Origin of the sequence: Stenotrophomonas sp. CASM110 (assembly GCF_049384345.1) — a bacterium.
Lineage (GTDB): Bacteria > Pseudomonadota > Gammaproteobacteria > Xanthomonadales > Xanthomonadaceae > Stenotrophomonas > Stenotrophomonas muris.
The window spans coordinates 1-57,671 of record NZ_JBMRGI010000002.1; the positions used below are offsets into that span (position 1 = coordinate 1).

Consider the following 57,671-nt stretch of genomic DNA (forward strand, 5'->3'; position numbering starts at 1 on the left):
CCCGCCCGCCGCCCGGCCACTACCACAGGGCCTTACGACCAGTCGTACGAGAACAGCACGGTGCGGCTCTCCGGCTCGTACAGCATCACGATCGCATCGGCGCCTGTGGCGCACCAGTTGTAGCCGGCTACGCCGGCCACGGCGAAGAACTTGTTGCCGTTGCGGGTGATGATCACCGTTTCGGCATCGTCCGCAGCGTTTGGGTCATCGGCAGCGTCGGTGAAGCCCAGTTCGAAGGCCGCGGGAATCTCCGCGGTCTCGGTCCAGTTGCCGAAGCCTATCGGTCCGCCCAGCGTATCCAGGTAGTCGCGTTCGCTGGCCTCACCCTTGCCGTAGCGCGAGTAGCAGGCGAGACGGCCGTGCGCGGCATGGTAATCGCGGGCCTTGGCGTAGCTGTCGCGCATCTGCGCGATGTGCTCCTGCGCATCCTTGTCCTGCACCGCCTCGCCGATGAAATAGCCCTCATTGCCGAGGAAGCGCATCTCGTTGCCGGCGGTCAGTTCGAAGGCGATCCAGTTGGTGCCGGTGAAATCGTTGTGGTGTTCTTCGGTGGTCTCGCCGATGCAACCGTCGTACGGCTCGATCGGGCACAGCATCGTCGCCACCTGGCCGGCCAGTTCCGGCCGCAGCACGCCCAGGTCAATCTTCAGCAGCGGCAGCAGGTGCTGGCCGAGCCAGGCCTGGTCAGCGGGAAAGACGTCGGTGGGGAAGGGGACCATGCCGGGCAGCAGGTCGCGCAGTTCAGTCTGGTGGATCATGTCAGTCCATTGAATGGGATCGGTAGTGCCGGCCGCTGGCCGGCAACCTCATTGCAGCCAAAGCGTGCCGACCAAGGTCGGCACCTGCCAGGGCGCGTCAAGTGGAGGCGCTGCGGATCGCCTCCGGCAGCGGCGCGCTCTTGCCGGTCTGCGTATCCATCCACACCACCACCACGTTGCCGTCGGAATACAGCTTCGACGCGTCCTGCTGGTCGACGATGCGGTGGCCGATGGTCACGCTGCTGTTGCCCAGGCGCTCGACGAACAGCTCGACCAGGATGTCGTTGGGCCACACGATCGGCAGCCGGTAATTGACGTTGGTCGCGGCCACCACCGGTGCGATGCGGTCGGTCATCGATACGCCGTCCACGCCCAGCATCCAGCGCACGCGCGCTTCTTCCAGGTAGGAAATGTACTTGGCGTTGTTGACGTGGCCCATGCTGTCCATGTCACGCCAGCGCACGCTGATCGGGATGCGGGCCAGGATCTTGTGTTCGCTGCTCATCAGGCGTCCTTCTTCTTCGATGTGCTCTTGCTGGCCTTGCCGGTGCTCTTGGCGGCCGCGGCCTTCTTGGCAACCTTGGCCGGCTTCTCAGGCTTCACCTTGCGTGGCGGGCGGGCGTCGGGCTTGTTGGCCACGGCGGCCGGCTGTTCCGGGCGCGCGCTGGTGGACGGCAGCATGCGCGCCAGGAACTGGCCGGTATACGACTGCGGACAGGCCGCCACGTCTTCCGGCGTGCCGGTGACCAGGATGGTGCCACCGCGGTGGCCGCCTTCCGGACCCAGGTCGACGATCCAGTCGGCGGTCTTGATCACGTCCAGGTTGTGCTCGATCACCACCACCGTGTTGCCTTCGTCGCGCAGCTTGTGCAGCACGCCCAGCAGCGCTTCGATGTCGTGGAAGTGCAGGCCGGTGGTCGGTTCGTCGAGGATGTACAGGGTGCGGCCGGTATCGCGGCGCGACAGTTCCTTGGACAGCTTCACGCGCTGTGCTTCACCACCGGACAGCGTGGTCGCGCTCTGGCCCAGCTTGATGTAGCTCAGGCCGACGTCGACCAGGGTTTCCAGCTTGCGTGCGATCGACGGCACCGGTTCGAACAGCTTCAGTGCATCCTCGACGGTCATTTCCAGCACGTCGTTGATGTTGAAGCCCTTGTACAGGATCTCCAGCGTCTCGCGGTTGTAGCGCTTGCCATGGCAGACGTCGCAGGGCACGTATACGTCCGGCAGGAAGTGCATCTCCACCTTGATCAGGCCGTCGCCCTGGCAGGCTTCGCAGCGGCCACCGCGCACGTTGAAGCTGAAACGGCCCGGCGAATAGCCACGCGCACGCGCTTCGGGCACCTGTGCGAACAGTTCGCGCAGGGGGGTGAACAGGCCGGTGTAGGTGGCCGGGTTCGAACGCGGGGTGCGGCCGATCGGTGACTGGTCGATGTCCACCACCTTGTCGAACAGGTCCAGGCCATCGATCTCCTTGTACGGGGCGATCGGGTGCGAGGAACCGTTGATCTCGTTGGCGGCCAGCGAGAACAGGGTGTCGTTGATCAGGGTGGACTTGCCGGAGCCGGACACACCGGTCACGCAGGTCAGCAGGCCCGACGGAATCGCCAGGTCCACACCCTTGAGGTTGTTGCCGCTGGCCCCGCGCAGGTGCAGGGTCATCTTCGGGTTCGGCTTGTGCCGGCGCGCGGGGATCTCGATCGCGCGCTTGCCCGACAGGTACTGGCCGGTCAGCGAGCGCGGTGCCTCCAGGATGTCCTGCAGGGTGCCCTGGCCGACGATCTCGCCGCCATGCACGCCCGCGCCCGGGCCGATGTCCAGCACGTAGTCGGCCAGGCGGATCGCATCCTCGTCATGCTCGACCACGATCACCGTGTTGCCGAGGTCGCGCAGGCGGGTGAGGGTGCCGAGCAGGCGCTCGTTGTCGCGCTGGTGCAGGCCGATCGACGGCTCGTCGAGCACGTACATCACGCCGACCAGGCCGGCGCCGATCTGGCTGGCCAGGCGGATGCGCTGTGCCTCGCCACCGGACAGGGTGTCGGCCTTGCGTTCCAGGGTCAGGTAATCCAGGCCCACATCGACCAGGAAGCCGAGGCGCTCACCGATTTCCTTGACGATCTTCGCGGCGATCTCGCCACGCCAGCCCGGCAGGCTCAGTTCGCTGAAGAATTTCAGCGCCTCGTCGATCGGCAGCACCACCAACTCCGGCAGCGGGCGGTCGGCCACGAACACGTTGCGTGCCGCTTTGTTCAGGCGCGCGCCATGGCATTCCGGGCACGGCTGTTCGCTGATGTACTTGGACAGCTCTTCGCGCACCGCCGGCGATTCGGTTTCCTTGTAGCGGCGCTCGAGGTTGGGAATGATGCCCTCGAAGCGGTGCTTGCGCTGGGTGCGGCCACCGGCTTCGGTGAAGTAGGTGAAGGTGATCGCCTCATCGCCGCTGCCGTACAGCACGGCCTGCTGCACGTTCTGCGGCAGCGAGTTCCATGCCGCGTCGACGTCGAACCGGTAGTGCTTGGTCAGCGAGGCGATCAGCTGGAAGTAATAGGCGTTGCGACGGTCCCAGCCGCGCACCGCGCCGGCGGCCAGCGACAGCTCGGGATGCACCACCACGCGCGAAGGATCGAAGAATTCGGCCATGCCCAGGCCGTCGCAGCCGGGGCACGCGCCCATCGGTGCGTTGAACGAGAACAGGCGCGGTTCCAGCTCCGGCAGCGAGTAATCGCAGACCGGACAGGAGTACTTGGAGGAGAACAGCGTCGGCGAAGCGTCGGCACTGTCCAGGCTCTGCACCGAGGCCATGCCGTCGCCCAGCTTCAGCGCGGTTTCGAAGCTCTCGGCCAGGCGCTGCTTGATGTCCTCGCGCGGGCGGAAGCGGTCGATCACCGCCTCGATGGTGTGCTTCTGGCGCAGCGCCAGCGGCGGCACCGCATCGATTTCATGCAGCTCGCCGTCCACGCGCACGCGCACGAAACCCTGCGCGCGCAGCTGGTCGAACACCTGGGCATGCTCGCCCTTGCGGTCGCGGATGACCGGGGCCAGCAGCATGTAGCGCTGTTCCGGGTCCAGGGTCAGCACCTGGTCGACCATCTGGCTGACCGTCTGCGCCTTCAGCGGATAGCCGTGGTCCGGGCAGCGCGGGGTGCCGACGCGGGCGTACAGCAGGCGCAGGTAGTCGTAGATCTCGGTGATCGTGCCGACCGTCGAACGCGGGTTGTGCGAGGTCGACTTCTGCTCGATCGAGATCGCCGGGGACAGGCCCTCGATGTGGTCCAGGTCCGGCTTTTCCATCACGCTCAGGAACTGGCGCGCATAGGCCGACAGCGACTCGACATAGCGGCGCTGGCCTTCTGCATAGATGGTGTCGAACGCCAGCGAGGACTTGCCCGAGCCGGACAGGCCGGTGATCACGATCAGCTTGTCGCGGGGCAGGTCGAGGTCGAGGTTCTTCAGGTTGTGCGTCCGCGCGCCGCGGATGCGGATGAAATCCATCGCCATGGGGGATCCGGTTGTGGGGGCGTTGGCTGGGTGCCGGGCCAGCAGGGAACGGCAATCGGTCAGCCTACCGAGGTGACCAGATGGGGGCAATGGGCGACAATGCCAGCCCGATGTCTCATCTGGTGAGACAGGCCGTCAGGCAGGGGTCAGATCCCTTTTCACGGGGTGAAAAGGGATCTGACCCCGTTCCGGAGCCGTCCTCCCGCGGCATTCGGGGGTTGACTTGACCCGCGCCCGCTGATCTGCGTACAATTCCGCTCCTGTCCGCCCTCGATGGCGGCAGCTCAGACCACAATAACTACAGAGGAAGGCCTGGTCATGTACGCAGTACTGGTCACCGGCGGTAAGCAATACCGCGTGGCGCAGGGCGAAAAGCTCCGCATTGAAAAGCTCGAAGTCGAAGTCGGCAGCGAGATCAAGTTTGACAACATCCTGATGCTGGGTGACAGCGACGGCGTGAAGCTGGGCGATGCGCTGAAGGGCGCTGCCGTCACCGCCAAGGTCCTGTCCCAGGGTCGTGCTGACAAGGTCCGGATCATCAAGTTCCGTCGCCGCAAGCACCACATGAAGCGTCAGGGTCACCGTCAGTACTACACCGAAATCGAGATCACCGGCATCGCCGGCTAAGCATCAGGAGAAGCAGTCATGGCACATAAAAAGGGCGTAGGCTCCTCGCGCAACGGTCGCGACTCCAACCCGAAGTACCTGGGCGTCAAGATCTTCGGCGGCCAGGCCATCGAAGCCGGCAACATCATCGTGCGTCAGCGCGGCACCCAGTTCCACCCGGGCACCGGCGTTGGCCTGGGCCGTGACCACACCCTGTTCGCCCTCGTGGACGGCAAGGTGGAGTTCTCGGTCAAGGGCGCCAAGAAGCGTCGCACCGTCAGCATCGTCTCGGCCGACGCCTGATCCAGGCATCGCCGGCACCCGTGCCGCGGCATGGCCGTGCTGGATGAAGAGCACGCTGCATGGAGAGCCCCGCTTCGGCGGGGCTTTTCGTTAGAGTTGAAGCAAGACCGGCTGGGCCGGGTTGCCGGCCCGCGGCCGGCATGACATTCAAGGTGGCGGCCAACAGGTCGCGCCCATCGCAGGCATCGAAACAATGAAACTGGTAGACGAAGCAGAAATCGAAGTGTTCGCCGGCAACGGCGGCAACGGCTGCATTGGCTTCCGTCGCGAGAAGTTCATTCCGCTCGGCGGCCCGGACGGCGGCGACGGCGGTGCGGGCGGCAGCGTGTACATCCGCGCCGACGAAAACCTGAACACCCTGGTCGACTTCCGCCATGAGCGTATCTTCAAGGCGCAGCGCGGCGAGAACGGCATGGGCCGCCAGGCCTATGGCAAGGGCGGCGAAGACCTGACCATCACCGTGCCGGTCGGCACCGTGGTCATCAACGTTGCCACCGATGAAGTCATCGGCGACCTGACCCAGCACGGCGACCGCCTGCTGGTGGCCAAGGGCGGTCGCGGTGGCCTGGGCAACATGCACTTCAAGAGCTCGACCAACCGCTCGCCGCGCCAGGCGCTGCCAGGCGAGCCGGGCGAAGAGCGCACGCTGAAGCTGGAGCTGAAGCTGCTGGCCGATGTCGGCCTGCTGGGCTTCCCCAACGCCGGCAAGAGCACCCTGATCCGTGCCGTTTCGGCGGCAACGCCGAAGGTGGCCGATTACCCGTTCACCACGCTGTACCCGAACCTGGGCGTGGTGAAGGTGGAGAACCACCGCAGCTTCGTGATCGCCGACATTCCGGGCCTGATCGAAGGTGCTGCGGACGGCGCCGGCCTGGGTGCGCAGTTCCTGCGCCACCTGCAGCGCACCCGCCTGCTGCTGCACCTGGTGGACATCTCGCCGATGGAAGGCGGCGTGGAGGGCATTTCGCCGGTGGAGCAGGTGCGTGCGATCGAACGCGAGCTGGAGAAGCACGATCCGGAGCTGCTGAACAAGCCGCGCTGGCTGGTGCTGAACAAGGCTGACCTGATGTTCGAAGACGAGGCGCAGGCCGCGGCCGAGCAGATCGTCGCCGAGCTGGGCTGGAAGGAGCCGTGGTTCCTGGTTTCCGCGCTGGGCCGCGAAGGTACCTTCCCGATCATGAGCCGGATCATGGCCTTCTTCGATCGCCAGAAGGAAGACGAGCTGGAAGCCCGCAACGCGCAGTGATGCCGTTGTGGTTCCATGCGGAAAACCCGGCTTCGGCCGGGTTTTTCATTTGGTAGTGCCGGCCGCTGGCCGGCAATCCCGGTAAACCGCAGGCAACAAAAAACCCGGCCGGGGCCGGGCTTTTGTCTGCTGCCCAACCCCGAAGGGCAGGGCGGCAACGCCGGATCAGGCGGCCTTGAGGGCCTTGATGCGGTCGTTCAGGCGGCTCTTGTGGCGAGCAGCCTTGTTCTTGTGGATCAGGCCACGCGCGCTGAAGCGATCCAGGATCGGCTGGGCAACGGCGAAGGCGGCTTCGGCGCCGGCGGCATCGTTGGCGTCCAGCGCCTTGATCACTTTCTTGACAGCGGTGCGCAGCATCGAGCGCTGAGCCACGTTGCGCGCGTTGCGCACGACGGTCTGCTTGGCGCGCTTCTTGGCGGACTTGATATTGGCCACGGTGGTGGTTTCCTGAAAAAATCGGTGTTATGGGAACAGCAAGCTAGCTAGTATGATGGCCCGAGAAATGCACGTCAAGTCGATTGTCAAGAGGGACGCTGAGTGAGTTCACCGAAGATGTTGCGGGGCCTGCTGTCGTTCAGCAGCATGACCATGGTCTCGCGGGTTCTCGGACTTGTCCGGGATCAGGTGATCACTACCACGTTCGGCACCAATGCGGTTACCGATGCGTTCTGGGTTGCCTTCAGGATACCCAATTTCCTGCGCCGGTTGTTCGCGGAGGGGTCCTTCTCCACCGCCTTCGTGCCGGTGTTCACCGAGGTGAAGGAGACCCGCAGCCACGCCGAACTGCGTGAGCTGATGTCCCGGACCGCCGGCACCCTGGGCGGGGTGCTGATGCTGGTCACCGCCCTGGCGCTGATCTTCGCGCCGCAGCTGGCGGTGGCATTCTCAAGTGGTGCTGACACCGACCCGGTCAAGCAGACCCTGCTGGTCGACCTGTTCCGCCTGACCTTCCCGTTCCTGCTGTTCGTGTCGCTGACCGCGCTGGCCGGCGGTGCGCTGAACAGCTTCCAGCGCTTCGCGATGCCGGCGCTGACCCCGGTCATCCTCAACCTGTGCATGATCGCCGGTGCGCTGTGGTTGGCGCCGCGACTGGGCGGCACCCCGGAGAAGCAGATCCTGGCGCTGGGCTGGGCGGTGCTGGCGGCCGGCCTCCTGCAGCTGCTGTTCCAGCTGCCCTCGCTGAAGGGCATCAACCTGCTGACCCTGCCGCGCTGGGGCTGGAACCATCCGGGCGTGCGCAAGGTGCTGACGCTGATGGTGCCGACCCTGTTCGGTTCGTCGGTGGCGCAGATCAACCTGCTGCTGGATACCCTCATCGCGGCCAAGCTGACCGACGGCTCGCAGTCCTGGCTGTCGCTGGCCGATCGCTTCCTGGAGCTGCCGCTGGGTGTGTTCGGCGTGGCGCTGGGCACGGTGATCCTGCCGGCGCTGGCCCGCCACCATGTCAGCACCGACCGCGAGGGCTTCTCGCGCTCGCTGGACTGGGGCCTGCGCATGACCCTGCTGATCTCGGTGCCGGCGATGCTGGGCCTGGTGCTGCTGGCCGAGCCGCTGATCGCCACCCTGTTCCAGTACCGCCAGTTCACCGCGTTCGATACCCGCATGACCGCGCTGTCGGTGTATGGCCTGAGCTTCGGCCTGCCGGCGTTCGCCCTGCTCAAGGTGGTGTTGCCGGCCTTCTACGCCCGCCAGGACACCAAGACCCCGGTGCGCGCCGGTGTTGCCGCGCTGGTGGCCAACATGGTGTTCAACTTCGCCCTGCTGGCCGTGCTGTACCAGGTGATGGTGCCGGACGAGCTGAAGGCACAGGGCGTGATGGCGGCCATCGGCAAGCAGCCGGGCCTGCACCTGGCGCTGGGCATTGCCAGTGCGCTGTCCAGTTACCTGAACCTGGGCCTGCTCTGGTACTGGCTGGGCAAGACCGACGTCTACCAGCGGCGGCCGGGCTGGGGCGGCTATCTGGTGCGGCTGGGGGTGGCCTGCGTGGCCATGGTCGGCGTGCTGCTGGCCCTGCTGCACTGGGTCCCCGACTTCACCGGCATGGACAAATGGCACCGTATCGGTGGCCTGATGCTGCTGGTCGGCGGCGGCGGCGCGACCTACGCGGTGGCCATGCTGGCGATGGGCTTCCGCCCGCGCGACCTGCGCGGGCATTGATCGCGGTCCGTGGCGGCTATACTTCAGGGTTACACCATTGAAGCGGCGGCCCCGGTCGGGCCGGAACGAGAGTTGATGAGCAGGCTGTTCAGAAGCGTCGAGGGCGGGGAGCTGTTCCCCAACGGAAGCGTGGTCTGTATCGGTGCATTCGACGGCCTCCACCTGGGCCATCGTGCGCTGGTCCGCCACGCGGTTGCCCGCGCGCGCGCCTTGGGCGTGGCCGCAGTGGCCGTGGCATTCGAGCCGCTGCCGCGTGAATTCTTCGCCCAGGGCGCGCCGCCGCCGCGGCTGACCCTGGCGCGCAGCAAGGTCGAGATCCTGCGCGAGCTCGGCGTCGATGCGATCGGCCTGCTGCGTTTCGACGCGGTGATGGCGGCGATGCCGGCCGAGACCTTCGTGCGCCGGTTGCTGGTGCACCGGCTGGGCGCCCGCGAAGTGTGGATCGGGCCCGAGTTCTGCTTCGGCAACCGCCGCCGCGGTGATCTGGCACTGCTGCAGGAGATGGGCGCCGAACTCGGCTTCACCGCGGGCGAGATCGAAGCGGTGGACCTGCATGGCGAGCGCATCTCCAGCACCCGCATCCGCCAACTGCTGCAGGAGGGCGATTTCGCCCGCGCCAACGACCTGCTCGGCCGCCCCTACGCGATCAGCGGGCGGGTGGTGCGCGGGCGCCAGCTCGGCCGTACGCTGGGCTTCCCCACCGCCAACCTGCGCTTCCCGAAGACCCCGGCACTGTCGGGCATCTACGCGACTTGGGTGCACGGCGTGTTCGACCAGCCCTGGCCTTCGGTGTCCAGCTTCGGTACGCGGCCGACGGTGGAGGGCGTGGAGCCGCTGCTGGAAGCCCACCTGTTCGATTTCCAGGGCGACCTGTACGGCCGCCACATCGACGTGGAGTTCGTCGCCAAGCTGCGCGACGAAGAGAAATTCAATGATCTGGCGGCGCTGACCGACCAGATGCACCGCGACGCCGAACAGGCGCGCGCCATCCTTTCCGAACATAGATTGCGAGCCACTGCGTGAGCCAGGACTACAAGACCACCCTGAACCTGCCAGCCACCGAATTCCCGATGCGCGGCGACCTGCCCAAGCGCGAGCCGGGCATTCTGGCGCGGTGGGAAGAGCAGGGGCTCTACCAGCAGCTGCGCGACAACGCCGCCGGCCGCCCGCTGTTCGTGCTGCATGACGGCCCGCCATACGCCAACGGCCGCATCCACCTGGGCCACGCGGTCAACAAGATCCTGAAGGACATCATCGTCAAGTCGCGCTACCTGGCCGGCTTCGATGCGCCCTACGTGCCGGGCTGGGACTGCCATGGCCTGCCGATCGAGATCGCGGTCGAGAAGAAGTGGGGCAAGGTCGGCACCAAGCTTGACGCCGTCGAATTCCGCCAGAAGTGCCGCGAGTTCGCCGAAGAGCAGATCAACATCCAGCGCGTGGACTTCAAGCGCCTGGGCGTGACCGGTGACTGGGACAACCCGTACAAGACCCTGAGCTTCGATTTCGAAGCCAACGAGATCCGCGCGCTGGCCAAGGTCGTGGCCAACGGCCACCTGGTCCGCGGCGCCAAGCCGGTGTACTGGTGCTTCGACTGTGGCTCGGCGCTGGCCGAGGCCGAGATCGAGTACCAGGAAAAGGAATCGCCGGCGATCGACGTCGCCTACGCTGCACGCGATGCGCAGGCCATCGGCCAGGTGTTCGGCGTGAGCGTGCCGGTCGACGTCGAAGTGGCCGTACCGATCTGGACCACCACGCCGTGGACGCTGCCGGCCTCGCTGGCGGTGTCGCTGGGCGCGGAGATCAACTATGTGCTGGCCGAAGGCCCGGCCCACAACGGCAAGCGCCGCTGGCTGGTGCTGGCCGCGGCCCTGGCCGAGCGCGCGCTGCAGCGCTATGGCGTGGACGAAGTGGTGCTGCATGGTGAAACCACCGGCGCTGCGCTGGAAAACCAGCTGCTGGCGCATCCGTTCTACCCGGAGCGCGAGATCCTGGTGCTCAATGGCGACCACGTCTCCGACGAGGACGGTACCGGTGCGGTGCACACCGCCCCCGGCCACGGCCAGGAAGACTTCGTGGTCAGCCAGAAGTACGGCCTGCTGGACAAGTACAACGCTGGCCAGGTCACTCCGATCGACGGCCGCGGCGTGTACCTGGAATCGACCCCGCCGGCCGGTGACGTGGTGCTGGCGGGCCAGCACCTGTGGAAGGCGCAGGAGGCCATCGTCGGCGTGCTGCGCGACAACGGTTCGCTGCTGGCGTTCCATCCGATCCGCCACAGCTACCCGCACTGCTGGCGCCACAAGACGCCGGTGGTGTTCCGCGCCACCCCGCAGTGGTTCATCTCGATGGACAAGGCCAACCTGCGCAACGATGCGCTGGCCGCCATCGACACCGTCGGCTGGTTCCCGACCTGGGGCAAGGCGCGCATCCAGAGCATGGTCGACGGTCGCCCGGACTGGACCATCTCGCGCCAGCGCACCTGGGGCGTGCCGATCGCACTGTTCACCCACCGCCAGACCGGCGAGATCCATCCGCGTTCGGTGGAGCTGATGCAGCAGGTCGCCGACCGCGTCGAAGCCGAGGGCATCGACGTGTGGTATTCGCTGGACGCCGCCGAACTGCTCGGTGCCGACGCGGCCGACTACGAGAAAGTCACCGACATCCTCGACGTCTGGTTCGATTCGGGCGTGACCCATGAAGGCGTTCTCGCCGCGCGTGGCTTCGGCAAGCCGGCCGACCTGTACCTGGAAGGGTCCGACCAGCACCGCGGCTGGTTCCAGTCCTCGCTGCTGACCGGCGTGGCGATCGACAAGCGCGCCCCGTACAAGCAGTGCCTGACCCACGGCTTCACCGTGGACGAGCACGGCCGCAAGATGTCCAAGTCGCTGGGCAACGGTATCGAGCCGCAGGACATCATGAACAAGCTGGGCGCGGACATCCTGCGCCTGTGGATCGCCTCGGCCGACTACAGCAACGAGATGTCGCTGTCGCAGGAGATCCTCAAGCGCAACGCCGACGCCTACCGCCGCCTGCGCAACACCGCGCGCTTCCTGCTCGGCAACCTGGACGGTTTCGACCCGGCGCTGCACCTGCAGCCGCTCGAGCAGATGGTCGCGCTGGACCGCTGGATCGTGCATCGCGCGTGGGAGCTGCAGGAGAAGATCAAGGCGGCCTACGACGGCTACAACATGGCCGAGATCGTGCAGCTGCTGCTGAACTTCTGCAGCGTGGACCTGGGCTCGCTGTACCTGGACGTGACCAAGGACCGGCTGTACACCATGCCGACCGATTCGCACGGTCGCCGTTCGGCCCAGAGCGCGATGTACCACATCGCCGAAGCGTTCACCCGCTGGGTGGCGCCGATCCTGACCTTCACCGCCGACGAGCTGTGGGGCTACCTGCCGGGTGAACGCGCCGGCCACGTGCTGTTCACCACCTGGTATGACGGCCTGGCGCCGTTGCCGGCCGATGCCCAGCTCAATGCCGCCGACTTCGACCAGCTGCTGGCCGTGCGCGAGCAGGTGGCCAAGGTGCTCGAGCCGATGCGCGCCAACGGTGCGATCGGTGCGGCGCTGGAAGCGGAGATCACCATCGCCGCCAGCGAAGAACAGGCCGCGCGCTGGCAGCCGCTGGCCGATGAACTGCGTTTCCTGTTCATCAGTGGCGACGTGCAGGTGCGCCCGGCGACCACCGACGAGGTGTTCGTCAGCGCCCAGCCGACCACCAAGGCCAAGTGCGTGCGCTGCTGGCACCACCGCGCCGACGTCGGCAGCAACGCCGACCATCCCGAGCTGTGCGGCCGTTGCGTGAGCAACGTGACCGGCGCCGGCGAAGTGCGGAGCTGGTTCTGATGGCCGCGCCCCGTCCGCATCCGAACGCCCTGGTCTGGCTGCTGCTGTCGGTGGCCATCATCGGCCTGGACCAGTGGTCCAAGGCCTGGGTGCTGTCCAGCCTGCCGGAGTTCCAGCCGGTGGTGGTCATCGACGGCTTCTGGAACTGGTACCGCACCTACAACACCGGCGCGGCATTCAGTTTCCTGAGCGACGCCGGTGGCTGGCAGAAGTACTTCTTCACCGCGCTGGCGATCGCCATCAGCGGGCTGATGGCGTGGTGGCTGCGCGGCACCGCCCGCGGCAACTGGAAGGCCGCGGTGCCGTATGCGCTGATCATCGGTGGCGCCATCGGCAACGTGATCGACCGCCAGGTGCACGGCCACGTGGTCGACTTCATCCAGTGGTACGTGGGCAGCTACACCTGGCCCTCGTTCAACATCGCCGACTCGGCCATCGTGGTGGGTGCCGTCGGCATCGCGCTGTTTGGCCTGTTCGACGGCAAGTCCGCCAAAAAGGCGGATAATGCCAACCCGAAACCGTAAGCCGGCTGCCGCCGGGAGACTGAACTGATGGATGTGCTGCTCGCCAACCCGCGTGGTTTCTGTGCCGGTGTCGATCGTGCGATCGAGATCGTCAAGCGCGCGATCGAAACGCTGGGCGCGCCCATCTATGTCCGCCATGAAGTGGTGCACAACCGCTTCGTGGTCGACGACCTGAAGCAGCGCGGCGCGATCTTCGTCGAAGAGCTCGACGAGGTTCCGGACAACAACACCGTGATCTTCAGCGCGCATGGCGTGTCCCAGGCCGTGCGCCAGGAAGCCGAGCGCCGTGGCCTGAAGGTGTTCGACGCCACCTGCCCGCTGGTGACCAAGGTCCACTTCGAGGTCGCCCGCCACTGCCGTGCCGGCCGTGACGTGGTGCTGATCGGCCACGCCGGTCACCCGGAAGTGGAGGGCACCATGGGCCAGTGGAACCGCGAAGCCGGGACCGGGCAGATCTACCTGGTCGAGGATGTCGAGCAGGTCGCGACGCTGCAGATCAACCAGCCGGAAAACTTCGCCTACACCACCCAGACCACGCTGTCGGTGGATGACACGCGCGGCATCATCGATGCGCTGCGCGAGCGGTTCCCTGCGATGCAGGGCCCGAAGAACGACGACATCTGCTACGCCACGCAGAACCGCCAGGATGCTGTGCGCGACCTGGCCAAGCGCTGCGACCTGGTGCTGGTGGTCGGTTCGCCGAACAGCTCCAACTCCAACCGTCTGAGCGAGCTGGCCCGCCGTGAAGGCGTGGAGTCGTATCTGATCGATGGTGCGCACGAGATCGACCCGGCATGGGTGGCAGGCAAGCAGCACATCGGCGTGACCGCCGGCGCCTCGGCGCCGCAGGTGCTGGTCGATGGCGTGCTGGCGCGCCTGGCCGAGCTGGGCGCCACCGGCGTGGGCGAGCTGGACGGCGAACCGGAATCGATGGTGTTCGCGCTGCCGAAGGAACTGCGCCTGCGCCTGGTCGACTGAGCGCGGAAGGACGTCTGCAGGGTACGGCCCGCCACTACCCGGTGTGGGTGCGAACCGAAACTGATCTGGTGGGTGCGAACCTTGGTTCGCACGCCTTTGGCATGGCCGGGTGGGCGCACCGCCCATGACCTTTGGCCATGGGGCCGGCCATCGCACAGGCCTAGCATCGGAGGATTCCCCGTTGTTGGAAACTGCCTGATGAAGACCCGAGCCCTGGCAATGTCGTTGCTGTTCGCGCTGGCGGCCACGCCTGCACTTGCGCAGACCTCGCCACCGGCCAACGCGGCAGCCCCAGGACTGCTGCGCATCGATGTGGACGCGCGCGATCTGGCCCGGCGCATCTTCAAGGTGACCGCCACCGTGCCGGCCAAGCCCGGCCCGATGACCCTGCTGTACCCGCAGTGGATTCCCGGCAACCATTCGCCCACCGGCCCGATCGACAAGCTGGCCGGCCTGCGCGTGACCGCCAACGGCAAGCCGCTGGCCTGGCAGCGCGATCAGTACAACGTCTATGCGTTCAAGGTGAACGTGCCCGAGGGCGCCAGCGAGATCGTCGCCCACTTCGATTTCCTGTCCTCGCAGGGCGGCAGCCAGGGCCGGGTGGTGATGACCCCGGAAATGCTCAACCTGCAGTGGAACGCCAACTCGCTGTATCCGGCCGGCATCGACGCGCGCCAGCTGCAGGCGCAGGCCAGCGTTACCCTGCCCAAGGGCTGGTCGTTCGCCACTGCATTGGAGACCGCGCGCCGCGACGGTGACACCGTGGTGTTCAAGCCGATCTCCTATGACCATCTGGTCGATTCGCCCTTGTTTGCCGGCGAGCACTACCAGCGCATCGATCTCGATCCGGGCGCGAAGGTGCCGGTGCACCTCAACGTGTTTGCCGACGACGCCAAATCGCTGAAGCCGAGCGAGGCGCAGATCACGATGCACCGCGCGCTGGTGCAGCAGGCCGACAAGCTCTACGGCGCGCGGCACTACAACCACTATGAGTTCCTGCTGGCATTGACGGACCGCCTCGGCGGCATCGGCCTGGAGCATCACCGTTCCAGTGAGAACAGCGCCGACCCGGGCTACTTCACCGAGTGGGACAACAACGCGTGGATGCGCGATCTGCTGCCGCACGAGTACACCCATTCCTGGAACGGCAAGTACCGTCGCGGCGCGGATCTCGCCACCGCCAACTTCAACACGCCGATGGGCGACAGCCTGCTGTGGGTCTACGAAGGCCAGACCCAGTTCTGGGGCCAGGTGCTGGCGGCGCGTTCAGGGCTGTGGTCGACCGCGCAGGCGCGCGACATGCTGGCCAACGTGGCCGCGACCTATGACCGTGGTCGCCCGGGCCTGGCCTGGCGGCCGCTGCAGGACACCACCAATGACCCGACCATCGCGCAGCGCCGCACGCTGCCTTACCGCAACTATCAGATGAGCGAGGACTACTACTCCGGCGGCCAGATGCTGTGGCTGGAAGTGGAGGGCAAGCTGCGCGAACTGAGCGGCAACCGGCGCAGCCTGGATGACTTCGCACGTGCGTTCTTCGGCGTCGGCAACGGCGACTGGGACGTCAACCCGTACACCTTCAACGACGTGGTCGCGACCTTGAACGGCATAGCGCCGTATGACTGGGCGACGTTCCTGCGCGGGCGCCTGGACGGCCACGGTTCGTTGACCGGCGGCCTGGAACTGGCGGGCTGGAAGCTGGTCTACCGCGATACGCCGAACGATGCCTACAAGGCGCAGGAAAAACGCGCCAAGGCGGCATTGCTGGCGTACTCGCTGGGTGCGACCGTGCTCGACAGCGGCGTGGTCGGCGACGTGATCTGGGACAGCCCGGCGTTCAATGCTGGCCTGGCGCCGGGCATGAAGCTGATTGCCGTTGGCGGACGCGAGTACAGCAGCCAGCGCTTGAAGGATGCGGTAGCTGCGGCGGCGAAGGACAAGGCGCCGATCGTACTGCTGGTGAAGCAGTTCGACCGCATCGAAACGATGAACATCGCCTACCACGGTGGCCTGCAGTACCCGGTGCTGGAGCGTATCGCCGGCAAGCCTGACCGCCTTGCGGACCTGTGGAAGGCGCGATGACGCCGCGCGCCCGCGATGGCGTGATCCTGCTGATGGCGATCCTCGCCATCCTCGGCGCGTTCCTGGACGGTGACGGGCGCTGGCTGCACTGGCTGGCCAAGCCCGCGACCACGCTGCTGATCGCGGCCATCGCCTGGCGGGTGTGTGATCCCGCGCAGCCGTTCTACCGGCGCGCGGTGCTGGCTGGCATGCTGCTGTCGTGCGTGGGGGATATCGCGCTGATGTTGCCGGTGGATGCGTTCGTGCCGGGGCTGGTCGCGTTCCTGCTGGCGCACCTCTGCTACATCGTCGCCTTCCGCGATGGCCTGCGTGCCGGACGTGGCCTGCTTGCCGCCAGCGTCCTGCTCGGCGCGTTCGCTGTACTGAATGTACTTGGTCTGTGGCCGCACCTGCCCGCACCGATGCGCATTCCGGTGCTGGCATACGTGGTGGTGCTAGCCTCGATGGCGGTCCTGGCGCTCGCACGCCAGTGGCGGCGACCGCACACCGATGCAATGGATGCCAGCAGCTCCCGCTGGGCGGCCGCCGGTGCGCTGCTGTTCGTCGCCAGCGACTCGCTGCTGGCCTGGGACCGCTTCGCCGGCGGCCTGCCACTGGCCAGCCTGCTGGTGCTGTCCACCTACTACGGCGCGCAGTACGCCATCGCCCGCTCCGTGAAACAGCAAAAAGGGGACGGAGGGGATTAAGTCGCAGACGGCACCAAGGCACAAACGACTTAATCCCCTCCGTCCCCTTTTCGCGTTGACTATCGGAGGGTCGCGTTGCCGGAACGGCCTTGTGCGTCGAAAGAGAGGCGTGCGGACTGGCGATCACCGGCGACTTCGTCCGGCAGCCAGACCAGAGTGCCACCCTTGCGCACGATCACATAGACGTGGCCGACTTCACCGGGAGTGCCCATCAATGCGTTGCGCTGTGCCTGCAGTGCCTGGGCCACGCGCGGCACCGCCTCGAAATCGATGTTGGCCAGCGCCGTGCTGCTGCGGCGCAGGGTGATGGTGGGCGCGAAGCGCTGCGGATTGACCGGGTCGCCCTTGCGCCACTGGCCGCGTTCGAAGTGGTAGCTGTCCACGCGTGACGGCTGCTGCGGATCCACCAGGTCCAGATTGATCCGGCCATCGTCGTAGAAGTGGATGCTGTGGAATACCGTCAGCCGGTGCCCGGCCAGCGCAGGCATCTGTTCCAGTGCCTGGCGGGCGGCCAGCAGGTAGTCCGCATCGAGCAACCGGTTGTTGCGTTCGGGCACCGGCGGCAACCGCGGCTCGGTCATCGGCGCGAGCGAAGCGGGCCTCTCGCGCGCTGGCGGCATGGCGATCGGCGCGCTTGCGCTGTCGGCCTGCACCGAATGGCCCAGTGTTTCGCCCAGCGTCTGCAGGGCTCCGCCTGCCACGGCGACGCCGGCCAGCACCAGCAACACCACGGAGAACACCAGCCGGGTCGAGGGCGGCTGCTTCATACACCCTCCAGGCGAACGTTGCGGCGATCTTCCGGGTCGTACAACAGCGTGACCCGCTCGCGCGGAAGATTGGCCAGCTCGATCAACGGGATGAAGCGGCGCACGCTCACCTGCTGCACGCCACCTTCGCGGTCGATGTATTCCAGCTGGAACTCCACCTGCGGCTGCTCGTTGAGATAGGTGCCGGTCTGGCGCAGCTTCAGCACCTTCGCATCCACGCCGATGCCGCGATACTTCAGCGCGTCACCGCGGGCGTCGGCCTGCAGCAGCCGGCCGAGCAGGCGCAGGCCCAGCGCGTAGCCGCACAACACCAGCGGGCACACCAGCAGCGGATGACCGAGCGACAGGAAGGTCCAGCCCAGCCCCTCACTCTGCAGCCGATAGGCGGCCACATAGCCACTGGCCACCGCCACGATGCCGATCGCTGCGCCGACACCACGACGCCAGAGGCTGGCGACATCCAGTTCGGGTTGCGCCCCCTCCAGCACCACGTTGGGGAACGCGCCCGGCATCCGGCTCAGGCGTACCTCGATACGCTTGCCGGCAACGAAACGCTGCAGTTGCGGCTTGCTGTCCACCACCAGCATCTGTTCGTTGATGGGCGTGCCGGACAGGTTCTGGAAGCCCAGTTGCAGCTTCCACTGAGCGAAGCCGCGCACGTGCACGCCGGTCGGCTCGGCCTGTTCGATCAACGCGTCGCGCGGCTCACCGCCGGCCAGGATGGTGCGCACCCGATGCAGCGCGCGCGGCGGGCCCAGCAGCAGGTAGTGCAGGAAGGCGAGCAGCAGGGCCAGCCACAGGATCACCGACAGCGCGAGCAGCAGCAGGGCCAGCCATGGCGCGCTGCGGTCGGCCAGTTGCACCGGCCACGACGTGCCGACATAGAGGATGCAGGGGAAGGGCAACGCGAAGAACAGCAGGAACGCGCCCCAGAACCAGAGATAGGCCTTCATGGGGTGGTGGGGAACCGATGGAACAGGGCGCGTAGGGTACTACGCTCAGCGGATCTGCAGGGTCAGCAGGAAGTAGCGGCCGAGCGGATCGTCGAGCCCCGGCATCTGGCCACCGTTGCCAACCAGATAGTTCACCGGTTGCGTGTCGAGCACGTTGTGCACGTCCAGCGCGGCGACCACGCGCGGCCCCAGGCGTCGTGCGAGATGCAGGTTCCAGCGCAGCTGCCGGGGGTTCATGCAGTGGTTCTGCTCGCGCTGTTCCTCCGGGCATTCCGCACCGGGCAGCCAGGCGCGCGTGCGCCCCACCTGGTTGCCGCGCAGGGCGATGTCCCAGTTGCTGTTCTGCCACTGCACGTTCAGCACGGCGGCCATCGTCGGCGTGACATGGCCGCGCAGGTCCACCGTTGCATCATGGCCACGTTCGCGGCGCAGTTCCTGCTGCTTCAGCGCATCGAGCGAGAACAGCCACTGGCCGGTGCTGCCGGTATCGATGTGGTACTCCCCGCGCAGTACAAAGTTGCGCGAGGTGGTGCGGCCGATGTTGTCGAAGGACAGGCGCAGGTTGCTCAGGTGGCCGTCCTCGTCCAGCTCCCAGGTGCCGGGGTTCCACACCGCGTCGGCCGGTTGCAGGGCCAGGATCTCGTTGCGCAGTTCGACGATGTTGTGGGTGAGTGACAGCGAGAACGTATCGGTCGGCGTCCAGGTCGCGGCCAGGGAATGGCTGCGCGACCGCTCGGCCTTCAACGCATCGTTCTCCACCACGTCCACGGTGACGCTGCAGCGCCCGTTGCCGCTGCTCTGCGCGCAGTCGGGCAGGGCGCTGGAGGCCGGCAGCTCGATCGCACCGAAATAGCCCGGGGGGCGCCGCTGCTCGAACAGGCTGGGCGCACGGTAGCCGCGCCCGCTGGCAAGCAGGAAGGACCACCGGGGCGTGGGGCTCCAGCGCAGGCCAACACGGGGTGAAAAGGCCTGGTAGTCGCCATCGCGGTCCCAGCGTGCGGCCAGGTCCATGCGCAGCGTGTGCGCCAGGGGCAGGCCGAGTTCGGCGTAGGCGCCGCCACTGCGGCGCGCCAGGTGGCGCTGCTCCTGCGGCAGGCCCAGCGCCAGGTCACCCTGGCTCAGCAGGGCGTCGGGATGCGAGGTCCAGCGCTCCTGGCGCAGGTCGATGCCGGTGGCCAGCTGTGCAGCACCGCCGGCCAATGGCATCAGCTCCCGCTGCATGCCCCACCAGCCCTGCCACTGCTCGGTGCGCCCGCGATTGCGGATCGACGGGAACAACTGCTCGGCCGCGCCCGCCGGCAACGAGGTGAAGCCGGGCAGGAAATCCAGTGTCTCGGCGACCCGCAGCAGGGGCTCGGCGCGCACGGTGCCCGACGTGGACAGGCTGACATCGCTGCGCTGTGCGCTGATGCCGGCATCCCAGCTGCGCCGGCCCTGGTCGCGGCCAATGCCGAAGGTGACGTCGGCGTCGGTGGCACGTACATGCGGACGCACGTTGCCAGCTTCGCGCAGCACGCTGTTGAAGGTGAAGCCGTACAGGCCGATGGCAACGGCGGTTGGACCAAGGTCGAAGCGTTGCCGGTTGTGGCTGGCCCGCGCCTCGGCGTAGGCATAGCGACCTTCGCCGCGCTCATGCCGGTAGCGCAGGTAGGCCGAGGCGGTATCCGAGGCCGGTTGCAGCGAGCGTGGTCGGGCGCTGTCGAACCAGCAGGCACCATCGCGCCGCGTCAATGGGCCTTCGCAGCGTTCTGCCGGCCAGTAGCGTCCATCGCGGAACGCGCCGATCAGGTACTGCGAGGTTTCCGCATGCCATTGGCGGCGATCACCGGCCACGTGGTCGATGCGGTGCAGGTCGATGCCGGCGAACCAGCGGTCCCCTCCGTCGCGCACGCCGCCGGTGGCCGCCTGCACGCGATACTGGCCAGCGTCGCCGCGCCCGCTCAGGCCGGTCTGCAGCATGGCTTCCGGGCCGTCAGCCTGGTCGCGCAGGATGATGTTGACCACGCCGGACATCGCGTCGGCGCCATAGATGGCCGAGGCGCCGCCACGTACCAGCTCGATGCGTTCGACGAAGCTGAGCGGAATTCCCCCAAGATCGGTGAGCCCACCCTGTTCCAGCGACACCATGGGATAGCGTGGCAGGCGACGGCCATTGACCAGGAACAGGGTCGCACGCGGGCCCATGCCGTCCAGGCTGGTGGTGGTGGCCGCACCCACCGGCAGGTACTGCGAATCGCCACTGCGCGAGGTGCTCATCGCCGGGTGGCCGTTCATGCCCGGCAAGTGCCGCAGCAGGTCGAACAGGCTGCCGTAGCCGCTGCGCAGGATGTCATCGCGGTCGATGATGGTGACCGGCAGCGTGGTCTGCACGGAGGTGCGCGGCAGCCGGCTGCCGGTGACATGGATCGGCGCCAGTTCCACCTGCGGCGGCGCGTCGGCGGATTTGTGTGGCGAAGGTGCTGCGGGCGTGGCGCGTGCCGCGACCGAAGGTCGCGATGGGAGCGCGGGGTGGGTACGGCGTACGACGAATCCGCCAGCGGGCGTACGCAGGATGTTCACCGGCATGCCCGCGACCAGTTCCTTCAGGGCCGCGGCCGCATCGCGGTGGCCATGAGTGCCGGCCGTGCGCAGGCCATCCAGCTCACGCGCATCGAACAGCAGGGCAATGCCGCTCTGTCGCGCCCATTGCTGCAGGGCCGGCGCCAGCGGGCCTGAGCCAACATCGACCTCCAGGGTGCCCGCTTGCTCGGCCGCAGCGGCAGACGGCAGCGCGGGGATGCCCAACGCGAGGCAGAACAGGGTGCGGAGCAGCAGCCCCCCCTGCAGCGCGCCCGGTACTGCCATCACCGCAGGCCTCCTCAGTACGTGCGGCGCAGTTCCAGCGCGCCATCCGGTCGCGTCTGGCCAGCCACCGACCAGCCCAGTTCCAGTGCCGACAGCAGTTCCTGCGCGTCGCCGGCACGGAAGGTGCCGCTTACCGCCAGGCTGGCGATTTCCGGATCGGCGATCACCAGCGGCGTGTGGCCGTAGCGGTTCATGCGTTCGACCACGATCGACAGCGGTGTGGCATCGAACACCAGCTGTCCCTGCAGCCAGCCTTCAGCGGCGGCATTGGACGACAGTGCCGGACCGGGCTGGATGCGGCCACTCGGCAGTACCTGCAGTTGCTGGCCGGGCGCCAGGGTGTGCTGGGTGCCCCCGCTGCTGACTTCCACCGCACCTTCCAGCAGTGCGACTTCGACCAGGCCATCATGCAGGCGTTCCACCTGGAAGGTGGTGCCGATGTCGCGGATGGTGCTGTCGCCGGCGCGCAGCTGCAGGGCCTTGCCCGACGGTGCGACCTGCAGCTGCAGGCGGCCACGTTCCAGCACCAGGTTGCGATGGCGCCAACCGAAACGGGCGTGCAGGGTGGTGCCCGCATCCAGCGTGGCCACGCTGCCATCGGCAAGCGTCTGCAGCCGGGGCTGGTGGGAATCGTTGGCGTAGCGCAGCGGCGTGGGGTTGCCGTCGACGGCAATCATCCAGCCGATCCCGATGGCCAGGCAGACGCCTGCGGCAGCGGCCACTGCCGGCAGCCAGCGACGCGGCGCCGGCCGTGCCGCACGTGCCGCGGCGGTGCGCAGCCACGGGTCGGCGGCCAGTTCCTCGCCCTGCTGGAACAGGGTCTCGGCCTGGACCCAGGCAGTAACATGGGCCGGGTCCTCGGCCAACCAGTCCTCGAACGTCTCGCGCTCGCCCGGCGTACAGTCCGGAGCCTCCAGCCGCGCCACCCAGGCGCTGGCGCGTTCGAACAGCTGCGTATCTTCCCTGGGCCTGGCGTGACTCATCCGTTGTCCCTGTCGTTGTGCAGCGGATCCGTTCCGAGTTCCTGGCGCAGGCCCTGCAGGGCGCGGGCGATGTGTTTTTCCACGGTCTTGGCAGTAATTCCACAGTGCCGCGCGATCTGCGTGTAGCTCATGCCGGTGATCCGGTTGAGCAGGTACACCTCGCGCGCGCGCTCGGGCAGCTTGAACAGGGCCTGCCGCAGCAGGGACAGCATCTGCCCGGACTCGGCCTGGCGCAATGGATCGGGCGACGTGCTGGAAGGCTCGTTGCCGCCATCATGTTCGGCGAGGGACAGATGCGGCCGCGACTGCGACGAACGGCCGCGGTCTGCCAGGCGGTTGCGGGCGATACGATACAGCAGCAGCCGCAGCTCGTCGGCACTGTGCGCGCGATAGCGGATCAGCCGCTCCATGCAGTCCTGCGCGATGTCCTCGGCATCCTCCGGCCCGACACCGCGCGTGCGCAGGAACGCACACAACGGCGCGCGTTCCTCCCGCACGAACGCAATGAACGCGTCCGCCGGCGCGGACAGGTCCGGCGCGCGATGGATCAGAGGAGAGGGGGCGGACAGGGCTGGCCTCGGACGTCGGTGGCGGGTACGTCTTCGAGTTTTACGCGACGATGACCGGATGGGGAAGAGTGTGCGTGGCCCACGAATCCATTGTGAATGCGTTCATGTTTCGAGGGGCGCTGCACTGGGGGAGGGCGCACCGTCCGGACGTTGAACTTTCGACCCGTGCGTTGCGGGTGGAGAGAGAACACATGAAGCATTCGAAGTTGAGCCTGGCCCTGGCAGCGTTGCTGGGCATCACCGCCATGGCGGCGGTTGATGACGTCATGGCAATGAATTATCACGTGCAGGACGATCGCGTCTTCCTCAGCGGCGGCGTAACCGTTGCCGATGTGGTGGCGCTGCCCGCGCTGCTGGCCAAGGCGCAGGCCGAAGGACGCCCGATCCGCGAAGTCGTGCTGCGCACGTCCAACGGTGGCGCGCTGATCGCCGGCGAGTGGCTGCAGGCGGTGATCCGCACCCAGGGCCTGGACACGATTGTGTCCGGCCACTGCATTTCGTCCTGCTCGATCATGCAGTCCGGCGGCGTCAACCGTTATCTCGGCGGCGACCTGCCGCTGGTCGATTCGGTGCAGATCCATGCCGCCAGCAGTGGTGGCAGGATCACCTACGCACCGTCGCCGCGCATGACCCAGATCTACACCGGCAACTATGGCGGCGGCATGGATGCCGGCCTGCTGCACAAGGCCATGTATGAGGTGGTGCGGCCCAATGGCCTGCTGGTGTTCCGCGACCCGGCGCGCACCACGGGTACATCGGTCACCTTCGATCCGGATGGCAGCGGCAGCAAGCTGGAGTCGTTCCCGGGCCAGGACATCCGCGGCAACAACATCATCAACACGGCAGGCTATCGCGATCCGGGCGACACCCTGCATGTGACCAGCAACGTCAGCGGCGACATCAATCCGGGCTACCTGCGCACCGCGCGCCAGTTGCAGGCCTTCGTCGACGACGATTTCGCGCGCTGGAACACCGATTGGGCCAGCACCTACATAAACTACGCGGTGAGCCTGTACAACGTCTCCACGCGGGGGCCGAACGGCATCGGCACGCAGTCGCTGCAACAGCTGCTCGCCGATCCCGACCTCCAGGATGAGCTGCGCGGCCAGTTGCGGCTGGCCGATCTGGATGCGTCCACCCTGGCAGGTTCGGCGGGCGTGATCCGTGTCAGCAACGGCGCCACCTGGCGCACCGCCGAAACCACCGGCGCCGATTTCATGCTGGTCGACAACGGCACCATCGCGCTGGAGGGCGGCGCGCTGCGTACCCCCGAGCTGCGGGTGATGCCCGGCAGCGTGGTGGTTGGCCATGGCGATATCGCATCGGTCGGCACCGACAGTGATGCGTTGCTGGATGGCACCGGCCCGTCCTGGCGCGAAGACGGCTTCAACCGACTGCGCGTGTTCGGCACGCTGATGCCGCGTGGCGGTGATCTGGTGACCCACGGCTACGTCAACATCATGCCCGGCGGGCAGGTGCTGTTCGATGTTACCGAGGCCGGGGGCACCGGCAGTGGCCGCCTGCGCGTCGGCAGCTTCTACGATGGCGGGGCCGAAGAGGGGGCGCTGGTGATCGCGCAGGGCGCACACCTGGCGTTGAACGTCGCCCAGGGCTTCTATGCCGGCGGCTACCGCCGCGATCTGGTTGAAGGGCCGATCTACCAGGGCGGTTTCCAGGATGCCGTGCGACTGGGCGACACCGGCTACAGCGCCAGCATCACCGCGGGCGAAGTATTCCGCCCGCGCCACAATTCGCTGCTCAGCTTCAACGTCAACCAGACGGCCGACGGGCTGTGGCTGACCGCCAACCCGGGCTTCGATCAGCTGGGCCTGTTTGCCAACGGCACCTCCGGCGATGGACTGGGGCGCGCGCTGGCAGCCGCATCGGATCGCCAGGACAGCGGCCTGAAGTCGCTGCTCGGCGCACTGCAGTTCGCCGACCGCGATGTGATCGCACAGCAGGCCGGCGCCCTGCGCGGTGATGCACACGCCAGCCTGCGCCTGGCCGACAATGCACTGCTGGGCAGCATCGGCAACGTGGTGCAGCAGCACCAGGCAGCGATGCGCAGTGGCGGCGATGCCGATGGCCTGGCCTCGCAGGCGGCGCAGTCGGTGTCGGCGCAGCCGGGCATGCGCCATGGCAGCCTGTTCAACCAGCTGGCCATGCATCTGGTCGAGCCGGCCGGCGAGGCTGCTGGCGACAGCCGCGCGGCGGGTGGCAGCCGTGGCCTGTGGGCGCGCGGTTTCGCCAGCCATGGCCGCATCGACGCCGACGGTGGCGTGGCCGGCCTGAGCCATAACATCGGCGGCATCGTGGTCGGTGCCGACACGCACGTGGCCGATGACCGCGTCACCCTCGGCGTCAGCGTGGCCGCCGCGGACATGTCGACCAAGGCCAGCGATGGCTCCGGTTTCAGTGGCGACGTGCGCGCGCTGGATGTGGGCGGCTACCTGGATGCGACCTATTCGCGTGGCTACCTGTCGGCGGCCGTGCGCTACACCGACCTGCGCCACGATACCCGCCGCAGCCTTTCGGCCATCGATGGCCTGCAACAGCCGCTGCGTGCCCGATACAGCAACGACGCGATCTCGGCGCGGGTGGAGCATGCGTTCTCCTTCACCACCGGCAAGGGACTGGTGATCCAGCCGCTGCTGCCGGTGGTGGATTACGCGCGGACCTCGGCCACCCGCTTCAACGAAGGGCAGGGCGCTGGTGCGCTGGCAGGACGCAGCGGCAGCCTGGAGAGCATCCGCGTGGGTGCCGGCCTGCAGCTGTTCAAGACCTTCGAGGGCAACAACGGCGAGCGCATCACCCCGCGTGCCCGCGTGGTCTGGCAGAAGGAGCTGGGCGACTCGCAGGCGCGCTATAGCACCGGTTTTGCTGCGGCCCCGGACCTGGTGTTTGGTGCCAGCAGCCAGGCCGTGGGCGAGCAGGTACTGGCCTGGAACGTGGGCGTGACCAGTCGCGCCAGCGAGCGCCTGTCGATCATGGCCGACTACGTGGGTGAGCGCCGCGACGGGCAGATCCAGAACGGCGTGATGCTGGGTCTGGGCTACCGGTTCTAAGCGGTACCCGGCCCCGGCGATATGCGTATCGCCGGGGCCATCCCATCAGGGCAGGTGCTGCGGTATGGTCGGCAGGGAACTCCCGCCAGGCCCCGTCATGCAGATCGCCGTTTTCAGTGCCCGCCCCTACGATCGTCGCTTCCTGGACGAGGCCAACCAGCGCGATGCGACCGGGCAGGGCTTTGCGTTCGTGTACTTCGATGCCGCGCTGGACGTGCATACCGCTGCGTTGGCACAGGACTGCGCCGCCGTCTGCGTGTTCGTCAATGACCGCCTCGACGCGCCGGTACTGCACGCGCTGCATGCACTGGGCGTACGCGCCGTACTGCTGCGCTGCGCCGGCTTCAACAATGTGGACCTGGCCGCCGCGAAAGCGCTGGACCTGTTCGTCGCACGGGTGCCGGCCTATTCCCCCGAAGCCGTGGCCGAGCACGCGCTGGCGCTGGTGATGACGCTCAACCGGCAGACCCATCGCGCCTACAACCGCGTGCGCGAGGGCAACTTCATGCTCGATGGCCTGCTCGGGCGCACCCTGCATGGGCGCACGGTCGGCATCGTCGGCACCGGCAAGATCGGCCTGGCCACCGCGCGCATCTTCAAGGGCATGGGCTGCACCGTGCTGGGGCACGACCCGTATCCATCGCCGGCCTTCGCCGGCGTGGGAGGCAGGGTTGGTCTGGATGAACTGCTGGCGCGGGCCGACATCGTCTCGCTGCATTGCCCGTTGACGCCCGATACCCAGCACCTGATCAATGACGCCTCGTTGGCGCGGATGAAGACCGGCGCGATGCTGGTCAACACGTCACGCGGCGCGCTTGTGGACACCCATGCGGTGATCCGCGCGCTGAAATCGCGGCGGCTGGGTCATCTGGCCATCGACGTCTACGAGCAGGAAAGCGCGCTGTTCTTCCAGGACCTTTCCGGCGAGATCATCGACGACGAGGCCTTCCAACGCCTGATGACCTTCCCCAACGTGCTGGTGACCGGCCACCAGGGCTTCTTTACCGTTGAGGCGCTGCAGGAGATCTCGGCGATCACGTTGGGGAACCTGCGGGATTTCGCCGCTGGGCGCGCCTGCGTCAATGCGGTGGGTACTGGCTGATAATGCGGCCAGGTAAGCCACCGACGATGCCTGCAGAGGGAGTAATACATCCATGACCCAGACGACGTTCAGGGCCATCATGAAGTGGATCAATCTGGCGGTCGCGCTGCTGATCATCCTGCTGGCGACGCGTTACCTGTGGAGCCGGGCCACCAGCGGACAGCTGGGCGGCATGCACGACGTCGCCCTGGTCGGGCTTTCGTTGTTCTGCGTGTTTTTCGGGGTGTTGACGGTGCAGTCGATCCGCCGCGCCAGGGGCAGGCAGGGGGAGCGCCAGCAGGCTGACCTCGATTGACCTGCTGATCGCCACCCCCTACAATTCCCTGCTAGGCCGGAATAGCTCAGTTGGTAGAGCGGCGCATTCGTAATGCGTAGGTCGCAGGTTCGACTCCTGTTTCCGGCACCATGCTTCCCTATCGCTTACAAATCAGCGATTTACGATCCCCTGCGGTACACGTGTGGGGTACAGTGGGAAGCACAACGGTACGATCCTGAGAAGCCGATTTCTGGTCACTTCGCTGCTTGTTGCGCGGATTCTCCTCGGGCTGTTCGATCCCTCGATTCTGACTTCCCTGCTGGATACGCTGTGCGGTCGAGTGGATCAAGTTCTGCCCAAGCGTTGGCCTAGCGAGGCGTACCTGCGACGCTCGCGATGGGAGCTAGGCGAGGACGACCTCGTTGGCGATTGACTCCACCACACGACCTGCGAGAGATCGATAGGTCACCTGATGGCGGGCGAGTTGCGAGGAGTGGGCGCGTTGCCAGCAACGGCATCAGTGTCGGTCTCAACTGCATCCGTCAATCGAACCGCATCGATGATTGGCGATAGTTTGGATTTTCGATATCTGCGGGGCTGTGCTTTAGTTCTGATCTGCCCACAATCGGACTGACGCAATGCTAAAAGTTGCACTAGAAAGGTTGCTTCCTGGCGAAATTGCCAGGATCGAAGCAGGGAAGACGGCATACGGCCTATACCTCATGATCGGTCTTCCCTTTCGGGCCAGGCTTATAGTGGACCTCCGGACGCGCTCTGGAACGACTGGCAGGGGCGAGCGCAGATGAGGTCACCGCGCCCCTCTAAAGCGCAGCGCGACGCTGTCGTAGCCAATGACGCGTCCTATGGGCCGGTCTCACGTCAATCGCATTTGCTGGAAGTTCCGATACGGCGTCTCTCTGATCTGATGGGCCCTGACACCACGCTACGCCAGATTTACTTCCTTATGGCGCTGTGGCGCGTAGATGCGGCGGGATTGTCTGCGCGTAGTATCGAGAAGCAGATGAGCAGGGCTGTCCCTGTTGCCCAAAGCACCATTAGTAGATCCCTACGCATACTTCGGGAGTTGGGGTTGGTTGAAGTCTTCTTGGCACCGCACGACGGTAGGATCAGGTTGACTCGACTAAGCCCACTAGGTCGGTCATTCATGACTAGTCTGCGGGACTTGGTGCCGTGTGATGACGAGAAAAAGACAGATAGGGGCGGCGAGGTGCCGAGGAGTTCCAAGCTATCTGGTTGAGGTGGTCTGCAAGGCATTGGGGCGTAATGTTGAGTCTTAGATTACGCCCCTCCTTCTATTTCTCCGCCTACAACGGGCGATGAGAATCGCGGTAGCGGGTTCCAGTGCACACAAGTTGAAGTGCCGTGCTCGCTTGCCTTCAAGTGAATCTAGGGCGAGGGCGCTGATTAGGGCTAAGTCGGCATCGGAACTACGCCGAATAGGTCTGCGATGGGGCGGGAGCGGATGGCATCGCGGTGGCAGCGCCTATTAGGCAACTCTCCAATTGGTCCGTTATGGCGGTGCGCATTGGAAGTAAAGCGTTCAACAAATATCGCTTAGACGATCTCTATTGCACTGGAGGTTGGGCCGAAAACTTCCCAGTCGGATCTGCACTAATCCTGGCTCCATCCAGGCATTCCTCGCTCACCTTCCTCTGCTCATCCAAGAGGATGAAGAGCGCCGACTGCATGCTTTTTCCCTGAACTGCAACCATTGCACTGGGCATGTACCTGTCTATCATTCCCCTCTCGACGTCCGACAGTGGCTTCCCGAGGCGATAGGCGTCTACGGCGCTGCTAAGAATCGTAGCATTCAGTATGCAACTCCGAATCCCTTGGCGGTCATAAGTGCTTTTCTCAAGAATAGCCAGCCTTCTCTCGATCTCGGAGTTCCTTGCCGAGATCTTGCCATTCTCTCTCGCAAACTCTTGCTGGTAGCCGCGAGCCTCTTTCAAGCCTGCCTCGGCTTCAGCAATTGACGATTGTGAAATGAGATAAGTGGCCGCCGCGCCCGCGCATGCCCCGAGGATCAATAAAGCGATTGCTTTTGTACTCATGACTTCCTTGTTTGAATGTCAACAGCTACGGGGCTGTTCAGATGCGTGAATTCTATCATCGCCCAACCACCGGGATCATCCGAAATGCAATGCTGCCCGATCCCCTGGTCGCTCAATGTCATCTTGAGCGGGTATCCATCATTTCTGGAAAGCGCATACGTATGGCTGTCGAGCTGGACTGGGTGAGCGGGAGGGCTCCTGGAATTTCAAGGTGATGAAGGACAGGCGTACGCGGCTATGCCAAACGCTGGGAGCGCCGGAAAAGCGGTCTGCCGGGTTCGGTCGGGCCCCCTTAGTTCTTGACGTGCCGGTTCGATTGAATCGCGGCGTCGAACTAGTACGGTAGAGCGAAGTCGTAGTCCTGAACAGGTTTGCGAGGAGCCATTTCTGAGATGGAGCAGTTCGCGAGACATTCGCCGAGCAACCGCAGGCGGGCTATCGCGAGGCCTACTGCTTCCTCGGGGACATGCATGACCAACTCTGCGGCACCCACCAGTTGTCTCGAACTATGGGCAATGACGGTGCTAGCTACCACTTGTCCATGTTGTCCAGGCTTGACGATCACTTCCAGTTCCATAGCGGCGACGGGACCGCGTGAGTGCTGCGCGGGGAGCGGCCTTGTGTTTCCGGCATGATGCTTCCACATCGCTTAAAAATCAGTGGTTTACGATCCCCTTCGGTACACCAGCGGGGTGCAGTTGGAAGCATTGCAGGCCGCCTGTAGAACGTCAATGGGTAGCTTTGGCGCTAGGTATTGCGCAAATTCTCTGCAGCCCATTTCCTCCGCGCTGTCTATCTCGGCACCAATAGCGCTGACGGCTACCGGCACTGTCCCCGCTGAAGCACCTACGTGCCAATTAGCACGTAGGATGTGCGTGGCTGCGTTGCTGATGTGGTCGTTTTTCGCTTGATGAAGGCTATCGAAGAACGCTCAGAAGCCTACTGAAGTTCTTCCCTTTATCGAGGAAATCAAAGACGTCCTCTCCGCCCAGCTGTGCACCAGCGCTGTGGTGGATGTCATTGTCTAGATCAAACGCCGACTTGAAGTACATATCGGTAGCGCTTCGACCAAAAAGAGCGGTGTAGCTGAGTAGGAAGTGAGGGGCGCAACTGGGGGCTTGGCCTGGTTCCATCCCTAAACGTTGTGCGTAAGCATCGTGAACTCCCCATACGTACCCCATTGCGATTGGACTTTGAGAGATCTGCTTGAAGTACAAGTCAGGGCTTCCCATCATCGCTAGGGTCAAGTACTGATTGGCATGCCTTGCCAACTCACTCCTGCTGAGATCAGTGGTGGTTGGCTTCTTCCTGAACCATCCAAACATCGGTCATCCTTAGGGCTCCATTTGGAGCTAATTAGACAGCGTTTCTGGAGTGAAGCCAATAAGCGTCGGTGCATCTTGCTGGCCTGTCATTGATATATCCCGTTTGGATCGGTACTGATTGGCGGTGGGATCGACGCTGTCTCCTCGCAACGGGGTCGGTCGTCCTCGCTATCATTCAAGCGTATCCGGGCGCATCGGAACGTTTGCGTGGTCGAATGCCTCTACTCTTAGCTCGGCGTCTATCCGAGGCCCAGCGAGGCTCATAGAAGGTTCTTAGCGGGGGCGCTTAGGCATGTGGTTTGAGGCTCCGTCGATTCACTAGGAGGTCGTGGTCGGCGGCCTTCAGAACGGCAGTCAGGACGCCTGGGCGGCAGGGATCGTCTGGAAGTATGTCGATCTGTGGGTGCTTGGCGCGCTTCACACTACGGCGGCTGACCGAATGGTCTAGGTAGACCGCACGGACCTGCACGGAGCGCTTCATACCGCTGGGGAACATGGTGACGGGAACGTCCATGAACTCCCCGCAGCCTGCGAGTCGGTCCAGACCGAATCGCGACGAGTAGGGGGGAGGGGGCGGTTCGCTGGGGCGCTGCCATCGCACGACCAGGCCCAGTGTTACAGGGCAGCAGGATAGGTGGAGGCCGGGATTCCAACCAGCGGCCCGAGAGAGCTGGCCTACCTTCTCCAGCATGGCATGTGCGGGGAGGTTGGTGGATGCGGGGATGGTCACCTGTGTGCCTTCGCCTTGCATCTTGAGAAGGGCCATGAAGTAGCGGACACCCGATGCAGTGACGAATCCCTCTGCCTTAAGGCGCATTCGGTAGTCCATTGGGTCGATTGTGGATAGATCCACAGGAAGTCGCGGCTTCTTGGGTGCGCGCTTGCGAGGGGCGTCAGGAGGAAGCTTCCGGCCCTTCTTCAGGGAGGCGCTTGCGGCCTCGAAGGCCAGGCTCTTCTCCTTGTGCAGCTGGCGTAGGGCTGCAGCGGTGTGTTCGACTATCTCCGTGGTGGACGGTGGATAGAAGCGCCCGTTCCGCATTCTGGGGCCGTACGGGGTTTCGTCGGTGAACATTGGGCGCGCGGAAGCTCCACGCAGGTTGGGCGCAGGCGGCATGAAGTAGTCCTGGGTGTGGCCGGGTTGGGCCGGCAAGAGTGGTCACCCGATCAGTGAACGCTTATGCGTATACACCTACGGGGCTGGTCCGTTCTGTCGGAGGAAGAGGTGTTGTTATGCGTATACACCTAAGGGGCTGGTCCGTTCCGTCGGAGGGAGAGGGATGCTTATGCGTATACACCTAAGGAGCTGGCATCTCTTAAGTAGGGCAGGGCAGGAGAGGGCAGAACCAATGCTCGCCTTGCTCATCGGGAGATTGGAAAGAAATGCTGCTTTAGCAGCTTGACTTTGAGGGATAGCTCTTCGAGAGCGGGTGGTCGTCTTCAGTAGCGCACGGCCTGCCCTGGCTGATGTGGTGGTTGCTTGGTCATTGGTCGAACACTATTAAGCAAAGCTCGCTCGTCCCTTCTATCTCTCCGAGGGTAGGCTCAGACCTCGGTCCAGCGGTGCCTATAGTCCATAGCAAGGATATGGAGGCGGTGAGAGTGTTCTGGGCGCTACCGGAGGTAGGTAGATGTAACGTGCGAGGTTTGACCTCATGTTGACGGCGCGATGTGGTGCTAAAACTTCGGCTAAAAAATGCTTCCCGCTTACAAGGGTCCGGGCGAATTGAACGTCGGTGATCTTGCAGGCAACGTGTTTTGAGCTGAAGCTGCTCTACTCGGCCCTGTACACGCTCAGCGGCCCGTTCGCGGCCAAACGCATCAACACCCTTCAGCCGAGCCGTTGCTGCCTGTGGTCCCAGGCAGTGACCGTCGCACGCCACCTTTGCCTGCCACGCGGCGGCTTCGTGCCCGCTTCGGACGCGTAGGTATGGGGTTCAACCTGGGGCTTGGCCTTCCAGCCTCTTTAGCAATCTCGAAACACCCGCACGGGTCCACTCAGCGCCTCTAGGTGTCAGAATCCCCCGACTGTTGAGGGAGGACACGATGCCGCCCAACGTGGTGACGCCGGTGTTCTGAAGTTCCCTTACGGTGTCTTCAAGTCTTCGCGCGAACGCGTTCGCCTTGCTCTGCACTGCCTTCATAGCCGCAGCATTGCCCTTCCCGGCGCGCCTTAGTGCTTCGGCACCATTGGGGTTGCCCAGCACTTGGCCACGCGCCTTGGCGACCTGTAGGGCGGCTTTGGTGCGGTTTGAGATGGCTACCCGTTCCTGTTCCGCGACCAGTGCAAGGATGCCGACCGTCAGCTCACAGGCATCGGGCATGTCGGCGGCAATGAATCGTGCGCCAGAGTCACGCAGTGTGAGCAGGAAGGCTGCGTTTCGACTAAGCCGGTCCAGCTTGGCAATGAGCAATGTCGCTCCAGTGAGCGAACACAGGCGCAGCGCCTTCAGTAGCTCAGGGCGGGTGTTGTGCTTGCCGGACTCGGTTTCGGTGTACGTCTCAACGATCACGCCACCGCGCTGCGCAGAAAGTGCCTCACACGCCGTGCGCTGTGCCTCAAGGCCAAGGCCGGATGCGGCCTGAGAGCGAGTGGACACGCGGTAGTAGGCGATAAAGCGGGGGGTGACAGGCATGATGTATCAAAGTCACTAACGTTCGTTAGGGGACAGGATACACTTCCTCGAGCCGATTTGAGCCCAATGCTTCCTGCGCGGAGGGGTGTCATCGACTATTGATTGCCGTTAATGGAATGTGATAAAAAAGTCGTGCCCGCTCGAAATTGAGAGCGGGGTCACAGTTAGCACGTCCGGCCAATGTCTGCAAAGCGCAGCCAGTGACCACCGGAGCGCGGCGGCTATCAGGCTCGATGTTACTTCGACAACGATGGTCATCACGAGTTCCTCCAGGACTATGCGACGAATTGATCTTCACGTATGCGGCCAAGCTTCGGATCAGCCGAGGTGGGTAAGGCACCTCGCGAGAGGGCCTGTATTTAACAGGGGGGGGAAAGGTCGCCGCAGCCTCCCCCTTCCTGTAGAGGCTAGGAAGCCAGTGAATGTGAAGATCTTGAAGCCTACGACAGCCCTGCAAGCGGCGCTGCTCTCGAGAAGTTACATCCATTTCGACCGACGACTGACCACGAAGGCTTGCAAGGCGCTGGTCGAAAGTCCAGAGGCGGTTCGTAAGCATGCTTTCTTGCCCTTTTTGCAGCAGGATATCGTGCGACTTCGCATCAAGCGTGATGCGACAACGGGGGAGCCTGTAAAGAAACATAAGATCAGACCGATCAAGTATGCGTCGCATGCTGACTCGGCGATCTATGCCTATTACAACTTCATTCTTTCGCAGCTGTACGAAGAGCGCATAGGCGACTCGGAGCTCGCGGAAGCAGTGATTGCATTCAGGGCGCTAGGCAAATCGAACATCGATTTGGCGCAGCAGGCGTTCCATTGGATCGCAGAGAATCGTCCATGTACTGCGCTTGGCTTCGATGTAGAGGATTTCTTTGGTTCGCTCGATCATGGGACCCTGAAGCAGTCCTGGGCCAGCCTTCTTTCGACCAGTGCGCTCCCCCCGGATCACTACGCCGTCTACAAGTCGTTGACGCGACACGCATCTGTACGCCTTGATAGGGCTCGTCTGGAGCTAGGTATCAGCCGGACAGCGATGAAAAAGCGTCGCATTGAAAGGATTTGCAGTCCCGAAGAATTCAGGGAAAAGATACGAGCCGGTGGATTGATATCGGTCAATCCCGCGAAAGCTGGTGTTCCGCAAGGCTCCCCTATCAGTGCGCTGCTTTCAAATATTTACATGATGCCTTTCGATCAGCGAATGCTCGCTGAGACCAAGGCTGTCGGGGGCTTCTATCGACGCTACTGTGACGACATCTTGGTGGTGGTTCCAACAGAACATGTTTCTACGGTCAAGGGTTTGGTCGCCACTGAACTGAGCGCGCTTAAGCTCAAGCTCCAGGAATCCAAAACGCTTGAATGTACCTTTGCTCCAACCTCTAGTAAGCCCCTTCAGTATTTGGGGCTTCTTTTCGATGGCGCGCAGATCACGCTTCGCTCGGCTGGGATCGCTCGTTTCAATGCGCGCATGAGGCGGGGTGTGAAGTCCTTCCGGAATTCTAAGAAGTACGACGGTCAGACTCCCATCTTCTACCAGCGAAGGAAAGTGTTGATCCATAGGTACACGGAGAATGTAAAGCCTGGAGAGCGCAACTTCACGACCTATGTAAAGCGTGCAGTGAAAGCTACTGGATCAGAGGCGATCAAGCGTCAGCTACGTCGGCATGGTCGGCGCTTTGCAAAGCTCGTGAAGGACTAGTGAGCTGCTATCGAACTGCTCTTGATCTGTTGAGGGCGATCCTTCGCTGTAGCGCTTGCTCAATGCTTAAGCCATGAGATGAAAATCAGAACGGCGGCGGCGGCCGAAGCGCCAAAGAAGACATTGAGCGCACCTCGCCTTCCTTCCGCGATTTTTTTTGTGGCGTTCAACTGTTCAAGGATAGCTTCGTCAATGAGCTGTGAGCGCGCCTGAGTGTGCAGACGCGCTGCTGCTGAGCTATCAATTTCGGCAGGTCCCTTTGAAGGCCTCCGTCGAAGGTGCTTACTTTTCATGTGCGTTCATTTGAACTCAGTTGAGTGAGGTTGACGCTGGTGCGCAACAAGCGCGTTTGGAAGGCCTGCCCACGATATCAAAGTGCGATGCCTGGGGCGGAGTATGGCGTCATTGCCCGCGCTGCGACTGCCAATACCTCGCCTGCTAAGTTCCTGATTCGCAGCGCCGATGAGCTCAGAGCACGGACAGGTGGTCGGTATGTACCAGCTCACGCACCCGCGCACAGACCACACTTTGATTGGACAGACTGTCCTATTTCGTCCCTTGGGTGCTGAAGATCACGGCAGTGGCACCCCGTCTTGCCCTCAGGCTGGACACGAGGTCGTCATCAAGCGTCCTCCCCCGGTGCAACCGTAGCCGCTGCGCCGGGAAGACGAAACGCCTGCATGCGGGCACCCCGACGGGGGTAAAGCCGCCAGTTGATCTATCTATGCCCCTTCGGGAAATTGCAATGAAAACCGCGCCTGGTTCCACGCCAGGGTCCGCCCCAAGCCCACCAACGACGCATTAGCGCGCCGCCTGAAGTGCACCAGACGTCAGCCTAAAGTCCACCCCAAGTCTTTCTCGGGACCGGCTTGGGGAACACGTTACCTGCGCCTCGGTTCCTGTTGACCTCTGCTGCCCCGGCCTTGCCTCCGAACTTGTCGCGCAGGCAATGCTCAATCAGTGCGGCGATCATCCCCTGTGCATACCGGTTGACCACAGTCCAGTCCGGGTAAGTCTTAGTGCCGTTGACGATGTAGCGCAAGGCTTGCCGTTGGTTCGCCGCCTCCAATAGCTGCACTGTCGGCAGCAGGTTCGCAGCACTCGGCCAGAGACGGTCGAGGCGCATCTCCATCGCCCTTTCATGGATTCGGGGGAGATCGTGGTTCAGCTTTAGGAGGGCATCCAAGGTGGCTCCACGGCTCCTTAGAAATGCCTTCAGGCCCAGCTCCAGCGATTGAGCAATGAGCATGTACGGGACCACGGACCGGTCGTCCTGCTGCTTCACCATATCGGCGGCACGTTGGTAGTCGTGGGCGTACCTCAGGAGGCCAAGGGAGGAGGTGCGCTCCTCTTCGTCTGCGATCTGTTCGGGGGTCTTCTTCGCCACGGAGGTGTCCTCGTGGGGCGGTTGCTGGGGTGGGGAACAGGGCAATACGATACGCCTGTCATTGAAAGGGAACTCAAATGATCGCGCCACCCACCAACGTCCTATGTCGCACCTTCTTCATCAAAGCCGCCAGCTACGGCACCGCGTTCACCTTGGAGGTGGACGGTATCGAATACCTCGTGACAGCTCGGCACCTGTTCGACACAGAGGCAGCGGAGCATGAGGTCTCAGTCCACGTAAACAACGGGCTGACCAAGCTCGACATTCTGCAACTGGATTTCGGTCGGGGGGAGGCTGATATCGCGGTGCTAAGGGTCCGCCAGCGCTTGTCGCCTCAGGGAATGGACTTGGAGCCTACGGTCGCGAACATGACGTTAGGGCAGGACGTGTTCATCCTGGGTTTCCCTGACCAAATGTATGAAGACGTGGGCATGCACATGAATGGCTTTCCTTGTCCACTGGTGAAGCGGGGGACCGCCTCCAATCTTGGTATGCGTGATCCGCAGGAACTGTTGGTGGACGTGTGGTCAAACCTTGGGTTCTCCGGGGGTCCCGTCGTGTTCTCGCCGCTTGATAAACCGAAGGTCTTTCGGGTGGCTGGTGTCATTTCAGGCTTCAAGCTGTACCACGAACCGGTGAAGGATAAGGACGGCAACGACACCGGAATGTATGTCGAGGTGAACTCGGGCTTCCTCCGTGCGTATGGCATCAAACACGCTCTGACGATTATTGAGCGGATGGCCGCTAATCCTCCCTCAGACACCAGCCATTAGACCGCCGCTACCGGAAGCACACCCGATGAATCCAGCAGAGACCTTCTGTGCGCAGCTCTACGCGGTCCACTCAGGTCGTGTGCCGTTGTTCGTGGGCATGCAGAGGCCCTTTCGCAAGGTCTATCCGCTCGTCTTCCAGAACCATGAAGGTATGCCACTGGGTCTCGTCGGCTGCGCCTGGAATGAAGGCATGGACCCGGACCTAGCGCAGCTCTATCACATAAGCGCCTTTCAACCTGGCTCAGGGGCGGGGAGCGAAATCATGTCCGCCCTCTGCGCCCTTGCGGACGAACTCCAGGTTCGCATCACAACGCAGCCCGAATTGATCGGCGTGGGTGTGCCCGGCTGGGCAGTGCCTGACGATGGAGAGGCGGCGCTAAGGCGATGGTATACGCGGTTTGGATTCACGCGGATCGCTGGTGTTCACCTCGAAAGGTCGCCGAAGCTCACCCCTCCGACCGCCTGACGGCACAGGTCCAAGCTTAGCACGCGGGCGTAGCTGTTCATTGTAACGCCCTCGCGTTCATGGCCCGCCACCTGCTGCACGACTTCCTTGGGGGCACCAGCGTTCAGGGCGGCGGTAATGAACGTGGCTCGCAGACCGTGGAACACGAGGCGACGGTCTGTGATCCCGAGTGAGCGGATACGTCGGCCCCATGTCTTCCCGATCCCGTGTCCTCGTTTGCGGTCAGGGCCTCCGGGCACAAGGCCGGGCAGCAGGAAGCCGTCGCCAGTGTTCGCCGTCAGCTCGACTAGCAGCTCCCGAATCGCAGGATGCACCGGGACCACGCGTACCGCAGCGGCAGACTTACCTTCGCGGACGTGGATTACCTCGGCTTCGGCGTCGTAGTCGGCAACCGTCAGAGCGCACACCTCGTTCAACCGCATGCCGGTGTAGAGGGCAAGCAGCGTCAGCGGGTACAGCAGGGGTTCCCTTCGGTCATCCTTCAGCCCCCTCAGCACCACCAGCAGTTCCCCCTCAGTCCATGCCCTGCGAGGAGCCTCTTGCCCGCGTTTTGACTTCTTCAGCGTCGCCTGCATGCGGTCGAAGGGGTTGGCATCAACTTCGCCTCGCAGCATTGCCCACTGGAACCAGCCCCGGCAGGCGGATACCTCCTTCGTCTTTGTCACCCTAGACACTGGACGGGGTTGAATCACCTTCGCTACGAACTGTCCGGCAGTGACACGGGTCACGGTCGCCATCTCGACGTTGCTCCCTACCCAGTTTACGAACACGCGGCAACGCTTCTCGGTCTCAGCCAGGGACTGTGCTGTGAGGTCTCCTGCGCGCTCATGTAGGTAGGTCTCTAGGCTGTCGGCCACGGTGACCCCGAGTTGTCCCAGCGCGGCCCTGTGGGCGCGTCTCACGCCCTCGACATCGACCTGTGCGCCTGCATCTTGCTGCTGCACGATATACCTCTCCACGTCGCGGCCGACCTGGGCTTCCACGTCGTTGGCTGTGATCGCTCCAGCCTGCTGCATGGCGAATACCTCGCGCGCACGCTCCACGATCAGCTCCGGTGACCATTGATCGATGCCATCTCGGATCAACCGGTGGGCAACCTCGGCACGTCTGACGTAGACCTCAGGCTCGTGCCGCATGTCTCCCTTGCCCACGGCGACTGCCCAAGCTTTCCATCCCGCAATGATCGGTCCAGCCAGTTCTACGGCATCGCTGAGGGAGCTGGTGCCCAACGCCTGCACTAGGTCGTGTCTGCCTGCGATACGTTGCACTGAGCGAGGAAGCACATAACGAGCGGAGTAGGTGTTGCCACGGCGCTTGATGCCGGAGGGGAGGGACATTGTGTGGTGCGGGTACAGAGTGCGGGCACAAAGGGTACAGCGGAAAGCCTTGTGCCAGTAGCATCAACGCTTTGCCGAACATGTCTTAACGGCTCCTGTTTCCGGCACCAGTTGCAATGAAAAGCCCCGGCCTTTGGTCGGGGCTTTTTGTTTGGGCTGTGCTGGCGCCGGCCCAGGGCCCGCGCCAGCGTCCGATGGAACCGCGGGCATGTACCTGCTTGGTCGGGGCTAACATTGCCAAGGTGTATTGCTTGCGGCGCTGGACCGGGCAACACAGTTTCAATAAACGGCGGATCTCATGAAGAAGATCGTGCTGAGTCTGATTGCGTGCGTCGTTCTTGCCGGCTGTGCAACCCGCCAGATCAGCTCCGAACAGGCGCAACCGGTGCCCGCCGAGCGGGTTTTCGCCTTCAATGGGATCGGTGACACTGCTTCCGGACAGGTAATTGTTACGCGCGACGTTGGCGCGGTTGGTGGGGCGTGCCCGCTTGCACTGTATATCGACGGCACCCTGGCAGCCCATCTGCAGCGGGGAGAGTCTGTCTCGCTGCCTGTTCCCGCCGGGAATCGCATTTCAGCGCAAGTTTCGCAGGCAAAGGTCTCTGTTCGTGGGGGGATGAATCGGCGCATAGGCGAGAGATTTCCCAAATGGTCACGGCGGGTAGCAGAACCAAGATCCGTCTCGCGTTGGCCCATGATGGCGTGATTCAGATCGGTCCGACCGCGTTCTAGGCGCGCTCCACGTAAGGCGAGCAGGTCCATCAACAGAACCCCCCGGCCCTCGCGGGGGCTTTCTGTTTCTGCCCAAGGAACAGGGTTGGTCGGCAACGTCACCGATCGAAACGCGCCTTCATTTGCGTCCAGCGACCACCGCATCCTGTGCCAGCCACCACGCCAGCTGCCGAAGATAGCCACCCGCTGCTCCCGCCGATGCACCGATCAGCAGGCGTGCGAGCACTCTGATTCCGCGCCCGGCCCGCTCCCGCACCCAAGGCAGGACCGCCACCACCTGCGCACCCAGCAGCAGCATCAGCACGTCCAGCCCCAGCGCATCCACCACCGGCAACAACGGCAGCAGATCCGGATTGCAGGCCAGCACGATCACCAGCGCGGCACCCAGCACGGCCATCAGGCGGCGCCCGGCGGGCAGGGTGGTCCAGTGCAGCAGTCGGTTGATCAGGTGCATGGCATTCCTTGTGTCATGTGCCGGAATCCTCATCAGGCCCGATCGGCCGCACCGGCTGCCGCAGCACGGTTTTCAACCGCGCCGCGTCGGTCCTGCGCGGGTCGCTCAGGTAGATCTCGTGATGGGGGCCGGCGAAGGTGTAACCCAGTGCGGGCATCACTTCGTCATGCAGATGCGCCAGGACGGGGCCTTCGTCGTCGTAGGCGCCCACGTGCAAGGTCTGCAGGCTGGGGCCCTCGGCAAGGATTTCATGGCGGAGGCTGGGCGGCGCATCCCCCAGCTTCGTGCGCGCCTTGCTGATCGCGGCCTGCCACTGCGTAGGGCCGATGCCCTCGGGCGTGCGGATCATTACGGTCCAGGCCCACTCATCCTTGCGTCGCGCGATGAAGCTGGCCGGGTCCTCGGCGCTCCACAGCGCCTCCAGCGGTGGCACCACGTAGTCGCGCCCTTCGGCCTTCAGCGCGAACTTCAATGCATAGCTCACCGAATACAGCCACTGCACGGCCTGCAGGTAGGCGGGGGCCGTGTTCGGGTCGCCGCGACCATCGACCATCACGTAGGGCAGGGGCGGCACATCGACCGGTACGAACCTGCCGGCGGGCGGTTGATAGAGCGCCCGGTCGCGCTTCTTGAAGTCGATCTTGTCCATCGGGGGCTTCCTCCTGTGCAGAGCATCCCACGCCAGGCACCCGCCAGTACGCTGAACCGGTTCAGGTGACTTTGCCGAACGAGGGCGAATGGCCCCACGAGCGCGCGGGGCCGCGACGCAGTCCTGGGTCATGCGCCCGTCACACCTGCGCGGTGCGACAACGTGTCGCAGCCAGAATCGGTCCTTTCCTGCGCTCGATCAATGTCAATGCCTTTCTTAAATGATGGGTGACGGCCTAAAATTGAAAGGCTGACTCGACCCCACCTCCCTGCCTGTCTTCCGGACCGGTGGGACCGGCTTTTGGCCGGAACAGGCAGGGACGGGGAACGGCATTCCCTCGCAATTGGATCGACCGATGATTCCGTTGAAAACCCTTGGGCGCTGGTTGCGCCCGGGCCTGCTGCTGTCGTTGCTGGTGATGCTCACCGGTTGCGATGCGGTGGCCATCCTCAGTCCGAAGGGCCAGATCGGCCAGGATGAGAAGACCCTGCTGATCACGGCCACCGTGCTCATGCTGCTGGTCGTCATCCCGGTCATCATCATGACCCTGACGTTCGCGTGGAAGTATCGCGCCTCCAACACCAAGGCCCGTTACGAGCCGAAGTGGTCCCACTCGACGGCGATCGAGGTGGTGGTGTGGTCCATTCCCTGCATGATCGTGCTGGTGCTGGCGGTCCTGACCTGGCGTTCGTCGCACGCACTGGACCCGTATCGTCCGCTGGATTCGGACGTCAAGCCGGTCACCATCGAGGCGATCTCGCTGGACTGGAAGTGGCTGTTCATCTATCCGGAAGAGAAGGTGGCGGTCGTCAACGAAATCAAGTTCCCGGTCAACACGCCGCTGAACTTCAAGATCACGTCCGATTCGGTGATGAATGCGTTCTTCATCCCGCACCTGGGCAGCATGATCTACTCGATGGCTGCGATGGAGACCAAGCTCCACCTGATCGCCAACGAGACCGGCGAATTCCCGGGCATGTCCTCGCACTACAGCGGCGCGGGCTTCGCCAAGATGCACTTCACCGCCTACTCGGTCACCGATGCAGAATACCGCCAGTGGCTGGACCAGGTCCGCGCCGGTGAGCAGACCCTGGACAAGGCCTCGTTCAAGGCGCTGGGTGAAGCACGCAACGCCGAGTGGTATCCGGTCACCTACTTCGGCAAGACCGAAGAAGGCCTGTTCGACTGGGTCATCGCCAAGCACATGGGCGACAACAAGCATTACGGCATGAAGCACTCGCATGCCGGTGCCGCCGCTGCCGATGCCGCCACCCATGAAGCGCACGAGGGCCATGCCCCCAGTGATGCGCATGATTCCAAGGAATCGGGTGAAAACCTGGATGCCAACGAACACGAACACGCAGGCCATGCCGGCCACGCGGGTTCGGGAGAATGAACATGTTGGGAAAACTCTCTCTTGAGTCGATCCCCCACGATCCGATCGTCCTGACGACGTTGATCGGCGCGGTTCTTGGTGGCCTGGGCGTCGTCGCCCTGATCACCAAGTTCAAGCTGTGGGGCTATCTGTGGAAGGAGTGGTTCACCTCGGTGGATCACAAGAAGATCGGCGTGATGTACCTCATCGTCGCCTTCGTCATGCTGCTGCGCGGTTTCTCCGACGCCATCATGATGCGTACCCAGCAGGCCATCGCCGTCGGTGGCTCCGAGGGCTACCTGCCGCCGCACCACTACGACCAGATCTTCACCGCCCACGGCGTGATCATGATCTTCTTCGTGGCGATGCCGCTGATCACCGGCCTGATGAACCTGGCCGTGCCGCTGCAGATCGGTGCGCGCGACGTCGCGTTCCCGTTCGTCAACTCGCTCAGCTTCTGGCTGTTCGTGTCCGGTGCGGTGCTGATCATGCTGTCGCTGTGGATCGGTGAGTTCGCTGCCACCGGCTGGCTGGCATTCCCGCCACTGTCGGGCATCGAATACAGTCCAAGCGTCGGCATGGACTACTACATCTGGGGTCTACAGGTCGCAGGCCTGGGTACCACGCTGAGCGGTATCAACTTCTTCATCACCATCCTGAAGATGCGTACCCCCAGCATGAAGCTGATGCAGATGCCGGTGTTCACCTGGACCGCCCTGGTGACCAACGTGCTGATCGTCGCTGCCTTCCCGGTGCTGACCATCACCCTGGTGCTGCTGACCCTGGACCGTTACCTGGGTACGCACTTCTTCACCAATGACGGTGGCGGCAACGCCATGCTGTACATCAACCTGATCTGGATCTGGGGTCACCCGGAGGTGTACATCCTGGTCCTGCCGGCGTTCGGTGTGTTCTCCGAAGTCATCGCGACCTTCTCGCGCAAGGCGCTGTTCGGCTACAAGGGCATGGTCTACGCCACCGCCTGCATCGGCGTGCTGTCGTTCATCGTGTGGCTGCACCACTTCTTCACCATGGGCTCCGGTGCCAACGTCAATGCCTTCTTCGGCATCACGACGATGATCATCTCGATCCCGACCGGCGTGAAGATCTTCAACTGGCTGTTCACCATGTTCCGCGGCCGCGTGCACTTCACCACCCCGGTGCTGTGGACCATCGGCTTCATGGTCACCTTCGTCATCGGCGGCATGACCGGCGTGATGCTGGCGATCCCGGCCATCGACTTCGTGCTGCACAACAGCCTGTTCCTGATCGCCCACTTCCACAACGTCATCATCGGCGGCGTGGTGTTCGGCATGTTCGCCGGCATCACCTACTGGTGGCCGAAGATGTTCGGCTTCCGCCTCAATGAGTTCTGGGGCAAGTGCGCGTTCTGGTGCTGGTTCATCGGCTTCTACGTGACCTTCATGCCGATGTACGTGCTGGGCTTCATGGGCATGACCCGTCGCCTGCAGAGCACGGTCAACCCGGCCTATGAGCCGCTGCTGCTGATCGCCGCCGCAGGTGCCTTCATCGTTGGCGCCGGCATCCTGTGCCAGATCATCCAGGTGGCCGTCTCGATCCGCGACCGCAAGAAGACCGTCGACCTGACCGGCGACCCGTGGGATGCCCGTACGCTGGAGTGGGAAACCTCTTCGCCGCCGGCCTTCTACAACTTCGGCACGCTGCCGGAAGTCACCGAGCTGGACGATTTCTGGGAGCGCAAGCAGCGCGGTGAAGCCTGGCCGAAGCCGGCCAAGTACACCGACATCCACATGCCGCGCAACACCGGCACGGGCGTTGTCATCGGTGCCTTCAGCCTGGTGTTCGGCTTCGCGATGATCTGGCACATCTGGTGGCTGGCCATCGTCGGCTTCGTCGGCATGATCGCCACGTTCATCTACCGCACCTTCGACCAGGACGTGGACTACTGGGTCCCGGCCGCCGAGGTGGAACGCATCGAGAACGAACACCGCAAGCACCTGGAAGCCCAGGGCCTGGTGAAGTCGGAGCTGAAGGCATGAGCACCAATACCTCGACCCTGAGCCACGGGCACGCCGCGCACGCGGCGGCCCATGGCCATGACGACCACGAGCACCACGACACCGGCGGCAACACCGTCTTCGGTTTCTGGGTGTACCTGATGAGCGACTGCCTCATCTTCGCCTCGCTGTTCGCCACCTACGTGGTGCTGGCAGGCGGTACCGATGGTGGCCCGACCGCGAAGGACCTGTTCGAACTGCCGTTCGTGGCGTGGGAAACCGCGCTGCTGCTGACCTCGTCGCTGACCTTCGGCCTGGGCATGATCGCCATGCACCGCAAGCAGGTTGGCCAGATGTTCCTGTGGCTGGCGGTTACCTGGCTGCTGGGCTTCGGCTTCATGTGCATGGAAGTCTATGAGTTCCAGCACCTGATCCATCAGGGCTACGGTCCGGACCGCAGTGCCTTCCTGTCGGCGTTCTTCGCCCTGGTCGGCACCCATGGCCTGCACGTCAGCGCCGGCCTGCTGTGGCTGCTGGTGATGTTCGTGCAGCTGAAGAAGTACGGCCTGACCCCGACCAACAAGACCCGCATGGCGTGCCTGAGCCTGTTCTGGCACTTCCTGGACCTGATCTGGATCGGCGTGTTCTCCGTCGTCTACCTCAATGGAGCGCTGTAATGGCACATGACAACCACGCACACGACCACGGCACCGGCGGCGAAAGCCACGGCAGCGTGAAGTCGTACCTGATCGGCTTCGTGCTGGCGGTGGTGCTGACCGTCATCCCGTTCTGGATGGTGATGTCGGGTGATTTCTCGCGCACCGTCAACGGTGTGGTGATCGCGGTCACCGCGGTGCTGCAGATGCTGGTCCACCTGGTGTTCTTCCTGCACCTGGACCGCTCTTCGGAAAGCCGCTGGAACGTCAACGCTGCGGCCTTCACCGTTGTGGTGATCGGCATCATCGTGATCGGCACCCTGTGGGTCATGCACAACATGAACGTGCACATGATGCACTGACGTCCTCGCGACGTTGCCACGCAGAAAGGCCGCCCTCGGGCGGCCTTTCTGTTTGCTGTGGTTGCGCGTTTCGTGCACCCACCAGGCTGGTAGTGCCGGCCGCTGGCCGGCAATTACGCGAAGCCGGCCAGCGGCCGGCTCTACCAGGAGATCCACGCCATGCGTGGATGGGGTCAGAGCCCTTGCCTGCGGCAAGGGATCCGACCCCGGACCTGGCGCCTCACCCCACCCGGCGCAGGAATTCCTCGGCGTCCATCGGTCGGCCCAGGTGGTAACCCTGCAACTGATCACACCCCAGTTCGCTCAGGTACTCGCGCTGCGCCTGCGTCTCCACGCCCTCGGCCACCACCTGCAGCTGCAGGGTGCGGCCCAGCGCGATGATCGACGAGACGATGGCGGCGTCCTCGTCATTGCGCTCCAGGTCGTGCACGAACGCACGGTCGATCTTCAGTTCGGTGGCCGGCATGCGCTTGAGGTACAGCAGGCTGGAATAGCCGGTGCCGAAATCATCGATGGCGATGTGCACGCCCATCGCGGTCAGGTCGTTGAGAATCGCGAGGCTGGCATCGACGTCCTTCATCGCCGTGGTCTCGGTGATCTCCAGGGTCAGCCGCGCCGGTTCGATCCGGTGCCGGTGCAGCACCTCGCGCACGCTGTCCAGCAGTGCCGGCGAGGCGAACTGCAGCGGCGAGAGGTTCACCGCCATCGACCATTCCGTATGCCCGGCCTGGTGCCATGCCCGCAGCTGCGCACAGGCGCGGTCCAATACCCAGTCACCGATCGGCAGGATCAGGCCGCTGCGCTCGGCAATGGGGATGAACACGTCCGGCGCCAGCAGTCCCAGCTCCGGGTGCTGCCAGCGCAGCAGCGCTTCGGCCCCGGTGGCCGGTGCGCCGGCGGCAGGGAACTTGGGCTGGTAATGCAGGATCAGTTCGTCGCGGGCGATGGCCTTGCGCAGGTCCTGCAGCAGGCGCAGCTGGCGGTTGGCACTGAGCTGCATCGAGGGGGTGAAGAAGGTGTAGCCGTTCCGCCCGGTTTCCTTGGTGTGGTACATCGCCGCATCGGCGTGGGCCATCAGCTCGCGCTCGTTGCCGGCGTCATCCGGGTACAGGGCAATGCCCAGGCTGGCGCTGACCTGCAGTTCGGCCGCATCCAGCAGGAACGGTTCGCCGGCCGCGGCGATGATGCGCTCGGCCACCACCACCGCATCATCGGGAATGTCGATGGCCAGCACGATCACGAACTCATCGCCGCCGAGGCGGGCCAACGTATCCTGCGGTCGCAGCTGGCCGCCGATGCGCTGTGCCACCGCCACCAGCAGGCGGTCGCCGAGCTGGTGGCCGTACGCATCATTGACCGCCTTGAAGCCGTCCAGGTCGCAGAACATCACCGCCACTGCATGGTTGCGGCGCCGCGCCTTCTCGATGGCCTGCTCGATGCGGTCCTGCAGCAGCATGCGGTTGGGCAGCTGGGTCAACGGGTCGTGCAGCGCGGCCTGGATCAGCTTGTCGTTGGCGTGCGCCAGCGAATCGGCCAGCAGACCGGTGCGCACGCGCATCTGCCGGTCGAACAGAGAGGCGACCAGGGCGATGCCCAGCGTGGCCACGGTGGTGACGATCACCAGCACCGCCAGCCAGCGCGTGTCGATGCCGCCACTGCCGACGGCGCCACAGATGCTGCCTTCGGGGAAGCGCGCCGCCGCCATGCCGGTGTAATGCATGCCGACGATGGCCAGGCCCATCACCAGCGAAGCAAGCGCGCGCAGCAGCAGGGTGTTGCGCCGCTCGGCGCGCAGGCGGAAGGCGATCCACAGTGCGGCGCCGGCGGCACCGATGGCCACCGCGATGGAGGCGGCAAACCAGCCCGGGTGGTAGTCGATGCCCGGCTGCATGCGCATCGCCGCCATGCCCAGGTAGTGCATGGTGGCGATGCCCAGGCCCATCAGCACGGCCCCGGCCAGCAGCCGGCGCCACGGCAGGCTGGGCCGCGACACCAGCCACAGCGCATAGGCCGAGGCGCCGATCGAGACCGCCAGCGAGTACAGGGTGATGCCAAGGTCGTAACCCACCGGAATCGGCAGGTCGAAGGCGAGCATGCCGATGAAGTGCATCGACCAGATGCCCAGGCCCATGGCCGCCGCGCCGCCGGCCAGCCACCAGCGGGCCACGCGACCCTCGGCCGTGGCCAGGCGCCCGGCCATGTCCAGCGCCGTGTACGAAGCAAGAATGGCCACCAGCAGGGAGATGATGACCAGGCTCTGACTGTAGCTGCCAGTCATGATGAATCCAGTGGGGGAGGGAGGGGCGCCCGCAAGGCGCACGCCCGCGACCCCTATCGGCGCAGGTGGGCAGGACTTGAGTGGTCGCAGCACCTGCGACCCGGCTCGGCTATCCTGCCACGCCTGTTCCCGTTGCTGGAAATCATCCGATGGCAAAAGCCCGCACCGCCTACGTCTGCAATGAATGCGGCGCCGAATTCAGCAAGTGGCAGGGCCAGTGCACCGAGTGCAACGCCTGGAACTCGCTGTCGGAGATCGTGCTGGAAAGCGCGGCGGCGGCCAAGGCGCCGGCTTCGCGCCGGGCCGGCTGGGCCGGCAAGATCGACCCGCCGAAGATCACCGCCCTGAAGGACGTGGAGCAGACCGAGCATCGCCGGGTCTCCACCGGCATCGGCGAGTTCGACCGGGTGCTGGGCGGCGGCCTGGTCGAGGGCGCGGTGGTGCTGGTCGGTGGCGATCCGGGCATCGGCAAGTCGACCCTGCTGCTGCAGGCGGTGGCGAAGATGGCGGCCGAACTGCCGGTGCTGTACGTCACTGGCGAGGAATCGCTGGCGCAGGTCGCCGGCCGCGCGCACCGCCTGGAGCTGCCGCTGGACGGGGTCAACGCGCTGGCCGAGACCGGGGTCGAATCGATCCTGCAGCATGCGTCCAAGGCCGGCCCGCGGCTGATCGTGGCCGACTCCGTGCAGACCCTGTGGACCGAGAGCCTGACCGCTGCGCCGGGATCGGTCAGCCAGGTGCGCGAGAGCGCGGCGCGGCTGGTACGGTTCGCCAAGGAGACCGGCACCGCCGTGTTCCTGGTCGGCCACGTGACCAAGGAGGGCGGCATCGCCGGCCCGCGCGTGCTCGAGCACATGGTCGACGCGGTGCTGTATTTCGAGGGCGAGAGCGGCAGCCGCTTCCGCCTGCTGCGCGCGTTCAAGAACCGCTTCGGTGCGGTCAACGAACTGGGCGTGTTCGCGATGGGCGACAAGGGCCTGAAGGAGGTCTCCAACCCATCGGCGATCTTCCTGTCCGGCGGCAGCACCCATCAGCCGGGCAGCTGCGTGATGGTCACCCGCGAGGGCACCCGGCCGCTGCTGGTGGAGGTGCAGGCGCTGGTCGATGCGTCGCCGCTGTCGAATCCGCGCCGTGTCGCGGTCGGCCTGGAGCAGAACCGCCTGGCCATGCTGCTGGCGGTACTGCATCGCCACGGTGGCGTGCTGGTCGGCGACCAGGACGTGTTCGTCAACGTGGTCGGTGGCATCCGCGTGCAGGAAACCGCCGCCGACCTGCCGGTGCTGCTGGCCGTATTGTCCTCGCTGCAGGACCGGCCGCTGGCGGAAAAGACGATTGCGTTCGGCGAGGTGGGCCTGTCCGGTGAGATCCGACCGGTGCCCAATGGCGAAGACCGCCTGCGCGAGGCCGCCACCCATGGCTTCAAGCGCGCCATCGTGCCCAAGGCCAATGCGCCCAAGGGCGGATCGGTGAAAGGCATGGAAGTGATCGCGGTGGAGCGCCTGTCCGAGGCCATCGACGCGGCGTGAGGCATGGGGGGCTGCTGCGGGGCCTGCCTCTACATACGTCATATACGGCAACGGTCAGGCTGGCTGTGCTAGTTTTTCCCGCTCGACGAAGGCGCCCTCTGGCGCCTTTCCGTGCCCAGGAGTAAACGATTACATGCAGGACACCGCGCTCACCGCCCCCAACGCCGAGATCCGTCGTGCCGGGGTCGATCTCAATGGACTGATGACGGTGCTGGGCAAGCACCTGTATTCCACCCCGGTGGTGGCGCTGCGTGAGCTGGTGCAGAACGCGCACGACTCGATCATCCGCCGCCGCATCGAGCAGCCCGGCGTCGAGGTGCCTTCGCGCATTTCGGTGCAGGTCGATGCCGGTGCCGGCGTGCTGCGCATCACCGATACCGGTGCCGGCCTGACCCGCCAGGAGATCCACGACTACCTGGCCACCGTCGGCGTCGGCTATACCCGTGGCCTGCGCCAGGGCGGCGAGGATGATGAAGGCCTGATCGGCATGTTCGGCCTCGGCTTCCTGTCGGCCTTCGTGCTGGCGCGCCGGGTCAGCGTGCGTACCACCTCGTACCAGACGCCGGAGCTGGGCCATCTGTACGTGTCCAGCAATGCCGAGCAGTACACCGTCAGCGAAGTGCCGGCACGTGCGGTCGGCACCGAGGTGGAACTGGAGCTGCATCCGGACTTCCTGCCGCTGGCCAACGAGGCGCGCCTGCACGAGGTGCTGGGCCGCTACTGCGCGCTGCTGTCCGAACCGATCTTCATCGGTGCTGCGACCGAAGCGCTCAACCCCGAGCCGCCGCCGTGGCGGGGGCAGGGTGACGTGGCCGTGCACCCGGTGCAGGCACGCCGCCAGGCACTGCAGTTCGCCGCGCGCTTCGAGCACGATTTCGAGCCGATCGTCACCGTGCCGCTGCGTGCCGACGGCAACAGCGATGCCACCGGCCTGCTGTGGGTGCAGGATGGTGCCACCTATGGCACCAGCGACAACCGCAACCTGTCGGTGTTCGTGCGCGGCATGCTGCTGGATGACGATGCCCGTGACCTGCTGCCGCCGTGGGCTGGCTTCATCGGCGGGGTGATCGAATCCTCGCGGCTGACTCCCACCGCCAGCCGCGAAGACCTGCAGCGCGATGACCAGTACCGCGCTGTGCAACATGCCTTGCTGGAGGCGCTGATCGATGGTCTGGCCGACGTTGCGCGGCAGCAGCCGGAGGCGTGGCGACGCGTATTGAGCCGCCACAACGAGGCGCTGCTGGGCGCGGCGCTGTGCGATGACCGCCTGTTCGACCTGCTGATGGAGCATGTGCGCGTGCCGACCTCGCAGGGCGACCTGCCGGCCAGTGCCCTGCCGGCGCGCGGTGCCGTGCATGTCATCCTCGACAATGGCGGTGGCTTCGAAGAGATGCTGTTCCGCGCGATGGGGGTGCCGGTCGCGCATGGCCATCGTTACGCGGTGGTGCCGTTCCTGCGGCGCTGGGCCCAGGCCAAGGGCCTGCGCCTGGTTGAACTCGGCACCGAGCAGGGCAATCGCGCACTGTTCCGCAGCGATGACAGCCTCGACGACGCGCAGCTGGCCTGGCTGCGCGAACAGCTGGGTGATGGCGAGCAGCTGCTGCCGGCGCGTTTCAGCCCGGAAGCACTGCCGGTGGTGGTGGTGCCCGACCGCGAGGCCGAACTGAAGCAGCGCCTGGAAGACGACGAGAACGACAAGCGCGTTTCGATGGCGGCGCTGCGCCTGGCGCGCCAGTTCACCGCACGCATCGAATCGCGTGCACCCTCGCGGCTGTACCTCAACCTCGACAACCCGGCGGTGCAGGCGCTGCTGCGCGCCCAGCGCGAGGGCCACCCGCAGGCCGAAGCGGCGGCACGCCTGCTGCGCTCGCTGAAGATCATCGTCGCTGCGCAGGGCCGTCCCTTGGCCCGGGCAACGACCGCCACGCAGGGCCCGGATCTCAACGGCGCCTTTACCGATATCGCCGGTGCCCTGCAGCAGATGCTGCGCTGAGCACCGCGCCCTCTCATCCAGCCTTCGCTAGACAGGAGTACTTACCCCATGGACATCTGGAACTGGGTCGAAAAACTGCAGGGCGACCTGCGCCAGGCCGGCCAGGCGCAGAACGCGCACCTGCTGAACCGCCTCGCCGACGAGGTCAGTGAACTGCAGATCGACCGTGTCGATGCACTGCTGCCCGAAGCACGCGCACTGGGCAAGGCGCTCGACAACCCCTGGGTCGACGTCTACGTCGGCCACTGGGCGCTGCGCAACCGCGTCGGCAACCGTGTTGAAGGCGAGAGCGCACTTGGCGAAGCCGTTGCGCTGTTCGAGCGGGCACACCGCGAAGACACCCTGGAATGCCCGCAGTCGATCTGCGTGACCCAGGACCTGGCCGCCTGCTACGGCAACATCGATGGCCCGGGCTGGGTGCCCGAGCGCATCGAGGTGTGCGACGAGACCCTCGGCCGCATCGATCCCAGCTGGGCCTGCTTCCAGTGCCTGAGCTGCGAGAAAGCCGATGCGCTGCTCGACGATGGCCGTGGCCAGGAGGCGCTGGATTACCTGCAGGCGCAGGCCGACGCCGTGGAGGCCTGTGGCAAGGAAGTGTTCGACAGCTTCCCGGAGATGCAGATCAAGATCCTGCTCGCTGTCGGCCGCGCCGACGAGGCACTGGCGCTGATCGAGAAGCGCGAAGCCGAAGTGGCCGCCTCCGGGGAGTATGAGCCGGCCAACTGCACGGTGCCGCGCCGCTTGTCCAAGGCATGGGCGTTGGCCCAGCTGGGCCGCGACGAAGAAGCGCTGCAGCAGTTGGTGCCGTGGAGCGAGCTGACCCCGAACTACTGGCGGCTGTGGGCGAACACCGCCGCAGCGCTGTGCCAGCGTGACCCTGCGCGCAATACGTGGGACCTGGGCACGCGCTTCAACACGATCATCGAGCACTTCGCCCGGGTCGGATCGCATCGCCTGCTGATCGAAGTGGCAGCGCTGAGCCTGGAGCTTGCCCTGCAGCGTGGTGCGCGCTGGGTGGCACTGCGCCAGCTGGAACTGGCGCGTACCCATCTGGCGCAGCTGCGCCAGGACCGGGGGGCGGCAGCGCTGGTGGCCGGCCTGGCGGCACGCATCGATGCATTGCCGGATGTCGCACCGCTGCCGGTGCCGGCCGGCGAGCTGCTGGCATGGCTGGACGCGCAGGGTGAACAGAACCAGGCGCGCGACCCCGAGCGCGAGGCGCAGTGGTTGCTGCAGGCGCAGGCGCAGCTGCCCGATGACGAGGCCTTGGCCGAGATGGCCGCCTCGGCGCTGAGCGCCTGCGGCGCGCAGGCCGAGGCGCGAGCGCTGTTGTGGCGGTTCGTACGCAGCCATGCGCAGAACGATGGTCCCGCAGCCTACACGCTGATGCGCTGGCTGGCCGAGCAGGGGGACGACGACGGCCTGCGCCAGCTGGCCGAGGTCTACCGCAGCAGCGTGCCGGTGTTCGCGCACTGGTGCGACGTGCAGCGCGCACGCCGGGTGTCCGACTGGCCGGCGCTGGAGCAGGCGGCCCGATCGCTTCTGGAGCTGTCTCCGGGCTCGCACGGCGCGCGCGGCACGCTGGCGCGCATGTACATGGAAACCGGCCGCTTCAGCGAGGCCCAGGCCTGCTATGCGCAGTTGGTGGAGCTGCTGGACGAGCCGAACGCCGCGCATTGGGACCACATGAGTGCGGCCAGCGCGGCGCGCGACTGGGACGCGGTGCGCCGCTCGGCCGCGGCGATTGGCATGGAGCTGTCCAGCCACGAGGGCGTGGTCGAGGAACCGTGGGGCTGGGTGATCATCCGCAGCGAAGAGAACGGCGAGCCGATGGAGTACTACGCCCGCCGCAGCGGACCGGTGACCGCGCGCATCGTCGAGAATGCGCCGTCCAACCGCGCCCAGCAGGTGGGCGACTGGGTGGTGTTCGATGCCGCACTGGTGCATCCGGCACCCGAGGAGGAGGAAGCGCGCGAGCATTTCATCCCGACCTATGCGCAGGTGCATGTGCTGGAGCGCGGCGGCTTCGCCCGCAGCTGGATGATCGATGGCGCGCACCCGGGCGAAGAGGCGTGGAATGCCTTCGTCGAGGCGGCCGAAGCGCAGGGTTGGAAGGTGTGGTCGCACAGCCGCCCGGACTACACCGTCACCGACCCCGACAGGGAGGAGGGCACGCTGCCCGGCCTGCTGTTCACCGTCGCCCAGCCGCAGGACCATGCGCCGCTGGCGCTGCACCGCTTCCTCCAGCAGCACACCGCGACGTGGCCGCATCCGCATTGCTGGCTGCGCCTGGCTGAAGCCTGTGACCAGGATCGCCAGCCGCATCTGGACGTGATCGAGCGTTACGGGCTGTAAGCTGCACGCTCCTGTAGAGCCGAGCCTGCGCTCGGCCCACGCGGAAAGCAGCCGAGCATGGGCTCGGCTCTACAACGGATCATCATCACCCCCAGGGAATGGAATACATGCGAAAGACAGGGATGTTCGTGATCGCCGGGCTGCTGCTGGCCCCCACCGTGCAGGCCGCACCGGCCTGCCAAGAGCCCATGGCCGTTGCCCGTGCCTTCTTCGAAGCCACGACCGACAATGGTGACCTGCTGGAGCCACCGCCCGCGCTGGTCAGCCCGGCGTTCGGCAAGGCACTGCGTGGCGAGCGTGCCTGCCAGCAGCGCGAAGAGGGCATCTGCACGATCGATTCCGACCCGTGGCTGGATGCGCAGGACGGCGACATTGAAACCCCGGTGCGTTACCGCTGGAAAGAGGCCTCGGCCACTGCCGGCCAGGTCGAGATGCGCTATGCGGTATGGAAGAAGGCCTACGTGACCCGTCTGCCGATGGTGCGCCAGGGCCAGGGCTGCTGGCAGGTCGATGACATCCTCACCAACAGCGGCCGTTCGGTGCGGAAGATCCTGGCGCAGCCGGTGCCCTGACCGGCGGCAGCATCCACGCAGGGTGCGGTCCAGTTGCCGGCCAGCGGCCGGCACTACCCGGTGATGTTGGGTGGGTGCCGACCGTTGGTCGGCATGCCTTTATCGCGAATGCCCGAACACCAGTTCGATCACGAACTGGCTGCCGAAGAACGCCAGCAGCAGCAACAGCATTGCCGCCAGCGTCCAGTGCACCGCCTTCATGCCGCGCCAGCCGTAACGACGGCGTCCGACCAGCAGCACGCCGAACACGATCCACGACAGCACGCTCAGCACGGTCTTGTGCACCAGCTTCTGCGCCAGCAGGTCGTCGACGAACAGCACGCCGGTGACCAGGGTCAGGGTCAGCAGCGCGAAGCCGACCGTGATCACCCGGAACAGCAGCGATTCCAGGTCGGCCAGCGGTGGCAGCGCGCGCAGCCACGGGCGGAACTCACGGCGGCGCAGCGCGCGTTCCTGCAGCCACAGCATGATCGCCAGCAGCGCGGCGATGCTCAGCGTGGCGTAGGCCAGCAGCGCCAGCCAGGCATGGCTGGCCAGGCGCCAGCCCAGCACCTTGCTCGGCTCGTGGCCGTAGCCGTGATAGGCCAGAAGCAGTACCGCGGCCAGTGGGAACACCACCACGCCCAGCGCCGACATGCGGCCGCGCGCGCCCACCAGCGAGGTCAGCCAGGCCATGCCCAGGCCGACCAGCGACAGCGCGGCGAAGAAGTGCATGTCCGGCCCGCCGTTGGTGCGCATCGCCACCATCACGTGGTAACCGCCATGCAGCAGCATCGCTGGCAGGGCCGGCCACAGCCAGGTGGGGGAGCCGGTGCTTTCATCGCGGCCGAGCGCGCGCACCAGCAGGGCACTGGCAGCCAGGTAGAGCAGGACGGCGATGAGAACGATTGTCATCGTTGCAGTTTCGCATACCCCTGTGATGCTGGCGACGGCCCGGTGGTCGCAGTCCGGGCGGACAGCCGGACCCGTTATACTGTCTGCCTTATTGTCCCCCGCTTTCAGACAGGTTGCGCCGCATGTTCGAGTCCCTGACCCAGCGCCTTTCCGGCACCATCGAGCGCCTGCGTGGCCGCGGCCGCCTGACCGAGGAGAACATCCGCGAGGCGACCCGCGAAGTACGCATCGCGCTGCTCGAAGCCGACGTCGCGCTGCCGGTGGTGCAGGCCCTGATCGAGCGCATCAAGGTGCGCGCGGTTGGCCAGGAAGTGCTGAAGTCGCTGACCCCGGGCCAGGCCCTGATCAAGGTCGTGCGCGACGAGCTGACCGCGGTGATGGGTGCCGAGGCCAGCGACCTGAACCTCAATGTGCCCGCTCCGGCGATCATCCTGATGGCGGGCCTGCAGGGCGCCGGCAAGACCACCACGGTGGGCAAGCTGGCCAAGCACCTGAAGGAAAAGCGCAAGAAGAAGGTGATGGTGGTCTCGGCCGACGTCTACCGTCCGGCCGCGATCGAGCAGCTGAAGACCCTGGCCGAGCAGGTGGGCGTGCTGTTCTTCCCGTCCAGCGCCGACCAGAAGCCGGAAGCCATCGTCCGCGCCGCCATCGACGATGCCCGCAAGTCGTTCGTCGACGTACTGCTGGTCGATACCGCCGGCCGCCTGGCCATCGACGAAGCGATGATGGCCGAGATCAAGGCCCTGCACGCTGCCGTGAACCCGGCCGAAACCCTGTTCGTGGTCGACGCCATGACCGGCCAGGACGCGGCCAACACCGCCAAGGCCTTCGGTGATGCGCTGCCGCTGACCGGCGTGGTGCTGACCAAGACCGACGGTGACGCCCGTGGCGGTGCCGCGCTGAGCGTGCGCTACATCACCGGCAAGCCGATCAAGTTCGTCGGTGTCAGCGAAAAGCCGGAAGGCCTGGACGTGTTCCATCCGGACCGCATCGCCAGCCGCATCCTCGACATGGGCGACGTGCTGTCGCTGGTCGAGCAGGTGGAGCAGCAGGTCGACAAGGACAAGGCCGCCAAGCTGGCCGAGAAGGTCGCGAAGGGAAAGAAGTTCGACCTGAACGACATGCGCGACCAGCTGGAGCAGATGCAGAACATGGGCGGCATCGGCGGCCTGATGGACAAGCTGCCGGGCCTGGGCAACATCCCCGACCACCTGAAGCAGCAGGTCAGCCAGGGCAAGGAAGTGCCGCGCATGATCGCCATCATCAGCTCGATGACCAAGAAGGAACGGCGCAACCCGAACCTGCTCAACGGCTCGCGCCGCGCGCGCATCGCCAAGGGTTCGGGCGTGACCCCGGCCGACGTCAACAAGCTGATGAAGCAGTACATGCAGATGGAAAAGATGATGAGCAAGATGGCCGGCGGTGGCATGAAGGGCATGTTGCGCAGCATGAAGGGCATGATGGGCGCCATGGGCGGCCGCGGCATGCCGTTCCGTTGATGACGGCCCCGTCCGCAGTGTGATGTAGCGCCCGAGCTCACGCTCGGGCGGCGGCGCGCAGCAGCAGGCTCGACTCTTCCCCTGTCCCGCGCGCACCATGGGGGCCTGTCCGAAACGATGGGCCGTCATGCAGAGTTCCGCTGTAACTTCCCGCGTCGAGGCGTTCTGCCGGCGCTTTGGCATTTCCGTTCCGATCCTGCTGGCACCGATGGCCGGTGCCTGCCCCGTACCGTTGTCCGCCGCGCTGGCCAATGCCGGCAGCATGGGGGCGATGGGCGCGGTGCTGTCGTCGTCGGCCGATATCGGTCGCTGGATGGAGGACTTCCGCGCGACCTCCACCGGCCCGGCGCAGGTGAACCTGTGGCTGCCGGACCCCGCACCGAGCCGTGATGTCGCTGCCGAGGCCGCCAGCCGCGCTTTCCTCGCGCAGTGGGGCCCGGACGTGCCGGCCAGCGCCGCCGACGCCACGCCTGCCGATTTCGAAGAACAGTTCGCTGCGTTGCTTGCGGCACGCCCGGCGGTGGCGTCGACCATCATGGGCGTGCTGCTGCCGCGCCACGTGCAGCAGCTGAAGGACGCCGGCATTGCCTGGATCGCCTGCGCGACCACCTTGTCCGAAGCGCGTGCCGCACAGGACGCCGGTGCCGACGCCGTGGTGGCGCAGGGCATGGAGGCCGGTGGCCATCGCGGTGCGTTTGATCCGGCAATGGCCGAACGCCAGCTGGTCGGGCTGTTCGCGCTGTTGCCGCGCCTGGCCGATCACCTGCAGATTCCGGTGATCGCTGCCGGTGGCATCGCCGATGGCCGTGGCATTGCTGCCGCACTCACCCTGGGGGCCAGCGCCGTCCAGATCGGCACCGCCTTCCTGCGCACGCCCGAGGCGGCGATCGCGTCGGCGTGGGCCGATGGGCTGGCCGCCAGCGAACCGGAAGATACCTGGCCGACGCGCGCGTTCAGCGGCCGCCTTGGCCGTGGCCTGGCGACCGCGTATGTTCGCGCCGCTGCTGCCGAAGGCGCCCCTGCGCCGCGCCCGTACCCGGTGCAGCGTGGCCTGACCGCGCCGATGCGCAAGCAGGCCGTGCAGGAAAATCGCCTGGCGGCGATGCAGGCCTGGGCCGGGCAGTCGGCGTGGATGGCGCCTGCACAGCCGGCCGCCGACGTGCTGCGCGGCATGTGGGAACAGGCGCAGGCGCTGCTGCGATGAGGGTCACCTGCAATGGCCAGCCGGCGCAGGTGGCGGACCTGCTGCCGGCGCTGGTGAACTACGGCCACTTCACCTCGCTGCAGGTGCGTGGTGGTGCAGTGCAGGGGCTGGACCTCCATCTGGCGCGGCTGTCGCAGGCCACGCGCGAACTGTTCGGCAGCGAACTGGACACGGTGCAGGTGCAGGCGTGGATGGCGCAGGCGCTGCGGCAGGCCGGCCTGGC

48 protein-coding genes and 1 tRNA gene (1 of these 49 running past the window's edge) are annotated in these 57,671 nt (G+C 65.2%); 30 read left to right on the forward strand and 19 right to left on the reverse strand.

Features of this window, described 5'->3' with window-relative positions; genetic code table 11:
• Positions 1-32: 32 nt before the first annotated feature.
• From VG561_RS01385 to uvrA, 3 genes are all read right to left on the reverse strand, one after another.
• Entirely contained in the window at positions 33-758 is a 726-nt protein-coding gene (locus tag VG561_RS01385) for a hypothetical protein (protein WP_014646370.1), read from the reverse strand.
• 97 nt (positions 759-855) lie between these two features.
• Positions 856-1,263 (reverse strand): acyl-CoA thioesterase, encoded by a 408-nt coding sequence (locus VG561_RS01390; RefSeq protein ID WP_032956469.1) that lies wholly within the window; start codon positions 1,261-1,263, stop codon positions 856-858.
• The gene (gene uvrA, locus VG561_RS01395) at positions 1,263-4,256 is read right to left on the reverse strand and encodes an excinuclease ABC subunit UvrA (protein ID WP_423179294.1); all 2,994 of its coding nucleotides are present in this window, start codon (positions 4,254-4,256) and stop codon (positions 1,263-1,265) included. The genes VG561_RS01390 and uvrA overlap by 1 nt, the downstream gene beginning before the upstream one ends.
• A 318-nt stretch (positions 4,257-4,574) precedes the next feature.
• On the opposite strand from uvrA, the gene rplU reads away from it, so the two are divergent.
• From rplU to cgtA, 3 genes are all read left to right on the forward strand, one after another.
• Positions 4,575-4,883, forward strand: coding sequence for a 50S ribosomal protein L21 (rplU, locus tag VG561_RS01400; RefSeq protein WP_005408557.1), 309 nt, complete (start codon positions 4,575-4,577; stop codon positions 4,881-4,883).
• An 18-nt stretch (positions 4,884-4,901) separates the two neighbouring features.
• The gene (gene rpmA / locus VG561_RS01405; protein WP_005408558.1) at positions 4,902-5,165 is read left to right on the forward strand and encodes a 50S ribosomal protein L27; all 264 of its coding nucleotides are present in this window, start codon (positions 4,902-4,904) and stop codon (positions 5,163-5,165) included.
• A gap of 193 nt (positions 5,166-5,358) precedes the next feature.
• Positions 5,359-6,411: an Obg family GTPase CgtA gene (gene cgtA, locus VG561_RS01410; RefSeq protein ID WP_014646373.1), complete on the forward strand. Its 1,053-nt coding sequence runs from the start codon at positions 5,359-5,361 to the stop codon at positions 6,409-6,411.
• A 165-nt stretch (positions 6,412-6,576) separates the two neighbouring features.
• Here the strand turns inward: cgtA and rpsT are convergent, their stop codons facing one another.
• A complete protein-coding gene (rpsT, locus tag VG561_RS01415; RefSeq protein ID WP_005408560.1) occupies positions 6,577-6,846 on the reverse strand; it encodes a 30S ribosomal protein S20 in 270 nt (89 codons plus the stop codon).
• 117 nt (positions 6,847-6,963) lie between these two features.
• On the opposite strand from rpsT, the gene murJ reads away from it, so the two are divergent.
• The 7 genes from murJ (at position 6,964) to VG561_RS01450 (ending at position 16,689) form a co-directional block, all read left to right on the forward strand.
• On the forward strand, positions 6,964-8,568 hold the full coding sequence (murJ, locus tag VG561_RS01420) for a murein biosynthesis integral membrane protein MurJ (protein ID WP_126412567.1): 1,605 nt from the start codon (positions 6,964-6,966) through the stop codon (positions 8,566-8,568).
• Between the two features lie 75 nt (positions 8,569-8,643).
• A complete protein-coding gene (locus tag VG561_RS01425) occupies positions 8,644-9,591 on the forward strand; it encodes a bifunctional riboflavin kinase/FAD synthetase (protein ID WP_126411837.1) in 948 nt (315 codons plus the stop codon).
• Positions 9,588-12,419: an isoleucine--tRNA ligase gene (gene ileS / locus VG561_RS01430; protein WP_423179295.1), complete on the forward strand. Its 2,832-nt coding sequence runs from the start codon at positions 9,588-9,590 to the stop codon at positions 12,417-12,419. Before VG561_RS01425 ends, ileS begins: the two co-directional genes overlap by 4 nt.
• Positions 12,419-12,943 carry a signal peptidase II gene (lspA, locus tag VG561_RS01435; RefSeq protein WP_032956391.1) on the forward strand — a complete coding sequence of 175 codons (525 nt, stop codon included), beginning with the start codon at positions 12,419-12,421 and terminating at the stop codon, positions 12,941-12,943. Before ileS ends, lspA begins: the two co-directional genes overlap by 1 nt.
• Before the next feature lie 27 nt (positions 12,944-12,970).
• Positions 12,971-13,921: a 4-hydroxy-3-methylbut-2-enyl diphosphate reductase gene (ispH, locus tag VG561_RS01440; protein ID WP_005408565.1), complete on the forward strand. Its 951-nt coding sequence runs from the start codon at positions 12,971-12,973 to the stop codon at positions 13,919-13,921.
• Between the two features lie 198 nt (positions 13,922-14,119).
• Positions 14,120-16,003, forward strand: a complete 1,884-nt coding sequence (locus VG561_RS01445; RefSeq protein WP_423179296.1) for a M61 family metallopeptidase — start codon at positions 14,120-14,122, stop codon at positions 16,001-16,003.
• Positions 16,000-16,689, forward strand: coding sequence for a lysoplasmalogenase (locus VG561_RS01450; RefSeq protein WP_423179297.1), 690 nt, complete (start codon positions 16,000-16,002; stop codon positions 16,687-16,689). The genes VG561_RS01445 and VG561_RS01450 overlap by 4 nt, the downstream gene beginning before the upstream one ends.
• A gap of 59 nt (positions 16,690-16,748) precedes the next feature.
• On the opposite strand, the gene VG561_RS01455 is transcribed toward VG561_RS01450, so the two are convergent.
• Genes VG561_RS01455 through VG561_RS01475 form a run of 5 tightly spaced genes read right to left on the reverse strand, consistent with a single transcriptional unit; the run spans position 16,749 to position 22,766 of the window.
• Positions 16,749-17,456 (reverse strand): hypothetical protein, encoded by a 708-nt coding sequence (locus tag VG561_RS01455; protein WP_197604545.1) that lies wholly within the window; start codon positions 17,454-17,456, stop codon positions 16,749-16,751.
• Positions 17,453-18,409: a hypothetical protein gene (locus VG561_RS01460; protein WP_423179298.1), complete on the reverse strand. Its 957-nt coding sequence runs from the start codon at positions 18,407-18,409 to the stop codon at positions 17,453-17,455. The genes VG561_RS01455 and VG561_RS01460 overlap by 4 nt, the downstream gene beginning before the upstream one ends.
• A gap of 45 nt (positions 18,410-18,454) precedes the next feature.
• Positions 18,455-21,253 carry a TonB-dependent receptor plug domain-containing protein gene (locus tag VG561_RS01465; RefSeq protein ID WP_288495141.1) on the reverse strand — a complete coding sequence of 933 codons (2,799 nt, stop codon included), beginning with the start codon at positions 21,251-21,253 and terminating at the stop codon, positions 18,455-18,457.
• A gap of 14 nt (positions 21,254-21,267) precedes the next feature.
• Positions 21,268-22,236, reverse strand: a complete 969-nt coding sequence (locus VG561_RS01470; protein ID WP_075076111.1) for a FecR family protein — start codon at positions 22,234-22,236, stop codon at positions 21,268-21,270.
• Positions 22,233-22,766, reverse strand: coding sequence for an RNA polymerase sigma factor (locus tag VG561_RS01475; protein ID WP_075076110.1), 534 nt, complete (start codon positions 22,764-22,766; stop codon positions 22,233-22,235). The genes VG561_RS01470 and VG561_RS01475 overlap by 4 nt, the downstream gene beginning before the upstream one ends.
• Positions 22,767-22,996: 230 nt before the next feature.
• On the opposite strand from VG561_RS01475, the gene VG561_RS01480 reads away from it, so the two are divergent.
• From VG561_RS01480 to VG561_RS01500, 5 genes are all read left to right on the forward strand, one after another.
• Positions 22,997-25,870, forward strand: a complete 2,874-nt coding sequence (locus tag VG561_RS01480; RefSeq protein ID WP_423179299.1) for an autotransporter domain-containing protein — start codon at positions 22,997-22,999, stop codon at positions 25,868-25,870.
• 97 nt (positions 25,871-25,967) lie between these two features.
• On the forward strand, positions 25,968-26,972 hold the full coding sequence (locus VG561_RS01485; protein WP_262093240.1) for a 2-hydroxyacid dehydrogenase: 1,005 nt from the start codon (positions 25,968-25,970) through the stop codon (positions 26,970-26,972).
• Between the two features lie 52 nt (positions 26,973-27,024).
• Positions 27,025-27,267: a hypothetical protein gene (locus VG561_RS01490; protein ID WP_069117429.1), complete on the forward strand. Its 243-nt coding sequence runs from the start codon at positions 27,025-27,027 to the stop codon at positions 27,265-27,267.
• Positions 27,268-27,302: 35 nt separating this feature from the next.
• A tRNA-Thr gene (locus VG561_RS01495) sits at positions 27,303-27,378 on the forward strand.
• An 871-nt stretch (positions 27,379-28,249) separates the two neighbouring features.
• Positions 28,250-28,486 (forward strand): ArsR family transcriptional regulator, encoded by a 237-nt coding sequence (locus tag VG561_RS01500; protein ID WP_423179300.1) that lies wholly within the window; start codon positions 28,250-28,252, stop codon positions 28,484-28,486.
• Between the two features lie 328 nt (positions 28,487-28,814).
• Here the strand turns inward: VG561_RS01500 and VG561_RS01505 are convergent, their stop codons facing one another.
• The 3 genes from VG561_RS01505 to VG561_RS01515 form a co-directional block, all read right to left on the reverse strand.
• A complete protein-coding gene (locus VG561_RS01505) occupies positions 28,815-29,303 on the reverse strand; it encodes a hypothetical protein (protein ID WP_423179301.1) in 489 nt (162 codons plus the stop codon).
• 1,611 nt (positions 29,304-30,914) lie between these two features.
• Positions 30,915-31,700 (reverse strand): hypothetical protein, encoded by a 786-nt coding sequence (locus tag VG561_RS01510; protein ID WP_423179302.1) that lies wholly within the window; start codon positions 31,698-31,700, stop codon positions 30,915-30,917.
• Between the two features lie 862 nt (positions 31,701-32,562).
• Positions 32,563-33,261: a recombinase family protein gene (locus VG561_RS01515; protein ID WP_423179303.1), complete on the reverse strand. Its 699-nt coding sequence runs from the start codon at positions 33,259-33,261 to the stop codon at positions 32,563-32,565.
• A 424-nt stretch (positions 33,262-33,685) separates the two neighbouring features.
• On the opposite strand from VG561_RS01515, the gene drt2 reads away from it, so the two are divergent.
• Positions 33,686-34,957: an antiviral reverse transcriptase Drt2 gene (drt2, locus tag VG561_RS01520; RefSeq protein WP_423179304.1), complete on the forward strand. Its 1,272-nt coding sequence runs from the start codon at positions 33,686-33,688 to the stop codon at positions 34,955-34,957.
• Positions 34,958-35,016: 59 nt separating this feature from the next.
• Here drt2 and VG561_RS01525 read toward each other — a convergent pair whose 3' ends face one another.
• Positions 35,017-35,250, reverse strand: a complete 234-nt coding sequence (locus VG561_RS01525) for a hypothetical protein (protein ID WP_423179305.1) — start codon at positions 35,248-35,250, stop codon at positions 35,017-35,019.
• A 542-nt stretch (positions 35,251-35,792) separates the two neighbouring features.
• A complete protein-coding gene (locus VG561_RS01530) occupies positions 35,793-36,344 on the reverse strand; it encodes a hypothetical protein (protein ID WP_423179306.1) in 552 nt (183 codons plus the stop codon).
• A 77-nt stretch (positions 36,345-36,421) separates the two neighbouring features.
• On the opposite strand from VG561_RS01530, the gene VG561_RS01535 reads away from it, so the two are divergent.
• Both VG561_RS01535 and VG561_RS01540 read left to right on the forward strand, forming a co-directional pair.
• Entirely contained in the window at positions 36,422-37,117 is a 696-nt protein-coding gene (locus tag VG561_RS01535) for a S1 family peptidase (protein WP_423179307.1), read from the forward strand.
• Positions 37,118-37,142: 25 nt separating this feature from the next.
• Entirely contained in the window at positions 37,143-37,583 is a 441-nt protein-coding gene (locus VG561_RS01540; protein WP_423179308.1) for a hypothetical protein, read from the forward strand.
• On the opposite strand, the gene VG561_RS01545 is transcribed toward VG561_RS01540, so the two are convergent.
• Positions 37,541-38,920, reverse strand: a complete 1,380-nt coding sequence (locus tag VG561_RS01545) for a tyrosine-type recombinase/integrase (RefSeq protein ID WP_423179309.1) — start codon at positions 38,918-38,920, stop codon at positions 37,541-37,543. The two genes, VG561_RS01540 and VG561_RS01545, sit on opposite strands and share 43 nt — an antisense overlap.
• A gap of 298 nt (positions 38,921-39,218) precedes the next feature.
• On the opposite strand from VG561_RS01545, the gene VG561_RS01550 reads away from it, so the two are divergent.
• Positions 39,219-39,626 (forward strand): hypothetical protein, encoded by a 408-nt coding sequence (locus tag VG561_RS01550; RefSeq protein ID WP_423179310.1) that lies wholly within the window; start codon positions 39,219-39,221, stop codon positions 39,624-39,626.
• Between the two features lie 144 nt (positions 39,627-39,770).
• Here VG561_RS01550 and VG561_RS01555 read toward each other — a convergent pair whose 3' ends face one another.
• Together VG561_RS01555 and VG561_RS01560 are read right to left on the reverse strand one after the other, a co-directional pair.
• Complete coding sequence (locus tag VG561_RS01555) at positions 39,771-40,106, reverse strand: hypothetical protein (RefSeq protein ID WP_111205798.1); 336 nt, start codon at positions 40,104-40,106, stop codon at positions 39,771-39,773.
• Positions 40,107-40,119: 13 nt separating this feature from the next.
• Positions 40,120-40,755 (reverse strand): GyrI-like domain-containing protein, encoded by a 636-nt coding sequence (locus VG561_RS01560; protein ID WP_423179311.1) that lies wholly within the window; start codon positions 40,753-40,755, stop codon positions 40,120-40,122.
• Positions 40,756-41,110: 355 nt separating this feature from the next.
• Here VG561_RS01560 and cyoA point away from each other — a divergent pair, with 355 nt between their 5' ends.
• Genes cyoA through cyoD form a run of 4 tightly spaced genes read left to right on the forward strand, consistent with a single transcriptional unit; the run spans position 41,111 to position 45,127 of the window.
• Positions 41,111-42,151, forward strand: a complete 1,041-nt coding sequence (cyoA, locus tag VG561_RS01565) for a ubiquinol oxidase subunit II (protein ID WP_014646391.1) — start codon at positions 41,111-41,113, stop codon at positions 42,149-42,151.
• Between the two features lie 2 nt (positions 42,152-42,153).
• Positions 42,154-44,151, forward strand: coding sequence for a cytochrome o ubiquinol oxidase subunit I (cyoB, locus tag VG561_RS01570; RefSeq protein ID WP_032956371.1), 1,998 nt, complete (start codon positions 42,154-42,156; stop codon positions 44,149-44,151).
• The gene (cyoC, locus tag VG561_RS01575) at positions 44,148-44,786 is read left to right on the forward strand and encodes a cytochrome o ubiquinol oxidase subunit III (RefSeq protein WP_014646393.1); all 639 of its coding nucleotides are present in this window, start codon (positions 44,148-44,150) and stop codon (positions 44,784-44,786) included. The genes cyoB and cyoC overlap by 4 nt, the downstream gene beginning before the upstream one ends.
• On the forward strand, positions 44,786-45,127 hold the full coding sequence (gene cyoD, locus VG561_RS01580; protein ID WP_005415725.1) for a cytochrome o ubiquinol oxidase subunit IV: 342 nt from the start codon (positions 44,786-44,788) through the stop codon (positions 45,125-45,127). Before cyoC ends, cyoD begins: the two co-directional genes overlap by 1 nt.
• Before the next feature lie 220 nt (positions 45,128-45,347).
• Here cyoD and VG561_RS01585 read toward each other — a convergent pair whose 3' ends face one another.
• The gene (locus VG561_RS01585) at positions 45,348-47,405 is read right to left on the reverse strand and encodes a putative bifunctional diguanylate cyclase/phosphodiesterase (RefSeq protein WP_111205796.1); all 2,058 of its coding nucleotides are present in this window, start codon (positions 47,403-47,405) and stop codon (positions 45,348-45,350) included.
• Between the two features lie 149 nt (positions 47,406-47,554).
• On the opposite strand from VG561_RS01585, the gene radA reads away from it, so the two are divergent.
• From radA to VG561_RS01605, 4 genes are all read left to right on the forward strand, one after another.
• Positions 47,555-48,931 carry a DNA repair protein RadA gene (radA, locus tag VG561_RS01590; protein ID WP_014646395.1) on the forward strand — a complete coding sequence of 459 codons (1,377 nt, stop codon included), beginning with the start codon at positions 47,555-47,557 and terminating at the stop codon, positions 48,929-48,931.
• A gap of 133 nt (positions 48,932-49,064) precedes the next feature.
• Positions 49,065-50,924: an ATP-binding protein gene (locus tag VG561_RS01595; protein ID WP_049441477.1), complete on the forward strand. Its 1,860-nt coding sequence runs from the start codon at positions 49,065-49,067 to the stop codon at positions 50,922-50,924.
• 48 nt (positions 50,925-50,972) lie between these two features.
• Positions 50,973-53,279, forward strand: coding sequence for a tetratricopeptide repeat protein (locus VG561_RS01600; protein ID WP_049441479.1), 2,307 nt, complete (start codon positions 50,973-50,975; stop codon positions 53,277-53,279).
• 107 nt (positions 53,280-53,386) lie between these two features.
• Positions 53,387-53,851, forward strand: a complete 465-nt coding sequence (locus VG561_RS01605; RefSeq protein WP_049441566.1) for a hypothetical protein — start codon at positions 53,387-53,389, stop codon at positions 53,849-53,851.
• A 99-nt stretch (positions 53,852-53,950) separates the two neighbouring features.
• Here the strand turns inward: VG561_RS01605 and VG561_RS01610 are convergent, their stop codons facing one another.
• Complete coding sequence (locus VG561_RS01610; RefSeq protein ID WP_049441480.1) at positions 53,951-54,745, reverse strand: cytochrome C assembly family protein; 795 nt, start codon at positions 54,743-54,745, stop codon at positions 53,951-53,953.
• Positions 54,746-54,867: 122 nt separating this feature from the next.
• Between VG561_RS01610 and ffh the strand changes: the two genes are divergently transcribed.
• The 3 genes from ffh to VG561_RS01625 all read left to right on the forward strand — a co-directional run.
• A complete protein-coding gene (gene ffh, locus VG561_RS01615) occupies positions 54,868-56,244 on the forward strand; it encodes a signal recognition particle protein (RefSeq protein ID WP_005408591.1) in 1,377 nt (458 codons plus the stop codon).
• 127 nt (positions 56,245-56,371) lie between these two features.
• Entirely contained in the window at positions 56,372-57,448 is a 1,077-nt protein-coding gene (locus tag VG561_RS01620; protein ID WP_046429548.1) for an NAD(P)H-dependent flavin oxidoreductase, read from the forward strand.
• A protein-coding gene (locus VG561_RS01625; protein ID WP_423179312.1) for an aminotransferase class IV family protein crosses the window boundary here: on the forward strand, positions 57,445-57,671 show its 5' end (the start). It continues 586 nt past the right edge of the window; 227 of the gene's 813 nt are visible here — the first part of the coding sequence; it begins with the start codon at positions 57,445-57,447; its stop codon lies beyond the right edge, outside the window. The genes VG561_RS01620 and VG561_RS01625 overlap by 4 nt, the downstream gene beginning before the upstream one ends.

Coding starts and splice junctions, on each gene's coding strand:
- cgtA (WP_014646373.1), top strand. CDS start 5,359: ATGAAACTGGTAGACGAAGCAGAAATCGAAGTGTTCGCCGGCAACGGC.
- VG561_RS01540 (WP_423179308.1), top strand. CDS start 37,143: ATGAATCCAGCAGAGACCTTCTGTGCGCAGCTCTACGCGGTCCACTCA.
- VG561_RS01470 (WP_075076111.1), bottom strand. CDS start 22,236: ATGAGTCACGCCAGGCCCAGGGAAGATACGCAGCTGTTCGAACGCGCC.
- VG561_RS01480 (WP_423179299.1), top strand. CDS start 22,997: ATGAAGCATTCGAAGTTGAGCCTGGCCCTGGCAGCGTTGCTGGGCATC.
- VG561_RS01450 (WP_423179297.1), top strand. CDS start 16,000: ATGACGCCGCGCGCCCGCGATGGCGTGATCCTGCTGATGGCGATCCTC.
- VG561_RS01560 (WP_423179311.1), bottom strand. CDS start 40,755: ATGGACAAGATCGACTTCAAGAAGCGCGACCGGGCGCTCTATCAACCG.
- VG561_RS01390 (WP_032956469.1), bottom strand. CDS start 1,263: ATGAGCAGCGAACACAAGATCCTGGCCCGCATCCCGATCAGCGTGCGC.
- VG561_RS01485 (WP_262093240.1), top strand. CDS start 25,968: ATGCAGATCGCCGTTTTCAGTGCCCGCCCCTACGATCGTCGCTTCCTG.
- VG561_RS01550 (WP_423179310.1), top strand. CDS start 39,219: ATGAAGAAGATCGTGCTGAGTCTGATTGCGTGCGTCGTTCTTGCCGGC.
- VG561_RS01455 (WP_197604545.1), bottom strand. CDS start 17,456: ATGAAGCAGCCGCCCTCGACCCGGCTGGTGTTCTCCGTGGTGTTGCTG.
- cyoA (WP_014646391.1), top strand. CDS start 41,111: ATGATTCCGTTGAAAACCCTTGGGCGCTGGTTGCGCCCGGGCCTGCTG.
- VG561_RS01535 (WP_423179307.1), top strand. CDS start 36,422: ATGATCGCGCCACCCACCAACGTCCTATGTCGCACCTTCTTCATCAAA.
- murJ (WP_126412567.1), top strand. CDS start 6,964: ATGTTGCGGGGCCTGCTGTCGTTCAGCAGCATGACCATGGTCTCGCGG.
- VG561_RS01595 (WP_049441477.1), top strand. CDS start 49,065: ATGCAGGACACCGCGCTCACCGCCCCCAACGCCGAGATCCGTCGTGCC.
- VG561_RS01515 (WP_423179303.1), bottom strand. CDS start 33,261: ATGCCTGTCACCCCCCGCTTTATCGCCTACTACCGCGTGTCCACTCGC.
- VG561_RS01425 (WP_126411837.1), top strand. CDS start 8,644: ATGAGCAGGCTGTTCAGAAGCGTCGAGGGCGGGGAGCTGTTCCCCAAC.
- VG561_RS01510 (WP_423179302.1), bottom strand. CDS start 31,700: ATGTTCACCGACGAAACCCCGTACGGCCCCAGAATGCGGAACGGGCGC.
- VG561_RS01500 (WP_423179300.1), top strand. CDS start 28,250: ATGAGCAGGGCTGTCCCTGTTGCCCAAAGCACCATTAGTAGATCCCTA.
- VG561_RS01385 (WP_014646370.1), bottom strand. CDS start 758: ATGATCCACCAGACTGAACTGCGCGACCTGCTGCCCGGCATGGTCCCC.
- cyoD (WP_005415725.1), top strand. CDS start 44,786: ATGGCACATGACAACCACGCACACGACCACGGCACCGGCGGCGAAAGC.
- cyoC (WP_014646393.1), top strand. CDS start 44,148: ATGAGCACCAATACCTCGACCCTGAGCCACGGGCACGCCGCGCACGCG.
- VG561_RS01465 (WP_288495141.1), bottom strand. CDS start 21,253: ATGGCAGTACCGGGCGCGCTGCAGGGGGGGCTGCTGCTCCGCACCCTG.
- VG561_RS01445 (WP_423179296.1), top strand. CDS start 14,120: ATGAAGACCCGAGCCCTGGCAATGTCGTTGCTGTTCGCGCTGGCGGCC.
- VG561_RS01545 (WP_423179309.1), bottom strand. CDS start 38,920: ATGTCCCTCCCCTCCGGCATCAAGCGCCGTGGCAACACCTACTCCGCT.
- VG561_RS01620 (WP_046429548.1), top strand. CDS start 56,372: ATGCAGAGTTCCGCTGTAACTTCCCGCGTCGAGGCGTTCTGCCGGCGC.
- ffh (WP_005408591.1), top strand. CDS start 54,868: ATGTTCGAGTCCCTGACCCAGCGCCTTTCCGGCACCATCGAGCGCCTG.
- uvrA (WP_423179294.1), bottom strand. CDS start 4,256: ATGGCGATGGATTTCATCCGCATCCGCGGCGCGCGGACGCACAACCTG.
- VG561_RS01605 (WP_049441566.1), top strand. CDS start 53,387: ATGCGAAAGACAGGGATGTTCGTGATCGCCGGGCTGCTGCTGGCCCCC.
- rpmA (WP_005408558.1), top strand. CDS start 4,902: ATGGCACATAAAAAGGGCGTAGGCTCCTCGCGCAACGGTCGCGACTCC.
- ispH (WP_005408565.1), top strand. CDS start 12,971: ATGGATGTGCTGCTCGCCAACCCGCGTGGTTTCTGTGCCGGTGTCGAT.
- VG561_RS01610 (WP_049441480.1), bottom strand. CDS start 54,745: ATGACAATCGTTCTCATCGCCGTCCTGCTCTACCTGGCTGCCAGTGCC.
- VG561_RS01490 (WP_069117429.1), top strand. CDS start 27,025: ATGACCCAGACGACGTTCAGGGCCATCATGAAGTGGATCAATCTGGCG.
- VG561_RS01555 (WP_111205798.1), bottom strand. CDS start 40,106: ATGCACCTGATCAACCGACTGCTGCACTGGACCACCCTGCCCGCCGGG.
- radA (WP_014646395.1), top strand. CDS start 47,555: ATGGCAAAAGCCCGCACCGCCTACGTCTGCAATGAATGCGGCGCCGAA.
- cyoB (WP_032956371.1), top strand. CDS start 42,154: ATGTTGGGAAAACTCTCTCTTGAGTCGATCCCCCACGATCCGATCGTC.
- VG561_RS01525 (WP_423179305.1), bottom strand. CDS start 35,250: ATGAAAAGTAAGCACCTTCGACGGAGGCCTTCAAAGGGACCTGCCGAA.
- rplU (WP_005408557.1), top strand. CDS start 4,575: ATGTACGCAGTACTGGTCACCGGCGGTAAGCAATACCGCGTGGCGCAG.
- VG561_RS01585 (WP_111205796.1), bottom strand. CDS start 47,405: ATGACTGGCAGCTACAGTCAGAGCCTGGTCATCATCTCCCTGCTGGTG.
- lspA (WP_032956391.1), top strand. CDS start 12,419: ATGGCCGCGCCCCGTCCGCATCCGAACGCCCTGGTCTGGCTGCTGCTG.
- VG561_RS01505 (WP_423179301.1), bottom strand. CDS start 29,303: ATGAGTACAAAAGCAATCGCTTTATTGATCCTCGGGGCATGCGCGGGC.
- VG561_RS01600 (WP_049441479.1), top strand. CDS start 50,973: ATGGACATCTGGAACTGGGTCGAAAAACTGCAGGGCGACCTGCGCCAG.
- VG561_RS01460 (WP_423179298.1), bottom strand. CDS start 18,409: ATGAAGGCCTATCTCTGGTTCTGGGGCGCGTTCCTGCTGTTCTTCGCG.